Source organism: Acinetobacter sp. TUM15071, from assembly GCF_008980925.1.
Taxonomy (GTDB): Bacteria; Pseudomonadota; Gammaproteobacteria; order Pseudomonadales; family Moraxellaceae; genus Acinetobacter; species Acinetobacter dispersus.
The window spans coordinates 346,030-403,700 of the sequence record NZ_BKGB01000001.1; the positions used below are offsets into that span (position 1 = coordinate 346,030).

49 protein-coding genes, 1 other RNA gene and 2 pseudogenes (1 of these 52 running past the window's edge) are annotated in these 57,671 nt (G+C 36.1%); 12 read left to right on the forward strand and 40 right to left on the reverse strand.

From position 1 onward, the window contains the following. Positions 1-490: 490 nt before the first annotated feature. Together GBI66_RS01540 and GBI66_RS01545 are read left to right on the forward strand one after the other, a co-directional pair. The gene (locus tag GBI66_RS01540; protein ID WP_151714920.1) at positions 491-1,984 is read left to right on the forward strand and encodes an NAD(P)/FAD-dependent oxidoreductase; all 1,494 of its coding nucleotides are present in this window, start codon (positions 491-493) and stop codon (positions 1,982-1,984) included. 368 nt (positions 1,985-2,352) lie between these two features. Further along, positions 2,353-3,192 carry a metal-dependent hydrolase gene (locus GBI66_RS01545; RefSeq protein ID WP_151714921.1) on the forward strand — a complete coding sequence of 280 codons (840 nt, stop codon included), beginning with the start codon at positions 2,353-2,355 and terminating at the stop codon, positions 3,190-3,192. Between the two features lie 316 nt (positions 3,193-3,508). Here the strand turns inward: GBI66_RS01545 and GBI66_RS01550 are convergent, their stop codons facing one another. Then, positions 3,509-4,042, reverse strand: coding sequence for a TetR/AcrR family transcriptional regulator (locus GBI66_RS01550; protein WP_151714922.1), 534 nt, complete (start codon positions 4,040-4,042; stop codon positions 3,509-3,511). A gap of 146 nt (positions 4,043-4,188) precedes the next feature. Between GBI66_RS01550 and GBI66_RS01555 the strand changes: the two genes are divergently transcribed. The 3 genes from GBI66_RS01555 to GBI66_RS01565 are packed head-to-tail and all read left to right on the forward strand — an operon-like array spanning position 4,189 to position 6,563. Then, positions 4,189-4,755, forward strand: coding sequence for a hypothetical protein (locus GBI66_RS01555; protein WP_151714923.1), 567 nt, complete (start codon positions 4,189-4,191; stop codon positions 4,753-4,755). Between the two features lie 20 nt (positions 4,756-4,775). Further along, positions 4,776-5,570 carry an SDR family oxidoreductase gene (locus GBI66_RS01560; RefSeq protein WP_151714924.1) on the forward strand — a complete coding sequence of 265 codons (795 nt, stop codon included), beginning with the start codon at positions 4,776-4,778 and terminating at the stop codon, positions 5,568-5,570. 57 nt (positions 5,571-5,627) lie between these two features. Further along, positions 5,628-6,563 carry an alpha/beta hydrolase gene (locus GBI66_RS01565; RefSeq protein ID WP_151714925.1) on the forward strand — a complete coding sequence of 312 codons (936 nt, stop codon included), beginning with the start codon at positions 5,628-5,630 and terminating at the stop codon, positions 6,561-6,563. Positions 6,564-6,726: 163 nt separating this feature from the next. Here GBI66_RS01565 and GBI66_RS01570 read toward each other — a convergent pair whose 3' ends face one another. The 3 genes from GBI66_RS01570 to GBI66_RS01580 form a co-directional block, all read right to left on the reverse strand. After that, positions 6,727-7,824: a DUF6670 family protein gene (locus GBI66_RS01570; protein WP_151714926.1), complete on the reverse strand. Its 1,098-nt coding sequence runs from the start codon at positions 7,822-7,824 to the stop codon at positions 6,727-6,729. 175 nt (positions 7,825-7,999) lie between these two features. Beyond that, positions 8,000-8,449: a limonene-1,2-epoxide hydrolase family protein gene (locus GBI66_RS01575; RefSeq protein ID WP_151714927.1), complete on the reverse strand. Its 450-nt coding sequence runs from the start codon at positions 8,447-8,449 to the stop codon at positions 8,000-8,002. Positions 8,450-8,468: 19 nt separating this feature from the next. Beyond that, on the reverse strand, positions 8,469-9,323 hold the full coding sequence (locus GBI66_RS01580; protein ID WP_151714928.1) for a metal-dependent hydrolase: 855 nt from the start codon (positions 9,321-9,323) through the stop codon (positions 8,469-8,471). A gap of 195 nt (positions 9,324-9,518) precedes the next feature. Here GBI66_RS01580 and GBI66_RS01585 point away from each other — a divergent pair, with 195 nt between their 5' ends. The 4 genes from GBI66_RS01585 (at position 9,519) to GBI66_RS01600 (ending at position 15,356) form a co-directional block, all read left to right on the forward strand. Next, positions 9,519-10,187, forward strand: a complete 669-nt coding sequence (locus GBI66_RS01585) for a TetR/AcrR family transcriptional regulator (RefSeq protein ID WP_151714929.1) — start codon at positions 9,519-9,521, stop codon at positions 10,185-10,187. 239 nt (positions 10,188-10,426) lie between these two features. Further along, the gene (locus GBI66_RS01590) at positions 10,427-11,572 is read left to right on the forward strand and encodes a DUF1624 domain-containing protein (RefSeq protein WP_151715005.1); all 1,146 of its coding nucleotides are present in this window, start codon (positions 10,427-10,429) and stop codon (positions 11,570-11,572) included. Positions 11,573-11,725: 153 nt separating this feature from the next. Continuing rightward, positions 11,726-13,816, forward strand: a complete 2,091-nt coding sequence (locus tag GBI66_RS01595) for a TonB-dependent siderophore receptor (protein ID WP_151714930.1) — start codon at positions 11,726-11,728, stop codon at positions 13,814-13,816. A 199-nt stretch (positions 13,817-14,015) separates the two neighbouring features. Continuing rightward, the gene (locus GBI66_RS01600) at positions 14,016-15,356 is read left to right on the forward strand and encodes a PepSY domain-containing protein (protein ID WP_151714931.1); all 1,341 of its coding nucleotides are present in this window, start codon (positions 14,016-14,018) and stop codon (positions 15,354-15,356) included. 132 nt (positions 15,357-15,488) lie between these two features. Here the strand turns inward: GBI66_RS01600 and GBI66_RS01605 are convergent, their stop codons facing one another. The 6 genes and pseudogenes from GBI66_RS01605 to GBI66_RS01625 all read right to left on the reverse strand — a co-directional run bounded on the left by GBI66_RS01605 (position 15,489) and on the right by GBI66_RS01625 (position 18,436). Continuing rightward, positions 15,489-16,028 carry a lipocalin family protein gene (locus tag GBI66_RS01605; protein WP_373885776.1) on the reverse strand — a complete coding sequence of 180 codons (540 nt, stop codon included), beginning with the start codon at positions 16,026-16,028 and terminating at the stop codon, positions 15,489-15,491. Positions 16,029-16,233: 205 nt separating this feature from the next. Further along, positions 16,234-16,516, reverse strand: a pseudogene (locus tag GBI66_RS01610) (hypothetical protein); the annotation flags it as partial. A 32-nt stretch (positions 16,517-16,548) separates the two neighbouring features. Continuing rightward, on the reverse strand, positions 16,549-17,025 hold the full coding sequence (locus GBI66_RS01615) for a hypothetical protein (protein WP_151714933.1): 477 nt from the start codon (positions 17,023-17,025) through the stop codon (positions 16,549-16,551). A gap of 141 nt (positions 17,026-17,166) precedes the next feature. Continuing rightward, entirely contained in the window at positions 17,167-17,328 is a 162-nt protein-coding gene (locus tag GBI66_RS19400; protein ID WP_004771043.1) for a hypothetical protein, read from the reverse strand. A 171-nt stretch (positions 17,329-17,499) separates the two neighbouring features. Beyond that, positions 17,500-17,964 (reverse strand): hypothetical protein, encoded by a 465-nt coding sequence (locus GBI66_RS01620; RefSeq protein WP_151714934.1) that lies wholly within the window; start codon positions 17,962-17,964, stop codon positions 17,500-17,502. A 151-nt stretch (positions 17,965-18,115) separates the two neighbouring features. Next, positions 18,116-18,436: a GrlR family regulatory protein gene (locus GBI66_RS01625; RefSeq protein WP_151714935.1), complete on the reverse strand. Its 321-nt coding sequence runs from the start codon at positions 18,434-18,436 to the stop codon at positions 18,116-18,118. A gap of 178 nt (positions 18,437-18,614) precedes the next feature. Between GBI66_RS01625 and GBI66_RS01630 the strand changes: the two genes are divergently transcribed. Continuing rightward, entirely contained in the window at positions 18,615-19,259 is a 645-nt protein-coding gene (locus GBI66_RS01630) for an SOS response-associated peptidase (protein ID WP_151714936.1), read from the forward strand. Between the two features lie 49 nt (positions 19,260-19,308). On the opposite strand, the gene GBI66_RS01635 is transcribed toward GBI66_RS01630, so the two are convergent. Continuing rightward, positions 19,309-19,665 (reverse strand): hypothetical protein, encoded by a 357-nt coding sequence (locus GBI66_RS01635; RefSeq protein WP_151714937.1) that lies wholly within the window; start codon positions 19,663-19,665, stop codon positions 19,309-19,311. A gap of 161 nt (positions 19,666-19,826) precedes the next feature. Then, complete coding sequence (locus tag GBI66_RS01640) at positions 19,827-20,237, reverse strand: hypothetical protein (RefSeq protein WP_151714938.1); 411 nt, start codon at positions 20,235-20,237, stop codon at positions 19,827-19,829. An 875-nt stretch (positions 20,238-21,112) separates the two neighbouring features. Between GBI66_RS01640 and GBI66_RS19405 the strand changes: the two genes are divergently transcribed. After that, the gene (locus GBI66_RS19405; RefSeq protein WP_004771033.1) at positions 21,113-21,289 is read left to right on the forward strand and encodes a hypothetical protein; all 177 of its coding nucleotides are present in this window, start codon (positions 21,113-21,115) and stop codon (positions 21,287-21,289) included. Positions 21,290-21,888: 599 nt separating this feature from the next. On the opposite strand, the pseudogene GBI66_RS19695 reads toward GBI66_RS19405, so the two are convergent. The 24 genes and pseudogenes from GBI66_RS19695 to GBI66_RS01775 form a co-directional block, all read right to left on the reverse strand. Then, positions 21,889-22,165: pseudogene (locus GBI66_RS19695) on the reverse strand (hypothetical protein); the annotation flags it as partial. A 51-nt stretch (positions 22,166-22,216) separates the two neighbouring features. Next, the gene (locus tag GBI66_RS01665) at positions 22,217-22,408 is read right to left on the reverse strand and encodes a hypothetical protein (RefSeq protein ID WP_151714941.1); all 192 of its coding nucleotides are present in this window, start codon (positions 22,406-22,408) and stop codon (positions 22,217-22,219) included. A gap of 709 nt (positions 22,409-23,117) precedes the next feature. Beyond that, on the reverse strand, positions 23,118-25,745 hold the full coding sequence (locus GBI66_RS01670) for a DEAD/DEAH box helicase family protein (RefSeq protein WP_151714942.1): 2,628 nt from the start codon (positions 25,743-25,745) through the stop codon (positions 23,118-23,120). Then, complete coding sequence (locus GBI66_RS01675; RefSeq protein ID WP_151714943.1) at positions 25,738-26,199, reverse strand: hypothetical protein; 462 nt, start codon at positions 26,197-26,199, stop codon at positions 25,738-25,740. Before GBI66_RS01675 ends, GBI66_RS01670 begins: the two co-directional genes overlap by 8 nt. Before the next feature lie 141 nt (positions 26,200-26,340). Further along, a complete protein-coding gene (locus GBI66_RS01680; protein WP_151714944.1) occupies positions 26,341-27,702 on the reverse strand; it encodes a hypothetical protein in 1,362 nt (453 codons plus the stop codon). Continuing rightward, positions 27,683-29,068, reverse strand: a complete 1,386-nt coding sequence (locus GBI66_RS01685; protein WP_151714945.1) for a hypothetical protein — start codon at positions 29,066-29,068, stop codon at positions 27,683-27,685. Before GBI66_RS01685 ends, GBI66_RS01680 begins: the two co-directional genes overlap by 20 nt. Before the next feature lie 375 nt (positions 29,069-29,443). Beyond that, positions 29,444-31,147: a LeoA/HP0731 family dynamin-like GTPase gene (locus tag GBI66_RS01690; protein ID WP_151714946.1), complete on the reverse strand. Its 1,704-nt coding sequence runs from the start codon at positions 31,145-31,147 to the stop codon at positions 29,444-29,446. Further along, positions 31,148-33,523 carry a hypothetical protein gene (locus GBI66_RS01695; RefSeq protein ID WP_151714947.1) on the reverse strand — a complete coding sequence of 792 codons (2,376 nt, stop codon included), beginning with the start codon at positions 33,521-33,523 and terminating at the stop codon, positions 31,148-31,150. Between the two features lie 353 nt (positions 33,524-33,876). Then, a complete protein-coding gene (locus tag GBI66_RS01700; protein WP_308464055.1) occupies positions 33,877-34,464 on the reverse strand; it encodes a WYL domain-containing protein in 588 nt (195 codons plus the stop codon). Between the two features lie 703 nt (positions 34,465-35,167). Beyond that, a complete protein-coding gene (locus GBI66_RS01705; RefSeq protein ID WP_151714948.1) occupies positions 35,168-35,635 on the reverse strand; it encodes a DUF6527 family protein in 468 nt (155 codons plus the stop codon). Then, on the reverse strand, positions 35,629-36,813 hold the full coding sequence (locus tag GBI66_RS01710; protein ID WP_151714949.1) for a ThiF family adenylyltransferase: 1,185 nt from the start codon (positions 36,811-36,813) through the stop codon (positions 35,629-35,631). The genes GBI66_RS01705 and GBI66_RS01710 overlap by 7 nt, the downstream gene beginning before the upstream one ends. Beyond that, positions 36,788-37,543: a multiubiquitin domain-containing protein gene (locus tag GBI66_RS01715; protein WP_151714950.1), complete on the reverse strand. Its 756-nt coding sequence runs from the start codon at positions 37,541-37,543 to the stop codon at positions 36,788-36,790. Before GBI66_RS01715 ends, GBI66_RS01710 begins: the two co-directional genes overlap by 26 nt. Before the next feature lie 96 nt (positions 37,544-37,639). Next, entirely contained in the window at positions 37,640-41,017 is a 3,378-nt protein-coding gene (locus tag GBI66_RS01720) for a UvrD-helicase domain-containing protein (protein WP_151714951.1), read from the reverse strand. Position 41,018: 1 nt separating this feature from the next. After that, positions 41,019-41,582 (reverse strand): hypothetical protein, encoded by a 564-nt coding sequence (locus GBI66_RS01725; RefSeq protein WP_151714952.1) that lies wholly within the window; start codon positions 41,580-41,582, stop codon positions 41,019-41,021. Beyond that, positions 41,582-42,358: a sigma-70 family RNA polymerase sigma factor gene (locus tag GBI66_RS01730; protein ID WP_151714953.1), complete on the reverse strand. Its 777-nt coding sequence runs from the start codon at positions 42,356-42,358 to the stop codon at positions 41,582-41,584. Before GBI66_RS01730 ends, GBI66_RS01725 begins: the two co-directional genes overlap by 1 nt. Before the next feature lie 260 nt (positions 42,359-42,618). After that, positions 42,619-42,849 (reverse strand): AlpA family transcriptional regulator, encoded by a 231-nt coding sequence (locus tag GBI66_RS01735; RefSeq protein ID WP_151714954.1) that lies wholly within the window; start codon positions 42,847-42,849, stop codon positions 42,619-42,621. 96 nt (positions 42,850-42,945) lie between these two features. After that, complete coding sequence (locus GBI66_RS01740; RefSeq protein WP_151714955.1) at positions 42,946-43,842, reverse strand: hydrolase or metal-binding protein; 897 nt, start codon at positions 43,840-43,842, stop codon at positions 42,946-42,948. An 85-nt stretch (positions 43,843-43,927) separates the two neighbouring features. After that, complete coding sequence (locus tag GBI66_RS01745) at positions 43,928-45,055, reverse strand: YqaJ viral recombinase family protein (protein ID WP_151714956.1); 1,128 nt, start codon at positions 45,053-45,055, stop codon at positions 43,928-43,930. Between the two features lie 175 nt (positions 45,056-45,230). Next, positions 45,231-46,286, reverse strand: a complete 1,056-nt coding sequence (locus GBI66_RS01750) for a DUF932 domain-containing protein (protein WP_151714957.1) — start codon at positions 46,284-46,286, stop codon at positions 45,231-45,233. A 54-nt stretch (positions 46,287-46,340) separates the two neighbouring features. Next, the gene (locus tag GBI66_RS01755) at positions 46,341-46,640 is read right to left on the reverse strand and encodes a hypothetical protein (RefSeq protein WP_151714958.1); all 300 of its coding nucleotides are present in this window, start codon (positions 46,638-46,640) and stop codon (positions 46,341-46,343) included. A gap of 99 nt (positions 46,641-46,739) precedes the next feature. Continuing rightward, on the reverse strand, positions 46,740-47,117 hold the full coding sequence (locus tag GBI66_RS01760) for a hypothetical protein (protein ID WP_005314467.1): 378 nt from the start codon (positions 47,115-47,117) through the stop codon (positions 46,740-46,742). 165 nt (positions 47,118-47,282) lie between these two features. Further along, positions 47,283-48,449: a hypothetical protein gene (locus tag GBI66_RS01765; RefSeq protein ID WP_151714959.1), complete on the reverse strand. Its 1,167-nt coding sequence runs from the start codon at positions 48,447-48,449 to the stop codon at positions 47,283-47,285. Positions 48,450-49,101: 652 nt separating this feature from the next. Then, positions 49,102-50,022, reverse strand: a complete 921-nt coding sequence (locus tag GBI66_RS01770) for a hypothetical protein (RefSeq protein WP_151714960.1) — start codon at positions 50,020-50,022, stop codon at positions 49,102-49,104. A 67-nt stretch (positions 50,023-50,089) separates the two neighbouring features. After that, positions 50,090-51,043 (reverse strand): inovirus-type Gp2 protein, encoded by a 954-nt coding sequence (locus GBI66_RS01775; RefSeq protein ID WP_151714961.1) that lies wholly within the window; start codon positions 51,041-51,043, stop codon positions 50,090-50,092. A 491-nt stretch (positions 51,044-51,534) separates the two neighbouring features. On the opposite strand from GBI66_RS01775, the gene GBI66_RS01780 reads away from it, so the two are divergent. Then, a complete protein-coding gene (locus GBI66_RS01780) occupies positions 51,535-52,551 on the forward strand; it encodes a hypothetical protein (RefSeq protein WP_151714962.1) in 1,017 nt (338 codons plus the stop codon). A 114-nt stretch (positions 52,552-52,665) separates the two neighbouring features. Here GBI66_RS01780 and GBI66_RS01785 read toward each other — a convergent pair whose 3' ends face one another. The 4 genes from GBI66_RS01785 to GBI66_RS01800 form a co-directional block, all read right to left on the reverse strand. Then, a complete protein-coding gene (locus GBI66_RS01785; RefSeq protein WP_151714963.1) occupies positions 52,666-53,802 on the reverse strand; it encodes a tyrosine-type recombinase/integrase in 1,137 nt (378 codons plus the stop codon). 179 nt (positions 53,803-53,981) lie between these two features. Further along, positions 53,982-54,340: a transfer-messenger RNA gene (gene ssrA / locus GBI66_RS01790) on the reverse strand. Between the two features lie 158 nt (positions 54,341-54,498). Further along, on the reverse strand, positions 54,499-56,493 hold the full coding sequence (gene ggt / locus GBI66_RS01795) for a gamma-glutamyltransferase (protein ID WP_151714964.1): 1,995 nt from the start codon (positions 56,491-56,493) through the stop codon (positions 54,499-54,501). Between the two features lie 307 nt (positions 56,494-56,800). Then, on the reverse strand, positions 56,801-57,671 hold the 3' portion of the coding sequence (locus GBI66_RS01800) for a DHA2 family efflux MFS transporter permease subunit (protein ID WP_151714965.1). The gene runs 656 nt beyond the window's last position; only the last 871 of its 1,527 coding nucleotides appear in the window; its start codon lies beyond the right edge, outside the window; its stop codon occupies positions 56,801-56,803.

The window sequence follows — 57,671 nt, forward strand, 5'->3', positions numbered from 1 at the left end:
TGGTCAATTAATAATGAAGAGATAATCTGCCCAGCAATCTCCATTCCTAACAAACCGGATAGACAGATTGTTAGCGCAAAAATTACTTAACAAAGCAATGCACACGAATTCCAACTAAAAGACTCCACCATGGTTGGGTAGAAATAGCAATTAATAAAGAATTAATTTCTCCCCAGACTAGAGAAAAAATACCAATCCGTATTGCACAAGCAGTAAATGAAAATAATGCAGCCGCAATAGAATCCCGACCTAAGTCCTTAGCCAAAGGTCATTTGAAACCACATTTGGGAATGTGACAAAAAGTGTTTATATGATTGTTTGGCATAAGTGCTAATACCAAAAGTACTATTTGGTACTTGTGGTAAATATCTATTCTCTATAGCTTATAAAAACTTGTCTAAGCAATATTGCCCAAGCAGATAACCTAAGGGCTACTACATGTAGGTACCCTAGTAGATGAATACAAAAGTAATAAGATGGAGAATTCAATATGACTGAACATCATGAGATCGTTATTGTCGGTGCCGGTTTTTCAGGCATTGGTACAGCTATCGCACTTCGCAAAGCAGGTTTTGAAGATATTATCATCCTTGATGATGCCAGTGGGCCTGGTGGTGTATGGCACTGGAATACTTATCCAGGTGTGGCAGTTGATATTCCATCATTCAGTTACCAATTTTCCTTTGAACAAGGCAATAGTTGGTCTCGTAGCTATGCCCCAGGCAAAGAGCTGAAAGCCTATGCCGAGAAATGTGTGGCCAAATATAATCTAACCAAACTGTTCCGTTTTAATACACGCGTACAAAAAGCTGTATTTGAAGAAAATGAAAGCCTATATCATCTAGAAACAAGCAGTGGCAACTTATCCGCACGTTGGCTGATCCATGCTGGCGGGCCATTAAGCCAACCCAAACTACCTGACATCTCTGGTATTGAAAGCTTCAAAGGTAAGACGATGCACACCAGCCGCTGGGATCACTCGGTTGATTTAACAGACAAGCGTGTGGGTATTATTGGTACAGGTGCAACTGCAGTACAGGTGATTCCAGCGATTGCACCTACAGTTAAAAAACTGACCGTCTTCCAGCGTACCCCTATCTGGTGTTTACCAAAGCCAGATTTCTCTCTTTCTAGCACCGCACGCCGAGGCTTGAAGTCCTTACCAGGGGTAAAAGGAATATCTCGTCTTGCCAGTCAGGCCTTTGTAGAACTCACCTTTCCAGTGATGGCTCATTATCACAGCCTGATTCCCGGTACGGAACTGATTGAAAAAGCTGCCCGCGCCTATGTGGCCGCGCAGGTACACGACCCAGCAATCCGTCAAAAGCTAACCCCCAATTATGCGATTGGCTGCAAGCGCCCAAGCTTCCATAACACCTACCTGAAGACTTTCAACCGTGATAACGTAGTACTAGAAACCAGCAGCATTGTAGAAATCACTCCAAAAGGCATTCGCACTAGTAATGGTGTAGAACATGAACTGGACGTGCTAATTCTGGCTACCGGTTTTAAGGTAACTGACAAGGATGCTCTCCCAACCTATGCCGCTTTTGGGCGAAATGGCGTTAATCTAGCTGACGACTGGGAAGAAAACCGCTTACGATCATACCAAGGGATTACTGTAGCTGGCTTCCCCAACATTTTTACCATTTTTGGTCCATACGGCTATAACGGCGCGTCTTTCTTCACCCTAATTGAAAACAGCGCAGCACATATTGTTCGTGTGTTGAAAGAAGCCAAAAAGCGAAGTGCCGTGGCTGTTGAAGTGAAAAAATCCGCGCAGGATGCCTACATGACAGACATCCTGTCACGCAAGGATCGTCAGGTATTTGCCAACCCAAGCTGTCAGGGTTCTAACAGTTACTATTTTACAAAGCAAGGTGATGTGCCCTTCCGTGCTTCCACCACACTAGAAGCCGCCTGGAAAAGCCGCCATTTCGACTTGAAAGACTATATTTTTACAGTGCAAGAGAAAACGGCCTAGTTTAATTAATAGTGTCACACAGAAGATGCTGCATATAACTGACTAGATATTAAAACTTCTACTAGAACTATGATTAATTTATCAAGTACTGGTAGAGGTTTTCTTTTGTCTGCTAAATTGAATTTTAAGAACTAAATGCAAATTAAATAAAATTAGATAAAAATATGATCAAGCATATGAAATATATAAAAAATATTTAACAATAGAAATTTTGACAATACTTCTTGTCATAAATATGTTGACAAATATAGTCTTAATACCATACAAAAGAACCAAATAGTTCTTTTGTATGGTATCCATTATGTCTCATCTATGACGCTAAATGGTACTCAACTACATCGTTTCCCTTTAATGGAGTATTATTCAACATGTCAACTACAATTAGCGCTCTACAAAAAGTAAAATCCTCCTTTCCTGTTCGAAATATTAAATTTAATTTTGATCCTTCTACACGTTATTGGTTTGATAAAGATCCTCTTTATAGTCATTTTTTAAATACATTATCGGCTATAACAGCACAAGGAGAATTATTTTTAATAAGAATGCTTCGTACGCTTAGAGTACGTATTACTGACCCAGTTTTACAAGCTGATATCAGCGCATTTATTGGTCAAGAAGCCATGCATTCAAAAGAACATACTGCATATCATCGTTATGCAGATCAAAATGGAATTGATATTGAAACTTTTGAGCAACAATTAACTCAGATATATACTCTACTAGATAGAACCTTACCGTTAATGGATCGTATCGCAATCGGATGCGCAATTGAACATTGTAATGGAACATTTGGTGCAGAGTTATTACGTAATGATGAGTGGAATCAGAAGATGGTTGGTCCTCTACGTGATTTATGGCTTTGGCATGCGGTTGAAGAGAATGAACATAAAGCAGTGTTTTTTGATGCCTATCATGCTGCAGGCGGTGGCTATACAAGACGAATTGTATGGATGATCCTTGGATGTAGTATTTTTGCAGGATTAATGACCTATGGAACCGCCCGACTTTTAATTGCAGATAAGAAGTTTCTATCAAAAAAACATTTGCAATCTATCAGTCAAATCACTCACCCAAGAACAGGGCTATTTAATATTTCAGTCCTTAAAGAATTTCTCAATTATATTCGTCCGTCATTTCATCCATTTGACTACGATACAAAACAACTAGAACAACGCTGGCAAAAAGAGTTAAATCTTAAACTTCATTAAAATTTGATTTATGAAGAGTATTCCAAGAAAGAATGCTCTTCTCTAAGCAAAATAATTCTTTCATATTCTAGTAATTCCAAAGACTTATTAGGTAAGTTGTTAATCTCTTCAATCATTGAGCTTTAAGCTTTAATAAGGACTTTAATTATTGCCAATTAAGTTGCTTTACATGGAGTAATGGCAAAAACAACTATATTTAGCATTGGACAAATTTTGACCAAATTGCCAATAAAATTAGACTGGCTGCTAAATTTCTACCGACACCAGCCCATGTTCTGATGGGCTTTTTTAATAATCTAACATGATATTCAAAAGTCTATAATTTGAATAGTTCGCTACAAATCGCATGCTTTTCATCATCAGTAAGTTCATGCGCCAACAATCCTTCTACTGTAAAAATCGCAATTTTTACCTTAGCTTCAATTCTTCCCTCTTCTACACCAGATTGTATCAACTCTTGGCGTAATAGATTTTCAACAAGAATATGAAAGCGTTCATGCCAAATATAGATTTCAGGAGACAAATGTAATCGGGCATGCACTGTAGTCACGAGTTGTTTTACCAATTTAAATTGATCAATTACCCACAATATGCGCTCAATGATATTTTTTGTTTGAAGTTCAATATATGTAAAAAATCGATCAATCAGTTCAGTATTTAGAATATTAACTAATAATTCATCTTTATCTTTAAAATACCAATAAATTGTGTTGGGTGCGACTCCTGCAATATTCGCAATGCGGCTCATAGAAGTTGCTTCATACCCTTCATTTAAGAATAAAGTACGTGCAGCACTCATAATTTCTTTTTGTTTCTCTTCACGGTCTTGTAGACGTTTATTACGAGCCATCAATATCTCCTATTTCTCAGCATAAACATGAATAGCTCAGAAAACCATTTGTCGGTTTTATTTTACACCTTCTTGAATATCATTCAAGAAATGATTAAATTCAAACTAATCTTGAATGACATTCAAGAAAATAAAAAGGAAGGAATATGCAGAAAAAATTTACAGAAGAAGACTTACTAAAACTTTCGGTACAGGAACTTCTTGATTTGTTTCGTACACTTCGTGCTCCAACTATGGAAGAAATGAATGGTGAATATGCTGCATATCTGTTAGCTCAACCGACTTGGCTGGCAGATAAAATAGGTCATATCACTTTAAACAATTTTTTCCGACGGTGGCTGAGTAAAGCCTTTAGACCTTTAAATGCCACAACTGGTCAAGGCTACAACACTTTCCAACAAGGGCATCGCATTATTCAGTGCTACCCAATGATGACCATGATCGCCACCTCTCGCTTCGACAACCGACCTGCCTACCAACTTATTTATCGTCATTTTCACTCGGTTTGCGGCAGCATCAATATGGTCGATGAGATTAGAAGAGTTTCACCCAACTTATATCTCGGTATTGGTACTTATGGCTTTACCCATAATCAACGCCATATTCCTTATCCGTTTTTATTAACAGGTCCTCATACACCTTATAGAGGCGATATTGGTCGTAAACGGAATGGTTTTCAGATCAGTTCACGAGAAATTCCAAGACTATTTTAGATTTCATATAGGTAAATAGAATGACGATGAAAATTCATACTGCACTTATTACAGGTGCTTCTGCTGGGATTGGTAAAGCATTTGCACACCATTTAGCTAAAGAAAAATATTCTTTGTTATTAGTCGCACGCCGTGAAGAGCGATTAAAAGAATTAGCTGCTGAATTAGTTGAAAAATATAGTATCAATTGCCATATTTTTGCTGCTGATTTGAATGATCCATCCGCACCAGCTGAAATTATGTCTTATGCAGAAAGTTTAGGAATCACGATAGATATTCTAATTAATAATGCAGGTCTATCGGGTAAAACCGCATTTGCTGAAACCCCTTGGTCAAAACTAGCAGCAGAAATCCAATTGATGATCACGAGCGTAACAGAGCTTTGCCACCGAGTATTACCTCAAATGCAGAAAAATGGTTGGGGACGTATTATTAACCTTTCCTCACTCGCAGCATTTTCACCTCCTGGTGCAAGTCTTCTCTACACGGGAATCAAACATTATGTCTTAGATATTTCTCAATCACTGGATATGGAGTTAAAACCTCAAGGGATTCATGTCACGGCGCTTTGCCCTGGATTCACATATAGTGAATTTCACGATGTAATGGGGACTCGTGATGCAGCAAATAGCCTCCCTTCAGTCCTTTGGCAAGAACCTGAAGAAGTTGTCAAAGAAGGCTGGGATGCCGTTATGAACGGTAAGCCTGTGTGCGTACCAGGTTTAGTGAATAAAGTGATTGCGAGTAGTGTTCGTCCTTTACCAATTTCACTCCAATATTTTCTTGGTAATCACATGAACCCTTTTAAACAATAAAAGTGAATTAACTCAATTTGTTACCGTTTTAACAGTAAAGAAATAAGTGAGAAAATTATGTCAAATCGTATTTATCCAGACATATCAAAAATAGAAAACTCTGCTCAAAAATCTACATTCTTGATGGATGGTATAACATGTGCTGCGACACTCCACACCCCACTGGAAACAGATCAAAAGCAATATCCCGCAATTCTAATGCTTGGCGGATGGGGAAGCATTCAACAAGCCCTAACTCTACCTTACATTAATCAATTTATTAAAGCTGGATTTGCTGTAATGGAATTTGACTATCCTGGTTGGGGTTTAAGCGGTGGTTGGCCACGTCAGGATATTAATCCATGGACACGAGTAAAGACTGCTAATGCTGCTTTGGCACACCTAAAAAATCAAACTCAAGTAGACGCACACGCCATTTATTTATGGGGCACTTCATTTGGTGGTGGGCATGTTGTTGACCTTGCTGCACAGCATCCTGATTTACAAGGTGCCATTATCCAAGTCCCGATGTTAGATGGTTTGGCAACAGTTCAGGCTGTTCCATTCACCAAATTAGTAAAATTTATCAGTCTAGGCTTTGTAGATTTGATGAAACCGGGCTCACCAATACATATACCAACTTTGTCAGAGGCGGGAGAATTTGGCTCAATGGATAGAGATAAAGCTTGGGAAGCACTTCAAACGGCATTAAATGCTCACAATGGTAAGAAATATGATAATCGTGTAACTGCACGTTCTTTATTAACAGTAAGCTTTTATCGACCGTGGAAAAAATTAAAAGATATAAAAATTCCGATGTTAATCATTGGTGCAACGCGTGACACGGTAGCTCCATTCGTAGCTGAAAAAATAAAAAATGCGGGTAATCCATTACTTCAGGTAATCGAAATGGACGCTGATCATTTTGATCCATACTTCGAACCTTATTTTCCCAAAACTATTGGATATCAGTTAAAATTTTTAAAGCAATTAGAGACCATACAAACATCCTAAGGTCTTGAGGAATGATAGTGGGTCTATTTTTACATTTATTTTAAAAAATAGCCCACACGTGGTCTTCAAAAATTTTTTAAAGTATTGATATCATTCAATTCACAATCTAAACCGACTACTGCGACCATTTTTAATATCTCATCTTGAGCAAAAGCAAAATTGATTATCGTCTATCAATATATTCTAAATACCCCCTACCACTAACTTTTTGGTCACAAAACTCGCCTTGCCACTGATAAGCAGAAACAAATCCAGCTGCTAAACCATAACAATATTCGGTATCAACATTTGCGTTAATATCTAAAATTTTCTTATCGTTATGATATGCACTCCATGCAAAACTTTTTGGAACATCCATCAAGAAACCATCAGGCGTAATTTCAGGCTTATGCTTTAATTCCATTACCTCAAAATGAGCTTCGCCATTATATTGTATTGATGTACCATCAACATGACGGTAATAAACAGATGTTATGATAGGCTGATCTTGATAGCAAACAAAAACTAATAAAAGCTGTTGTTTTTCATCAATATTAATTACTTGGTAACTAAAAATCTTTACTGGTAGCTGAATGTTATCAACTAACCAAGTATTCCTTAATAAGGATGTAGAAACTGCTTTCCATGACTCTAACGTACATATTCCGTCAACATTTTTTTTAATACCTTGTTGTGTTATACATCCCTTATAACGCATAAGCGTACTGAAATGCTTATAAAGTTCACTATGTGCAAACCAAGTAATTGCTCGAGTTGGTTCAAGTATTAATTCAACTTTTAAATCATCACGATCTGTTTCTAATAAATAATTGTTCCCATGCTGAGTCAAAGATGTGTGATTTTTAAATTGAACTGAAAAGGGTTTTCTTTGAAACGTTAAATCACGTTTAATCGAATACGTTTGATAAGCATCATCTGAAGTAGATAAAGCGGTTCCATGTACCAATGATGCCGTATCCCCTTTTCCATCCAGAGATATTTTGTATTCTGAATCCGTTATAGCAAAACCAATATAACCGATTACGGATGCCCACGATAAATACCTTAATGGTTCAGGCAAGTCAGGTACCATAATTCCATAATGCGTACTACCAAAACGTTTGTAATATACATGCGGACTAAGTTCAAATTCCCTTGGTAATAAATCCTGTTTTTCAGGTTTTACAACTCCGATTAAAGCCCCTGCCGTTTGAGCAATCTTTTGATTAATCTTATCTTTGATTTTTCCTGATGACATTTTACTTGATACGAGAACTTTCATCGAACAACTCAACTCTTTTATTTTTAAAGTTCTATTTTAGAACTTATTAAATAAGATTAAATATCATTTCGGGACTTTGTTCGCAAAAACACTATCAGCCAAATACACTACTTATTTTTAAACTTGAAGATACACAATTCACCAAAGTCGAAAATTTCAAAAATATCTTAGAAATCTATATCTTGGGACGAAACCCCTTTATTCCTATCCCAAAAACTCCTCTGAGCAACCCCTTACTAAGATTTAACCAATCAAAATAATCACGCCATAAAATTATTTTTCCATTCTCCACTTTAAATGTGCCACATACCCAAAATCCAATATGCAATGGTCCAATTTCTACAATATCTGTACGCTCGGTGAGTACAATATTTCCTTTTGCTACGATTTGATGATTTTTAACTTGTAACTTTCTTGAGCTACTGAGCGCAAGTTTGATTAAACCAGCAACCCGTTTTCCACCTCTAAAAGTCGGTAAAGAAACATTTGTATAAAGCACATCTGAATGAAGGAGTTCACTAATCACATTATGATCTTGTTCAACCAAAGCAGTCAGAAATCGTTCTACCACTTCTTCTGATTGTGCTTGAATATAAGTTGCATCAATATTTGATGTGGTTTTCATTTATGTATTTCCCTAAGATTTAAATTTTTAGATCCAAACGTTGCTGCCAGAGTTTTTCTAAAGCCTTGGTATCATGATCAAAAGGATGAAAATCAGGTCGATAATAATCTAAAAAATCTTTAACGGTTTGTAAGGTTAATAATCCTCGATGACCGACTCCTTCTTTGAGGAACTGCGCTATACCTTGCAGAGAAAGCATTCGATCTGCTTTAAGCAATCGTCGTGTGTTATTTGCAATTAAGAAAGTTAAAATACTGCCTGCAAAGGTCATATAAAAAATACGTGATACATATCCCCCACCTGAGGCGACATAAGCATCAAAGAATACTGCTTTATGTTCATTTTCTTCAACTGCATGCCAAAGCCATAGTTCAGCAACTGGACCAACTAAACGATTATTCCAATGATCATTGCGTAAAAGTTCAGCCCCTAAGGTTGCGGTAATATGTTCAATCGCACACCCAATTGACATGATATGCATACTCGGCAATATTTTTTGCATTATGGCGTACAAGGCTTTAACTTCATTCTGTAATTTATCGATATTAATCTGCTGTTCATCAGCATAACGATTAAATGCCAAATGCTCTTTAGCATGCATGGCTTCTTGTCCGATAAAAGCACTGATTTCTGCTTGAAGTAGAGGATCATCAATTTTGTCCCGAATATTTCTCAAAGCTTCTATTAGCATCAATTCCCCCTGAGGAAAAATAGCGGACATTGCATTCATCAAATGGGTGAAATAAGCATTATTATCAAACCAATAACGCTTTGAACTGGTGAAATCAAAACTTAAGCGTCTGACAGGGAAAGAAGCTTTCAAACGATGTGCTGTGGAAGATTGATTAATTTCAATAGCTTCTAAGGTAGACATATTATTTCCAATTCACAAAAGTACTTACTGGTTCTTTTGTAGATTGCTTTGCATTCTTAGTCAATCAATATTTTTCATCCAATTGAAACTTATATATTTATTTTTCAATTGAAGATTGTTTAAACAAAACAATCTTGAGCAATAAACGGGTTAATGATAGCTTTGCTAAGATTAAAAATTTGTAGAAGATTTAGTGTGGAAAAACTTTCTGGTGCTTACGATACTCAAGCTGCAGGCTTACCCAGAGGCCGTACCAGCCTGTTAACCAAAGAAACACGTGAAAAGCAACGTCGACGTTTGGTTAAAGCAGCAATTAGTGTATTCGCTGAAAAGGGGTTTGCTGCCACAACGATTGCTGACATTGTTAAAACAGCACGAGTATCTAAACAGGCATTTTATGAAATATTTGAAAATAAAGAAGATTGTTTTCTTGCCGCTGATGATTTAGGTCGAAAAGCCTTGTATGAACAAGTGCTTACAGATATCAAAGCTCAGGGAAGCAACGGCGATCAATGGATCAGGTCTTCTCTACGTGCCTATTTACAACTGTGTGTTAGTGAACAGGACTTCACTAAGGCATGGGCAATTGAATTCCCGAAAGCTGGGAGTCGATGTTTAGAGCAACGCAATTTATTTTTTTCAGAATTAGGAAAAAGACTTAAATTAATTCATAGTGCTATAAAGATCAAACAACCTGAATTGTGGGTAGCTGTTCCTGATTTATTTTATGACGCGGCGATTGGCGGAGCTTATGAAATTATTTTTCGTTATATCTGTCAAAATAAATTTGATGAACTGTTAAATATTGAAGATGATTTAGTTGATTTTATTAATTTCTCGATCGGATATAAACAAAATATATAAATATTATCAAAATTATTGATAAAATAAATTAAGTGTAAAACATGACTTGTAAAATTAAACCATTTAATTGTTTTACTTAAATTTAGCAGCATTGATGATGTGCTGTAGTTAAAATTTTTAATAGATATTTTTCAGCTAAATAATTAGCAAACTGGATATGTATTTTATTATAAGTATACACGACCTAAACCATTAATTGATATATTATAACATATCAATTAATGTCATTTACTAAATATATGTCTACATTTTCTCAACGCTTACAGGCAATTGATGCTCTTCGGGGATTGGTTATCTTAATCATGATGGTCGATCATGTAAGAGAAACCTTTTACCTTCACCATCAAGTTCCTGATCCAATGCTTGTCCCTGGCACTGAAGAATCTCTTTTCTTAAGTCGAATATTGGCTCACTTATGTGCGCCTGTTTTTGTGCTTTTAACTGGACTATCGGCTTATCTTTATCAAGCGAAGAATAATCTGGCCATGACACGAGAGTTTCTTCTAAAACGCGGATTATTCTTAATTTTCCTCGAGCTAATTGTCATTAACTTTGCTTGGACTGGAACCTTCCCACCTGACGTTGTTTATTTACAAGTCATATGGGCAATTGGTATTAGCATGGTCGCTCTCGCAGCTCTCATTGGGTTACCTAGAAAATTGCTTTGGTCCATTAGCTTGCTGATAATTTTTGGCCATAACTTACTAGATCATCTTTCATTTGAAAATGTTCCAATTCTGCATAACTTGTGGTTAATCCTCCATGAAAGAGGCTGGATTATAATTGGAGATACTATTCGTTTTAGGACTTCTTACCCTGTTTTGCCTTGGATAGGGATCATTACTTTAGGATATTGCATTGGTACAACAGTATTTAATCAATCCAAAACAATGCGACAGAAGAATCAGTTCTTACTTAGCTTGGGTCTAGCGAGTATCGGAACCTTTATTCTTTTACGGTATTTAAATTTTTATGGCGATCAAGCTTGGCTTGTAATGCCTTCATTTACTGAAACTGCAATGAGTTTTATGAATCTTACTAAATACCCACCTTCACTTCTATTCACGCTTTTCAATGTAGGTGTTGGACTGATTCTATTAGTTTTGTTACAAAAAGTTGAAAGTAAGTATTGGGTTAAGCCTTTAATTGTATTTGGTTCTGTCCCGATGTTTTTTTATATCGTCCACTTATATGTTTTAAAAGTTTTATACCTTATTGCTGTCAATATTTTTGGTAAAAATTACGGCGAATATTACGGTGTAGAAGGCGTTTCGACGCTTTGGGCGATTGCTATAGTACTCAGTGTATTACTCTATCCACTTATTGTTAAATTTTCTGAATTTAAACATAGAAACAAGCATATCACCTTACTTAAGTATTTTTAATTGAAAGTGAATTTTCGCTCTTTTAAAAATATGTGATTGGGAGTGCTTAGAATAAGTAAGCACCTCCAATCTTCTGAAATATTTAAGAAATAAAATGCAAAATAAAATTTATTGTAATAATATAACATTACACTTGATTGATATTTACTCCCTATGTTTTCCAAATTTTATCTAATTTCTTCATGTTCATTACTCTCAAACTTAGTCTGGGCACAAACATCTGATCCAACGAGTTCCCTTCCCACAATTGTCATACAAGCACAAAAAACAGATCAAAATGTCTTAACAACATCTGCATCAACTAAATTTACCCATGATGTACTTGATACCCCTTCCAGTCGTAGCTTTCTTTCTCAGGAAGTTTTAAAACAGCAGGATGTACAACGTATAGATGATGCCTTAAATCAAGTGAGCGGCGTATTCAGTCAAACGAATTATGGTGGCGGCTTCTGGGATAATTTCTCATTCCGTGGATTTAGTACTGACCCGAATATCGGGCCGCAAATTATTCGTAATGGATTAAGTGTAAATCGCGGTCTCAGTGCGTCTCGGGATATGGTCAATATTGAATCTTTAGAGTTTCTAAAAGGGCCAATGGCTGCGCTATATGGACGTGGAGAAACAGGTGGTTTACTCAATATCAATACTAAAAAGCCTGCATGGGAATCATCTACTGAAATCAATTTACGAGCGAATAGTCTAGAAAAATATCGTGCTAGCTTTGAGCATACCGCCCCTATTAACGACCAATTAGCATATCGTTTTGCTATTGCACATGAAGATAATCAGAGTTTTCGGGACTATGTGAGTAATTCACGCTGGTTTTTTTCTCCGCAATTAAGCTGGAAGTTATCCGATCGAACTCAATTGGACTTAGACACAGAATTCACTCGCGTAGAAGGATTATTTGATCGTGGTATTAGTGCTTATCAGAAACAAATTGTGATGAATCCAAAAACCTATACAGGTGAACCAAGTGATGGAGATCATTTACAAACTGATAATTTTTATCAAATTCGACTCACGCATGAGTTAAATGACGATTGGAAAGTCAAAAGTGCTATAAGTGTGAAAGATAGTTTGTTAAAAGGTTTTTCAAGTGAACCTCGTCGTATACAAAGCGATGGTCGTACTTTAGAGCGGCAGCGACGTTATCGGGATAATAAAAGTGATGATGTGTTATTCCAAACAGAAATGTTAGGCACGATCCAGCAAGACTGGGCAAAACATGAAATATTGTTGAGTGCTGAAACAGGACAAATGAAATATCGCCAATTGCAACTACGCCGTAATCACAGTTCAGATAGACCCAACATCATTGATATTTACCAACCTACCTATGGAAAATATTTACCAGACCTTCCCCTATTTATTGACACTGAGGATCGACAAAAATACTTCGCCTTCAATGTCCAAGATCAGATATTTTTAAATGATCAATGGAGTGTTTTACTTGGTCTACGCTTTGATCATGTCACACAAGAATTTGTGAATAAGATTGCCACGACCTCAAATCAAAAAGACTTACAACAAACTAGTCCACGTTTTGGTTTGAACTATCGTTTGAGTGATGCATGGTCAGTCTATGCCAATTATGGCCAATCATTTGCAATTAATAGTGGAATGGATCGCAATAATCAAACCTTCGACCCAGAAAAAGGTCAAAGTTATGAGATCGGCAGTAAATACCAACTTAACCCACAAAGTCTGATCAGTGTTGCATTATTCAAAATGGATAAGAAAAATGTGCTCACAACAGACCCAATAGATAACAACTTCCAGATAACCGCGGGAGAAGTCTCTAGCCAAGGGATAGAGCTAGATGTCGAAACACAACTGAATGACCAGTTATCACTCCGCGCCAACTATAGTTACACAGATGCTCAAATTGAGAAGGATCAAACGCTTGCTAAAGGTTCCCGCTTAAGCAACGTTCCTAAACATAGTGGTTCAATCAGTACAAACTATGAATGGACGTTATCAAACAACTCAAATGTAGGCATTGGGGCAACAGCTGTTTATGTTGGGAAACGTAGCGGTCATAGCACCGATAACGGATTCAATCTTCCTGAATATACATTAATTAATTTAAATGCTTACTATGCGCCAAGAGAGCAAATACGTTATCAGTTCAACCTGAATAATCTTTTGGACAAAACCTATTACACGGCGAGTTATAGTGAGATGTGGATACAACCAGGTGAACCATTGAATGCATCATTGGCAGTGCAATGGAAATTTTAAAATGTTTGAATGAATGCGTTAAGGCTAGCTAAGCTGATATAGCCTTAACCATTAAACTTATGAAAGTTTAAACATATTGTCAGCATCGAATATAACCGCCAACCTTATAATACGCATTAACATTACCCTATCGTGCTATATGGTCTAAACAGTTATAATTTCTTCCCCCCCAATAGCTCATAATTAACTTCTGATTGCCATGCCCCAACAACCCTCTTATTGGCAAAATCTATTCCGCTTAGTTCATATTTATGCAGGAATATTTGTTGCGCCATTTATTTTTATTGCTGCGTTTACTGGCTTACTGTATGTCAGCACTCCGCAATTAGAGCAATATCTTTATAAGGAGCAGTTGTATATACACAGTGAAAATCGCCCTCAACAACAACTGAGTCTGCAAGTTCTTGCAGCTCAGTCAAAGATGGCAGAATCAGCAAGAATTACTGAGGTACGCCCAGCACCTGCATCGGATCAAACCACTCGGGTTATTTATTCAGATCCAGAAAATAAACTGAATAACCAAGCAGTTTTTGTGAATCCGTATACATTAGAGGTTATGGGGCAATTACCTGTTTATGGTACGAGCGGTGTACTCCCCTTAAGAACGCTAATCGATCAACTCCACAGCAATTTACTTCTGGGTGACGTTGGAAGATTCTATAGTGAGCTTGCCGCAAGTTGGTTAGCAATTCTCAGTCTGTCAGGGCTTTATCATTGGTATATACGTAGAAAACATTTTAATCAGAGCAAGACTGTCCGAAAAAAAGTTTTAAAATGGCATAGCTCGATTGGAATTATTTTATTTCCACTCTTGCTGATTGTTGCGATCACAGGTTTGACATGGTCTAAATGGACTGGAGAAAATATCCGTATACTTCGCCAAGCCTTGAGTTGGCAGACCCCAGCGCTCGTCAGCTCTCTTTCGGGTACGCATTTGGTTGATAGACATGTACATCATCATACCGATACGGGCCCAATGAACCATCAGCCACTTATTAAAGCAGAAAATTTTGATCAAGTGCTACAGGTTGCTAGACAAAATGGTATTCATAGTTCTGAACTTCAAATAAAGCCACCTACAAGGATTAATACAGCATGGACCGTATCAGAAATACGTCGTCGCTGGCCTACAGAAGCAGATAGTATCGCGATTGATCTGCAAAGTAATAAAGTGATTGATCATTTAAAATTTGAAGATTTTCCACTAGCAGCCAAACTAACCCGTTGGGGAGTGGATGCGCATATTGGTATTTTATTTGGTTGGATCAATCAACTCATCTTAATGATCTATTCGCTTGCTCTTTGCAGTATGATTCTTTTGGCCTTCTGGCTATGGAGTCGTACATTTAATTTAAAGCAGACAACCTCCAATTTCGTAAATCAGAGCTTACAACTTTGGGGAAGAGGTAACATAAAACAAAGATTTTCTCTTCTTCTATCTCTGGTTATCCTTCTAATTAGTTTGCCAACCTTGGCTATAAGCATAATCGTAGCTGTTACTTTTATCATGCTTAATCAGTATCAATCCAAATTGTTATAATGCTATGTTTATGCACTAAAAAAATTGTGCCTATCCATTCTAATAGCCAATTATATCGAGCTGGAAGTCTTCAAAGAACTGATAAGATGAACCCGTATTAGTCTTTAAAATTTCAACATAACTATTTTCAATTTATTGTTTCTGCGGAGTCCGAACCAGCTTAGAAGTATCATATCCATAATCGTGTGCAGTTTGCACATACGATTGATACGTTGCTGCATCCAGATTCGGCTCTCTTGATAATATCCATAGGTACTTATGAGATGGGCCTCCTACCAATGCTACTCGGTAGTCAGAATCAACTCTTAGAACCCAGTAATCTCCTTTAGTGAACGGAATCCATCTTAATCCAGAAGGTAAGAAGCTAACTTTTAGCATACTATTCCCTTCATTTTGGGGATAAGCAATACCTTCAGAACTAATCGTTTCTCCTGTTTTTGTACGACAACTATTAATTACAGCAATAGTTTTATCATAGTTGATCGAATAATTGGCTGTAGTATCACTCACACATTTTCGCTGAAAATACATCGGAAAGTGTGCTATTTCATACCACTTACCGACATACTTATCTACCTCAACCTTATCCACAGCTTTAGGAGTATTGATTTCTGCATACGCTGCAAAAGAGCCTAAAAATCCTAAAGAAGCAATCAAACCTGAAAAAATCATTGTTCGTTTAATAAGCTGCATAAATAACGCCTTTCACATTTATAATAGTACTAAATTAATGGAAACTGACGTGAATAAATTGTGAAAATAAGATCTTTTATACATTAAATAATAAAATATAGACATTTATTACCAATTTTAATCCATGAAAAAATTCAACAATCAATTTAACTAACTATGCATTTATTAAGACTTTTTTGCCTCACTCTCTCCGTATAAAATTTTTATCAATATCCACACTATCTTTACTTTCTACCTTATACCTGGCTTTGGCATAAACTTGCCGTGCAAAATGATCTAATGCCTCCTGATAAAATCCTGCTGCCTTGCTCTCGTTATCAAAATTTTTTGGCTGAGCTAATTGCTTCTTGTAAAATGAAACCATCACGTAATGTTAAGTCCACATAGTAGATCGGCGTTCGATAACTTTGAGTCGTGCTCTTGTATCTTAAAGTCAGTTACAAAAGTAGGCATGAAAGCAGGTCACCAAATGTAAAGGTCTTTTATAAATCTGCGACATTCAATAAATCTTATATCTAAATTTTTGCATCTTGCATGGTATGTTTAGCTTAACGTACCACTTATCACCCTTTGGATTACCCATAATAATTGCTTCAACTTCAAAAGCATCATTTTTAGATAGGTTCTTTGTTTTTATAAAATTACAGAATTCTTTGGCACTATCAGCATTTAAATAACCGACTCGCATTGCATCTATGTAAACACCTACTTCACCTGTATCTTCTTGTGCAACTATGGCGTCTTTTTTAACTTTAATGAATTTTTCACTATCAATTCCAATAACAGTTTTTAATTCATTTTGATAAAGCACCACAATAACTTCATGCTCATACTCTTCATCTTTCTCATAAAAAATCTTTCCTACAATATTTAATGTGAAATTAGGGAACTCTTGGACTCTATTCCTATTACTTATCTTTTTTCCGAATAAAATATATAGGACCCAAATCACTATTATTGCAAATACCCAAATCATAATTATTTACTCTTATAAATCGCATCACTCACTATAAAAAAATAGAAAATTCACCATAGATAATTAATCACAACAAATAGAGAGCTTATTATAGCTCTCTATAAATAGGCATAAGCCTACACAATCTTAAAATAATAATGATTATTTATGCTGCTCATTACTTTCTTTAGGTTGTTTGGTGTCTGGTTGTTGTGAACCAGGCTGCTCAGGTGGATTTTTTTTTGGCTCAGACTGCTGTTGCTGCCCTGGTGATGGATTTTGCTGATTAGCCTGTTGTTTTGAATTATCTTGATTCTGAGACATTAGTGTCTCTCCTATCTAATGATGTGTAGATAATTATCTAGCACTCAACCACCATAGACCTTTAATCGAATTATAGATATAGCTTAAATGCACTTACTTGTAAGTAAAAATATATAATCACTCTAACATTTTAATAAATATAAGCATTCTCAGGTATAAAAATTATTAAATTTAAATGGAATTATTATATCTTTTATAATTATCATAAAATTCTCTAGAATTAAACCCAGAAAGTATCTCAGCTTTACTTCCACCCTCCCATTCTTTAGAAATTTTACTTAAATATTTCAAATAAATATATTCAGAAGGAATATTTAATTTAATAGCAGGCGGAGCTTTCCTCCCTCCTGTAGTTATTTTTTCAATAAATCCAGCTAGCCAAAGAATAAATTCATACTTATTCTCACAATTTGGTATCAGACTGATATCAAGACTTAAAAATTTAATCTCAGTTTCATTCTTAAACCCTTGTCTAAAATAAATATGATTAAATTTTAGCTGAATATTTGTTCCAACTATCTCTTTCTTTAACTCTCTTATTAGCAAGTTCAACCAATTATTTGATTTAGATGACAATTTTTTTCTACTATATAAGGAACTGTATAGCTTTTCCGCTACTTCTAGATAACTTTCCATTTTTTACTCTACTTTATGTTTCGTAGACAACAAAATAACATGTTATACATTTAATTGATTTATATTTATTATTAAAAGTCATTTGCAAACTATACACCAGAGATTTTAAATGGGTCTTTTAAAATATAAATTTCAACAAACTAAAAAATATTCATTCAACTTTTCCAATCAATTTTGCTTGTACAAGCAAAGGAACTGATTGTAAATTTTCTACATTTCCATGCAAAATATAACCTTGATTATTCTCTTGAAAACTTAGATTAAGTTTTAACGATCCGAAATCCCCAAAAAGAGAATGAACATTTACATTGTGCTTATTTAGACTCAAAACCAATCTGTTTTCTTCAATTATTCCATTATATGAATAGGTTATATCTCCTCCATTAACCACACTATCATCAACTACAAGAATCCCACTCCCAAAGTCTTTATCTTGACTTTTAAATGTAAGCAAATAAATTCCGTCTTTCATAATTATCTCAATAATAGACAACTGAACATACAGTTACCTCTACATTAGCCCGATCTCTAAGAAATGTATTCATTTTGAGTACATTAAATGTAATATCATATATTTAAATATTATTTTTATCTCCACAAAAAACCCTGCTATATTAAATATTACTCACTTGATATAAGTGGTGATTCAAATGTGTTCTAATTACGAACCAATTTCAAAAAATCGTGCTCATCTCCTCGATCTTTATGAACCTACTTTCGATTATAATTCAGACATTTACCCAAGTTATAATGCCCCAATTTTGATTTCTACTAACGAAAATATTGAATGGCACTCTGCCCGTTTCGGTCTGATACCCTTTTGGACTGAGGATTTGGAAAGGGTTCAAAATACATTTAATGCTCAATGTGAAACCATTGCTACTAAACGCAGCTTTAAGAATGCTTGGAAGAATAACCAATTCTGTCTAATACCAGTTGAAACTATCTTTGAACCTAAATATATAGACGGCAAAGCTATATGGTATGGAATTTATCGACAAGACAGCATGCCATTTACATTGGCTGGACTCTATGAGCAATCAAGTATTAACGGTAAGTCAATCATCTCTATGACGATGATTACAATCAATGCTGATTCACACCCTTTCATGCAACATTTTCATGCACCTGAAGATGAAAAGAGATCTGTTGTTGTTATTCCACGAGATAGGCGAAATAACTGGCTAAGATGTGACAATGAGGAAGCAACTCAATTTTTGCATGAATTCTCCCCAGATGATTACACTGCAGCACCAAAATTCGATATGCATAAATTTCGGCCAAACACACATTAAAATATGAGAAATTTCAGTTAAATAAAAAAGCCCCCCGAGGGCTTTTTATTTAAAAAGATTTAATCTCAGCTAAATACGAAAATCCTAACTTTGATCTATAAACTTTTACTTTCATTCCTTTATGGAGTTTTCGCTCCACCACTTTCATTTGTTTAGTATCTTCATTTTTTTCCTCTTGAGTAGGAATAAATATATTTAAATATTTTTCACTATTAGTAATTTTTAATTTCAACCCAAAATTTGCTGTCAGTCTTGCATCATCGCAATTTGAGAAATATCCATTTGATTCAATTTCAACTACTCCACCACCAAATTCTGACATATAAGATGGCTGGACTTCTGAATCCAGAGTAATTCTAATTTCAGTTCTAGTTTCAATATCCTTGTCTAATTCTTGCAACCACATTGTGAAACTCATAGGCTCACCAGTTTAAGTTGTTTTTTTCAATTCACTTGAACAACTAGACTAACATACTACAACCCAAGATGCCTTAACTTCACCTTTTACAGATTCATTTCTCATACATCTACAATGCTGTAATTCTTGAATATTTGATGACTAGAACTTTAAATTTTTTTATCAAAATAATGTCGCTGATAAGCATCAATCAGCTCACGCTGAATATAAAATTGGACAGCAATCATCCTTGGATCATTTCTGCATGTACTTAAATTTTCTCCTGCACTTTTATCAGCTTTTTCAAATTTTCTAATTAAAATTAAATCCTTAGGCTTAGCATTGTAAGCATTAATTGCTTTAGTTAAATCTACATGGGATAAGTACTTAAAGTCACCTAGCATATTTTCTACAATAATTAACTCGCATCCAGCAATTGTTAAAGAAACACCTTCAAGAGATTGAGGCTCTTTGTGCATTTCTCCATAAGTTAGAATACTTAAAAATAAAATTTCAGGGGATTCGTTGTATTTCTCTTCGTAATCAATTTGAGCATCATAAATCCTATTTATAATTTTCATGGATTATGTCTTTTTTAGTATAGAAAATCATATTAAAAAACATCACCCTGATTCCTAATAATCAACATCAACTTAGTCTTTTCAAGCATTTGATAAAACCATTCAACTGACTGTGATCGATTCATCTTTTGGAACTGATCATATTCAATATGGTGGTTCCTACATAGAGGAATTATAAAGGAATCACTTGCCTTGGCACTTGATTCCTTTAAAAGATCAACTTGATTATTTTGTGCTACTTCTACGGGCGAATTACCGCAAATCACACAAGGCAGTCTCTTTATTTCGCTTAAAAACTTTTGTGAGCACATTTAGATAACCTCACCTTTATAACTCATACAGAGTATTAAAATTTTGGCACCGAACAAAAAATAAAGCGCTACTCAATACTCTTCATTTGTCTGTGTCGCTTATAAAGTCCGAGAAATTGTTTTCGTGCTTTAATTTCATTTCCACTAAATGGCAGAAATAACATAACTTGTTCAATAGTCATTGAATTGTTCTCTATAAGACATGAATCTTGGTCATTTGACCAATTTGATTCTTTTGCTTTTAAACCTCTTTGCTTTCTTTTCATTTGAAGTAATTACTTTTCAATATGGCTTTATAAATATCACATCTAAGTAATTAGATTTTTTTAAATATTAGATTTGTAATCTTTATGTACCTGCCCTTGAAATTATTGAGAGCAGGTAATGCTTTTTAAATTATAGTAATCAACACTTAATATTTATTTGAATTTATTTAAGAAACATTTCAGAGATATATTGTTGAGTTCACCTACATATCCCTACAAATACTTCTTAAAGCTACTGTAGTGTAAGCAAAATAACCGCGTACTATGGGCTCTCCATAGCCAAACAAAGAAGATTAAAATGTCTGATTTTAAAGATTTTTCTAAGAAAGCGACTAAAGACAACGAAGCGGCACATCAAGTTCAAGCGAATGAACATACTCAGGTAAATACTCCTAACAGTCCTCAAACCACTCCTAAACCTGAAGACTCTCCGAAACCACAGGATTCGCAAGAACCTGAGACTAACAACAAATAATTTCTTATTATCAGTGCCTAAGAAACTGATTTAAGGTACTGTTATTATAGAGAATAAATTAGTGCACTGATTTATTTTACTATTCATTAATTTTATCCCTTTGATTGGTTTAGTTGTTTAAGAAATTGCAATTATCCATTAACTAAAGAAGATATAAAAAGTCTCTCAGATCTGAGGGACTTTTTTAATTCATGTATCTAATATTTAGAATTGTATAAATTATCGTAAGAACAATGGACTAAGATTTATAAAACCCTAAAACCATATGGCTTTTAGGGTTTTCCTTAAGAATTGAGATCATTTATCATGTAAATATTTTTCAATTCGTTCATATACATACTTTCTATCTAGACTTTCAGGTATCCAAAAGATATGTGTAATATGATCTTTCTCAAATACATTACGAATATATTCAGTACATTCTGACGTATCCATATGAGAAATTTTGAATGTATCGGACTTGTATTCTTCTATTGGTAGAATCTGGCCATCCAAAACACCAGAAATAAAAATATTCATTTCGTGGCTCTCTAACAAATAATCACTATAGCATGTATAAAAAGAAACCTTTTAGATTGAGATTTTACTTACATTTATTTTCAATTCCCGATAGGAATTGAAAATTTAAGTTGATAACTTTTCTGATCTAATTGCACTGGGTTATGTTTTGCAATTCTTTGCTGGTAGTCTTTTTCAGAAATTAAACCTCTGTTCTTCGCCTTCAAAATTGAGTTGAGCTGTTGCTCATATCCTTGTACATTTAAAGCATCAAATCCTATGTTCGAGATAATATTTAGACTTATCATGAGGACTCAAATTAGATGTATGCTGTTGTGCCCCATGCGCTTTCTCTAATTCGTAATTACGTTGATTAATATAATATTGATTATGTTACTTCATTGACTAAAAAAACAAGAGGCTCTTCATTTACCATTTTTTTAACTTAGAAATTAAGGCATCTAACTCAGGTTTTGTATTGTATTGCAATGTAACGGCCATGTCTAAGTTAGTTTGGCTTGCTCCCCCAAAAAATACTAAAACTTTTTTTACAGACTCACTCACCTTAAAATATGTAATAGTTGATGTGTTTATATAGTATTCATTATGCTGAATGAACATAGCCTTTTCCATTATTGTAATTTAAGAAAAATAGTATATATCATTGTACTTAAAGAAAACTCTCAGGCTTTAAATTCCTGTTCAGTTGCCAGCATCCCATTATCAATATTTACTCTTTAACTAAGCTAGTTCATCACAATCACTACATTATATTTTCCTATTTAAAAACATAAACTTATTGACAATAATGACCTATCGTACGCACGATGGCTGCGTAACTTTGACAGGCGCTACTGTCGAAGAGCTGTGTATTGTTAGCGCAATACATCGTTCCCAGTTCAAAGACAGAAAATATCTTTGTTTCTAATGATTCCGAATTTTCTTTAACGACAAGTTAGTAGCAACCCTAAGATTTATTTAAACGCTTTTTTATTTCAGATCGAATAATCTCTGTTGATATTTTGGTGGAGGTGGCGTCAAATGAACTTAAAACTTAAGGTATTAATTTCAAAGCCATTTTATTGAATAAATAAATTCATTGACCCAACTTAGATTTAGTGCATTGAATCATTTCAATATCTTGTTCAAATCCAACTTAAGGATTTGAATTTGAAGCAATATATTGGGAATTTCTAAATCAAATCAGTAAATAACAATGATCTTAAAAATTGATTTCAATCATATTGATTTTTTTTAGGTGAATGGCCAACATAAATAAACAACTCAAAAGTGGAATAAGTCATCAATAAATAGTTTACGCAACAAAGTCCTAAATTGCCGGATAAGGATCCTTATTACCACAATCATTAAAAGATTTCGGCTTGCGTAAATATTTCAGCCAATCATCAGCTAATGATAAATGGATGGACTTGTCAAAATCTGATTCCACCCCTCGATCTAGTTGATCCTCGAAACCTTGTTTTTTTACCATAAATGATGCCAACTGCTCTTGATCGAAGGTATTTTTTAAATAAGGATAATAAATGTGTAGTCCTGAATCTTGACCTTTGCTTATCAAATCTCTGTGTACTTTACCAAATAATCGATCAATCCGACCTATACGTTGTTCATTGGCACCTGGGGTCCAGGCCATACCATAATTTAAAATCTTATTGCATTGTAAATGGAGATTGACACCCTCTTGGAAAATCTGGGTAGCTGACAATACATTAGGAAAAAACGGACTATTAAACCCAATAATTAATCTTTTTCTATTTTGCACTTCCCCACTAGCATACCACGCGGGATTATGTAGCTGTTTCAAGTCTTTCCAAGCATCTTGTTGTACTTTTTTTTCAAAAGACAAGCCTACGATTTTTATGCACAGCGCTTCAAATGTTGAAATAGCCGCTGCAAAGTATTTATAGAGCAGAGATGTCTTAAGTAATTTTTTGCTACGAACCCAAATTAAGAAATTTCGATAACTCTGCTGTACGTTACGATTATTATATTTTTTAGCCAATACAAATTTAGCAAACCAACAATAAAGCTCAACAATGACAGGACTTGCATACAAAATTCCTGTCTTAAAATATTGTGAAAAGTTTTCTTTGACAACATCACTCCAGTCATTATAAGTTTCATAAAGTGCAACATCTTCATTTTCTAATTGGGTATATAAATCAGCCCACAATGTCTTCAAAGGGATTTTAAAGTTAGATCGATGTTCCGAATGACTTTTATAATCATAACGATAGTCTTTAATTGCTGATAGATAATCATCTTTCTTTTGAGAATCATCATGTGTATAAAAATACAGATATTCACCTGTTTTATAATCTGATGATGGCTCTAACAATATAGAAAATAAGCTACCAGATAGCACTAACCTATTTCTAAAGTTACTACAATCTGTTGTTTTAGATCTGTCATTTTTTTTGATAATAAATAAATCCATGATGTGTGATTTAATTGGACTCTCATCGTCCAAAGATTCACTCTCGCTCCTTTCATCTAAGCTATCTACTCCATTATTTTTATTAGATATTTTACTGTCAAAAAAATCCCTACTCCATTTCTTATTTTTCCATTGCTGAAATAATTTGGTTTTATTCGGTGGGGCCAGTGCATCCAAAATCTGCATTGCAAAAATTTCATCATAAGCCGCATTTATACGCTGAGTGATCTCACGCACAGAAGGGATTCGTCGAACAAAAATTAGATTTTTATCATTTCCAATTTGATGTGCTTTATCAAATAGGCCTTTAGGCACACATTCATTTTCTATGACCCTATATTTAGGATGTGCAGGAGCTTGGCTGAATTTTTCAATAAACTGCTGTGATAATTGAGTTAAGATATCTGTATCAACCGCTGTATAAAACGACTCCAGACTCCCATCATCTTGTGCTCTACTCTGCTGAGAAACCGATTCAAAACCCTCTAGATAACCATATAAAAATGTCTTTCCGCCACCCTTGCCCCCATATTCATCCACAAGCGCTTTTTGGTACATTGCAAAGAATAATTCAGAAGATGGATCTTCTTTAAAATCAGCTTCAAGTACATGCTCATTGCGGTAATGATATTTATTGTATACACCTTCTAGTCCGTGCATAAAACGTAAGCGTCTAACCGCATATTGCTTTAAAGAATCACTTGGAGATCGAGCCTGAGTATCTTTAAAAAATCCTAAAATATTATTCACATCAAGAATATTTGAATGGCTTGGCGTTGCAGTCAGCAATAAGTATTGTTTAGCCAGTCGTGTATCGTCATTCGGCTCACCAAATAAACCTTTGGCCGCTGCTACACGCTGAGAACCTCCAGTAACGTTTCTAAAGTAATGTGCTTCATCAATAACGACTAAGTCAAAACCCTCATTTAAAACAGCCTTGATACGATCGTTGATCTCTTGTGCTTTTTCTTGGGCAACTGTAATGCTGTTGTCTTTTCTATCTTCAGGCACTAAACCACTCAAAGAATGAATGGTGGTTAAGCAAAATAAGGCTTGCTGTTCAAGATCATTTTGGATTTGATGGATTTCTTTGAGCACACCGTAGTCAGGATCAATAAAGTTTTTACAGAATTTTGGAAGAATATGCTTAATTGCTTCTGCCAGATCCGCATTTGCATGCTTCTGTCTTAAATTTTCAAATTCATTACACCATTGATCACATATCACTGCATTAGGAGCGAGCACCAAAACTTTTGCATTTGGTTTGCTTTGCCATAAAAGACTCATCACACCGAGTGCTTGAATAGTTTTACCCATACCCACTTCATCTGCGAGTAAAGCAACATCATGCTGCTTTAAACGCTGAATTAGTCCATACACACCCTCGACTTGCATAACCTCTAGAGACTTTTGTGCGCCATTTGTATAAATCCAATCCTTACGATCTAAATTAAAATGAATGAGTTCACTAATCGTTGTTAAGTCATATTCTTTATACATAGCTTTGTTTCTTCATCACAAGTTGAAGGTAGGCTTTAAACTGCATTTTCTGTTGTTGTGTAAGTTTTACTTCAGATAAAATATCAGGGAGATCACAATTGAGTTGACTCCAGTCTTCTAATCTCATAGATCCTTCATGGCTACTCAACTTGCTATAAAGTTCAATAGCCACATTTTTTAATTTATTGATCTCTTGTAAAACGAACCACCGAAAGATTTGGCTTTCGAATTGCATATCGAGGACTTTCTCCTTAAGCTCAAGAAGGCAGCCAGGATAAACTAATAAGCGTTTATGTAGCTCTTTATCATTTGGGCTTTGCATAATATTTTTTTCAAAATTTTTGAACGCTAAAAACATTCTAAAGTACGTGATCTCATTGGATTCAGGTACTGCCACAACATCATCAAATACTTCAACATCTAGATCATCTGCCATGCTTGCACGTAAAGACATGCTGTCGGCTTGACCAACTTCTCTTTCAAAGACCAAACTATCAATGAGATCCGATAAATTATCAAAGCGCTGGGCACGTCGATATTCAAAATTGATTTCAGTAAAAATATCTTTAAGGATTGAGTCACCACTTTTAAAGATCTAAAAAAAATGTTCTTTTAAAACAGCTTCATCGTTAGCAACAGTAAATCGCGTGTTTTCCAAGAAGATATTCTGTTGAGCATCATATTTAAAAATCAAATTTTGTGTTTGCTCAATCCCTGGTAACTTAATTTGAAAATTTGAAAGTGCCTCATTCCCCAGTGATTCAAATTTCAGGACATACGTCTTTTCTTTCCAATCGAATTCTACAGCCAATAGAAATGGTAATGGTTCATTTAAATCTAATTGTCCATCTTTGAGCAGTTGATCATCGGCAAAGTGTGTAGTTTTGACCTCAATTTTGGCCCCCAAAATCGATTCTTTTGGAATATGATGATATACAAAGCCTGCCTCAATATTTTTCTTCCCCTTTACACTTGCAGTACCATGATGGGTAAAATTCCAAGATCCAATTGCAAATCTTGACGTGCGCTTGCCTATTGATTGCCAAACTTTGGCATGGGTCATTTCTAGGCGCTCATCTTGAGGTAAAGGATGGCTGTAAAATATGAGCTCATTTTTTTGAATCATCTGCGCTATGGCATCGCTCCACTTGATTCTAAAATGATGACCATTAGCTTTATCAGCGACTAATTTCACTGATTTTAAATCAGGAGAGATCGCCTTAAATAATTCAATTAAGCCTGGAACATTGTGACTGAAATAGGGTGACCAAACATTCAACTCTGAAGTATCTTCGCTCAGTAAAAAACTTAAAAAATCCTTATCCAGAAAAGTATGTACAAAATTCCACTCCGCTAATGATTTTTGTGGTGAGTTAGCGTTAAAGCGGCTAAGACTCAAAAATGGTGGAATTTGAGGATTTTTCACAACATGGATAAGCGTGTTAAAAAATAGTCTGATAGATTTAAATTGTTCAATAGTTTCAACTTGATGGAAACTATATACCTCCTGATTCTTAGACCACCCCGAAATGGTCAAATTTGCACTTCCAGCCCCGATATAAAGCTCATTACGATCATTCTCAATCAGGATAACTTTGGAGTGAAATAAACATTGTGTGCCTAATTTTTTTGAATTCTGAAAACTTTTGGTATTGATGGTATGAATTGGAATGGTCGTTAATTTGTCACTATCTCCGCTTAAAATTCTTTGATCACAGAACAATCTAAAATCAATTTTTTGATCAAACAACTTGTGTTGCATGATTTCATAATCCATTGGATTTCGAGGACATTCCATATCCACCAAAACAGGTAAAATATACTTTTCGACAAAACAAATATCGATATTGAATGTCGTCATCCATACTTTGCGGATTTTTTTGCCATTTTCCGTAGCTTTGGCCATGGCACGCATAAATTCATTCAGTAATTTCACCTTAATTGCCTCCCATTCCATCAAGCATTCTTTTGAATTCAGGCAAATAATAATAGTGTACCCACTGTTTTTTAGTACTATCAGGTGCTTTTGTCCCTAGCGGTCTTGGTCTGACAAACAGTTTTATTTGATCATCAACGAGTCTTAGCCATGCCGTGTTACCACGTTGCTGCATAATTTCTGAATGATACTGAATTAGGCTTTCAATTTGCTTTTCCAAGCTGGTTTGTTCGGCAATCAAGAGTAATTTTTCTAAGCGGTGTTTTGCAGTAGCTGAAACACTCTTATTGATTGCCTGTAATTGATGTTGCCTTATCTCTGCTGCATATTGATTTAATATCCTTACTTTTGTATTCCATTTACTGTACCAAGTCTCTTCGACATCCTGTACCGTATGATTCTTTTTATCGAGTAGATGGCTAAATAATTGACTGATTTCACTCAGTAACGGCTCTAGTGCGTAAATATTTTCAAGTTTGATCTTTTCTTCAGGTGCTAAATCTGTTTTCTTCATCGCTTTGCCAATGATTTCTGAATAATCCAAATCACCATTTCCAAGCATTAACTCCCTTAAAGCACCTGGTGCATTTTGATCTAGTTTGGTTATCTTCAGCCAAAAATCAGTTGCATAGCTTCCAATATGTTTTGATGTAGAAAAATTTATTCCATAACTCTCTTTGATCTCATTAGGAATATCAGAGAATTGAATTGTAGGCTTTTGACTATTAATAGCTAAAATATTTTCTACTAAGAAGTCTTTGAGGCTCTTTTTTAATTTGCATAACTGGGGGGTTTTATTTATAAATTCTGATGCATACTCCCAAGCATCCCCCTCCTGACTATAGTGATAGTTAGAATCAAAAAAGCCCAAAAACATCATTGGTGATTTATAACGCCCATTCACGCCCAGCAATAATTGGCGCACCAAAACTTGTGATTCCTTAACCTCTACACCAAATGAGAGCTTAGGATCTGCTGATTGATTTTCCCAAATTTTTCGCCCATTAGAACTACCAAGGACGCCTTGTAAAGCAACATTTTTATCAGCCAACGAATTTTTAATCATTGAAAATATATAAATATTTTCCAACATTAAAACACATGATTGTTTAAATTTGAGATCATTTTTATCATGATAGATTGAAGATATTTTCTTAGATAAATTTACTGAAGAATCTTCAATTAATGACTTTATCACAGCGTGGTGCAAAAGATTTACCGTATAGCTTCGTAGATCATTTGCAATAGAGCTAATTCTACTGTTAAAAATTTCACGGCCTAATCCAGACCAAATAACGAGCATTCCAAGCGGATCAATATTTCCATCCCCATGAATACTATCGTCATATTCAGTAAATATATTTTTTAGAATGATTTGCTTTGACAAAAGCAGGCCCCCTCAAAATCTAAGAATAAACTTATAAAACTACATGTACAGATAAATTAAAAGCTTAAATCTTCAAAGGTTTTGACTCCACAACGAGATAAAACTCATATGTCATTTGGTCTTCCACATACAAGATCAATCCATTTTCACCACAGCTTAATAAAATGCGATAAGCACTAAATGTATATTCATCTTGCACACGTTTGTTTGGCTGCCGCTGTAATCTTGCATCCCTATACAGTAAGTCGTCCCCCCAATGGAATAATGCCTTACTTAGTGCTGTATTTATCGACGTTAATACCAAAAATAAAGGATGAGTTAATGGTCTCTGATGTATTTTCAATCACATCAAAGACCATAATATAAATATAAAGTCTATGATAAACTTCTAAATTCCCCTTCAATAATCATTCCCTCTTTTCTCCAAGTGACAAAAGACTTAGTCTTTGATTCATGATCCGTATGCATCAATTTTATCTCTTCAACTTTATTTTTTAGCTCTTTGTAAATAGGGAAGAATTTTTCAATAAATTCATCTTGGTCTATCAATTCTAATATCTCTCTTTGTTGGTTTTGTAAATTCGCTACCAAACTCTTTCTTGCCAACTGAAACTCTTCTTGTTTCTTCGCTTGATTCCAAGTGTCCCAAGCTTCAACTGCAATACCAATAAGAGGTAGGGCTGCGTTAATGTTACTGGCTAAGTTAACGGCTCCCCATGGTTGAAATTTCAAAGCTTCTTTTAAGTTAAGTCCAATCAGTTGCCCACCAGCAACTAGACCATCCCTAGCAGCTAAAATGGTTGTATTATCCAACTTAATATTTTTTGCTAAGTGATTAAGGCCTTTTTTAGTCAATGATCCCACAGCAGTGTCAATATTATCAATTTCTGCATTAAAATTAACTGCTTGTGTATTTAATGCAATATTGATTTGATTCGTTTCATTTTGAAAATACTCATTAATCTTACTTGAGATAACTCCCCCTTTATCTCCAACCTCTCTAGCTAAAAACTCACCTATAGTCTCTAGACTAGTACCTTGGACCTGCATTACTAAATCTTGGAAATATCCATTAAAACTAGATCTTAAATTTGTTTTTGCATTGGCAATTTTTTTGGAAATTAAATTCAATGTACCAGTTTCAATTTCATAAACTTGAGTAAGCTTCTCCATTTCTTTTGATAGCAGGGATTGTTGCTCTTCAATTTCAGGTATTTTCTTAATCAAAATATCACTAATAATGGACTTTCTGGTCTCTTCAATTAAACCAGTATAACCACCACTTTTTTTCACAATTTCACTAGTAGCATTCTGCAATAATTTTATATGAGACAATTGTTCAAATTCATCTCGATTTTCCATCCAATAATGAACACCCTCATCAAATGGATTCGCTGAAACTGCTACTATTTGTAAATTATTGGTTTCCTGCATAGAAAGAGATAAGAGATAAGTTAATCTGTCTTTAACATTTTGCTCTTTAATTTTAAATTTATCTTGGTAATCTAATTCATCTTCTACATCTGCAACTTCATCAAAACGACTCAATACAAAAACTGTTCTTGGAAGTAAGTTCAAATCTTTAAACAACCATTTCAAATCTTCAATATGACTTTCTTTGATCGGATTTTTAGAGTTCATTACATAAAGAACAATATGTGCTTCACTTACATATTTTTTTGTGATGTCTTTATATTTTTCAATCTCTTGAGCATCAGTGTTCACTTGCTCTTTATAGCCGTATAACCCTGGTGTATCAATGAGTTGATACTCTTCATCAATGTCATAAATTTTAACTACATTTGATGATTCAGAAGCACTAATATTCATGGTTGCTGGGTCAATTTTACCTAACCATGCAGCAGCAATTGAGGTTTTACCTTCCGAAAATCCACCTATAAGTGCAATTTTAAGTTTATCACCTTGCAAAATATTTAATGAGTTCTTTAACTTAGCCTTGATATCTGTTGAGACATCTAAACCAAACTCTTGCCCTTGTGTAATAAAGCCCTCTAATTTACTTAATAAATTGATTACTTTAGCCTGATTATCTTGATAACGTTTTAAAGTTTCAGACATTTATTTTACCTCGTAAGCGCCGCTAATATTATTTGATAGAGTTTTAAACATTTTGATTGATTGCTGCATATCGTTTACAAGCCCTGTAATTTGATCACTTGGCTCATTTAGCTTTTTCTTTAAATCCAATAATGAAGGCTCAATTTTTCCTTCAACATCACTCAAATTCTCTCTAGCAACTTTTTTAAGCTCTTTCACAATATTTGATAAATTTTTATCAACACTTTTCTTTTGCTCAGATTTTTTAAAGTCTGAGTCGAAAAAGCTCCAAATTGCTTTTGCAAAACTAAATAACAAACCGGCGGCCGTTAATGATATTGCAACCCAACCAGCCGGATTCCACCACATTGCAGCACCTACACCTATACCAACACCAAGCAGTCCCATTTTGTTAATGCCACTATTAATATCAAATTTCAATGAAACATTATTATTCAATCCTGTCACATCATCAGCTTTAAAGTTATTTTGAATACTGGCTAACCGTGAAGAAAGTTTCTGTAATTTTTCCTTTAAATTTTCATCAAACTGCGAGGTCTTTGTTTTAAACCCAGCAATGAGATCTTTGCTCACTGATTCAAGATTGTTATCAATCTGTCGCTTTAAGATACCTTTAAAATCATCATTACTAATATCACTTTCAATCCTCGTATAGACTTCTTGGCGAGTCTTACGCTCAAAATCTTGAACGGTTTTTTCAATCATCGTTTTAAGACTTTGCACTAAGTCCAAGTATTCACTATCAATTTCTTGCTTAGTAACAGCCACTTGCTTATCAATATTCAGCTTTAAATCAGAAAAACCATTATGAATATTATTTAACTTCTCTACTGTTTGTTTTAGAACATAATTCACTTTATTGAAGTTACTTGCTTTAATCTTATAAGGCACATCTCCAATGACTCTTTGAGCTAAATGCTCTTGGAATTTACTAAGCCCGGATTTCTCCTTTAATTCTTCACGATCCGAATTGTTTAAGAATTTTATCTGATTACGATTTTTTTCACCGAATGGAACCAAGCAATTGGCTACTGCGTAAAATGCTGCTAGCCCAGCCACCACAGTATAGTCCTTGTAATTATTATCTAATGCGCCTTCCATTAATTTATTTAGATCATTTAAGGCTCCTCTTTCATCATCATTACTGATCAAGCCATTTTTTAATGATCTAGGTGATGTAACAGGCTTATTGTAGATAGTCCAAACTTCTGTCTGATCAACAAGGTGTGTTTTAATCTTTTGAAGCGTACCTTCATTTGGGGCTGCATCTTTACTTGTGACATAGAAAACAGCATGTGCTTTTGTAACAGCTTTAGAAATTTCGTTCTCAACTAGTTTTTCATCACCTTCAATTCCTGGTACATCGATTAATTTGACCTGCGTTCTATTAATATCAAATAAAAACTCTTTACTCTCTCTAGTGAAGTCACTTCGACCATCTCCCATAATTTGGCCATCTTCAAACGGTCTTAGCTGTTCCAACATATTTTCAAATTGTTGCAATTGCTGTTCAATCGTTTTCTTTTCATTTTCTAACTGCAGAGTAATTGGGTTCGCTGTTTTTCTTGTTACATCATATTCGTCTTCTATCGTTGAAAGATATGATTTTTTTAAAGTATATTCCTCTTCGATTTTTTCCTTCAACAATTTTAGCTCTGCATCTAATTGAGCTTTTTGTTTGATTAACTCTAGCTCAATTAAACCAATTTGTTTTTCTTCTTCTAGGCGTTTAAAAATATAAATTATTTTTAACCACCAAGACATATTTTTCTTTTTGTATTGAATTATCTCTTTTAAAGACACAATCTGTGTATTAAAAACCTCTAATTTTTTTTCATTTACTAAAGACTGATCAGCAATCTTCTCATTATATTCATGTTTAAGAGCATTTAGTATTTTTTGATAATCTTCCAACTTCTGAGTATAGTTTTTTTCTACCTCCTTTAATTTTTGATTATTTTCTAAAATTTTATTATTAATTTCATTATCAGCGATTTTTAACTGACTGTATACTTCTTCATCTAATAAAAACTCATTTTTAAGTGCATTAAATTTTGCTTGTAATTCACTTTTAGTTTTTTCAGAAAATAGGAGACGTAGCACCTCTATGAGTGTTGATTTACCGGCATTAGTTTCACCAAAAAAAGCAATCGTAAAATAATCCCATTCGGAATTACATTTAAGCTCATCCATCTTTTGTTCAATTTCTTTTTTCTGAAAGCTTAAAATTTGCTTAGATTCATTTAGTTTACCCCCCACTAAATTAACATCTAAAAACTGTTCATTTTCAACAATTGCCGCAATCAAATTTGATATTTCCCCCTTTAAATCATCATAAATATTCTCAGGATGATTTAAATTAATATGACTATTCATGTATCACTACCCCTAACCAATTAATTTATAAATAATACTTTTTAAATAAAATATTTTCAACTTAAAATACAATATTATTCTAAGCTTATTTCCAATTATCTCTACTACCCTTTCGGACTCACTGTTTTTAAATAAATAATCCAGAATTGAATCAAATATAATAACTGCATGTCATGATTAATCTTAGAAGATACGAGTAAACCACCATCCTCCAACTCTCTGTTCCGGTCGTATTAATCTCTATTTAAAGTAACCTGACTATCAATAGTTAAAATGATTTCCTAATTATCCTGACCAAACCAGATACTGCAATCATCTTCCACAAGTTTTACAATATTCTGATCTGGAATAAATTAAGAATATTCATATATAGCGTGCATAAATTGAATACGCGAAAAACGATAAGTACGTAGTTGATTTTTTCTCACCGCAGCCAAGTACCAACTGCCGTGATGATGAATTAAACGATAAGGCTGAACCAGTCTATATTCCCCTTTATATAAAAAGCCCATTTGGCTATGTTCTTGAATTTCTTTTCCAAGCACTTTAAATAATTCTTTAAACTGACTTATGCCCTTAAAAGAGTGACCTTTAGCACTATAAATATAATGTGCTCTACTATCTAAAAGCCCACATAAAAAAGACATATATAATGAAGGATATAAATTACTAATTCCTGAGAGTTGTGCAAAATTACGGATATCTTGTGGCGCAATTTTCCCTAAATAATTTGATCCTAAGTAGAGTTTTTTCATTTCATCATCTCGTAAAAATGGCAAATAACTATTAAGACGATCAAAATCACTAGAAATAGTGCATATACTTACCCCAAACTCAGCGGCTAGTTCTTTTATACCCAATTGATATCTTATATTTAACTTAGTTAAAATATTGGACAGTCTGTCTGCTAAACACTCATAAGTAAAGTTAGTATGATGCATAGATTTTCTCTAATTATTTGAAAGCTATGTAAAAGCTCTACTTAAACTATAGTTTAAATATAACACACCATAAATACAAAAAGTTACACCAACTCACAAAAAACATCTGTTATTTTTTCTTTAAATTTATATTAACCCATCTAAATAACGCTCTAGGTGCAGCATTGCCAGATAGAATCTTTTTGATTCAACCCACTTTATTTTCCCCAATATTAATGCTCTAAAAATACGTGCTAAGGCATTCTTCTTATGTTTATTAGTAAATGGATTTGGGAATATTTTCATGCAAATTTCCTTTCAATATCGCGTTTCAAACTTGATCACTTAAATTAACTATTCAATTGAAAAATGAAGATAAGGCATAAAAATTTCAGGAGCTGTCATCAGCTGTAAAAATATCGTTTAAACTTTTGTTTATTTATTTTTAGTCTTTACATAGCAGAGGTGGCGTCAGTTGAACTAGATCAATAAATAATTGTTTTGTAAAGATTATAATTAATTAAATATTTCAAATGCACCCAATCTCACCCCTTATCTTCTTATATTTTTGGCGATTAAAATTCTTGCTCAAGAATATTAGAGAAAATTCATAAATACTCTTAAATTTCGACCATACCCTCCCTTTCTTAGAAAGAGAGAGTATTTTGAACTAAATAATAAAAGTTGGCCAGATAGTCTATAAACCTATTTGTTTGACAATTTTTCATTTTAAGAATCGTGTCCACCCTAGTATTAAATCCAAAAGTCTCTTGCCCCATGAAGACTTCTTAATAACAATTGAAGTTGCTTTTTCACTATTATGAACTACAGAGTCATTTTCAACTTTAGATTGATAATAAGCAGTTTTAGCCAATTGATCCCGTTTTCGTTCTGCCTTTATTTGGCTTTGACTCCAATTACCAGCTTCTATAACTGTATTCTGCTTAATAATGTAGTGCGAACGGCATGCTAAATTCCAATTACCTACAGACGGTGTCAAAGAAACGGTTTCACCATCAAAAATCATTTTCCAATCGGTTGGTGAAAATGGTGTAACAACTTGTTCACCACAGCCACAACAGCAACTATGCACAGCTGTTGCATATTCCATTGAGATATATAAAACTCCTTTACTAATATCACGCGGAATATTACGGATAAAATGGTTCTCTAGCTTCTTTATTTTTAGCATATTTGATCCCCGTTCAAGAGCATATTACCATCAGTAGTATAAGTACAATGGTGTTCATTCTCTAAATCACTATAAAAGCCTCTAATCTTCTTCCATTTAATAACAGCCAAAGTTGCATTTAGTGCATTTAAATCAGCAACTTGTATATTAGAAGCATATAACTCATCTTGACCAATGCCTGCAAAAGAAATACGACCAGAATGAACATGTTCTCTTTTATCAGGAGTACTACTAGTTACTCGTAGAATTCCTCCAAGGCTTCCGTTAACAAGTTCTAGTCCCATTCCGACATCAATAAAAGGTATGTTCATTAACTCTAACTTCTGAATTATAGATTTCTTTTCCTCACCAGAATCAATACAAATAAATGCAAAAGTAGTTCCGTTTAATAGCTCAAGATTAGTTCCATTTAAACTAACTTTATTTGCGACAATATTACGATGCATTCGGTCGTAAATACTTTTGAAATAATCTACTTTCAATGGGGCATTTCGAAGCTCTTCTAACGATGGGGCACCAGGTGCACGAAATGCGTTATGTTGCAAAAACTCATCTGCATCGAATAAACGAATTTCACGAACTGGAGTCTTAGAAACTAAATCAATAATATAGCTTCCTGTTCCTCCTGTACCAATAATCGAAATCACTTCACCTTCTAATTTTTCTGAAAGTTTACCGATGCCCACACGATCTGAAGCAGTATCAATATAGTTAAAAACACTATCACTTTCTGTTTCATCAGGCGCACGAAATATTTTTGGGCTAATTCCGGGCTGCAATACTGCTGCTGGACCAGCCAATATCGTTGCATAAGTAGACATTTTAGCAAAGTAATCTGGGTATCCTTCTGGCCCTGGTTTACTTGAAAAGCTATGTTCAGCGGTTATACCGTGTCCAAAATCCATATGTTGAGTAACATGACGAATTTCATTTAAAGGATTTCCATTTGCTTTACAAGGATATTCCCCATCCCAATGCATAACATGACACTCAGGTTTACGGGTATTGTCCCCCGCAAGGTCTAGGGTTGTGATAAGAGTACCTTTTTTAATGCAGTTTTGTGCATTCACATAAGGAACCTCCTTCATCACTAGGAAGCCACCAATAATTTGAACAAAATAGCCAGCTTCACGAAGCTGGCGTAAATCATTATTAAGACTGAATAGTTTTTGTGACATTGAATATCGTCCCTTTATGTTTAACTTCAACAACCCCACCTTCTGCAAGCTCACCAGCATGCGGCTTAGATGCCGCATTGCGATAAGTCATAGAGTAAGTAATATTTGATTCGCAAGACGCACCAGGAAATGCCAATTGCACAATCTGTTCGAATGTCACAACCTTACTAGGAACTAATTCCTCTCGAGAATTAACAATAATCGTATAATCTTGTAGCGGTCTTTTTGCCGTTATAAAATGCTCTATTCCAGAAGTAGCAAGATCGAGTTTTTCATCAGGTTCAATAAGTCGATCTGTTCCACCTCTAACCTCTAGGAAAACAGCTTGCTCTGACCCAATGCCAGATAACACATACAAACTATTCGCTTCAATTATTGGCTGTCCCCATCTAAGTTGACGGCTATCAAGTGTTAAGCTGAATACTCTATCTGTGCGGAAAACAATAAAACGTTCAACTTCTCGTCCACGTAAATCAAAAGTTTCATTCAATCGTATATCTTCAAAATCACCAGAGGGTAATATCGCATAAAGAACTAGCTCATCACGATCGTCCAGCTCTACTGCATTTAATATTTGTCGACCTGTAGGGAGCGGGTCTGAAATAAAAGCTTGTTGAAAATTTACGTTATCAATTGCAACATGAACTCTATAGCCCTGAGCAGCTCTTAATGGGCGATTCTCACGAATTGCTTCACCAACATCATCAAAATCATCCTGAATAGGATTCATAAAAATACCTCTTAAAGTTTGACCAGAAGAAATTTTCTGGTTACATACCTTTAATCGGATTGATAGCGTGACGTCGGTAAATTATTTTTAACTTTTTTAAAATTTTTTCTTTATTGTACCTGTCGGGACTTTACCGCAAATAAATAAGGCAGGACAGCTAGGACAGTTAAAAGCTGAATCTGCTATCTTAAAATCACCATTGCGGATTCGACTAGAAATTTTTATTAGTTTATCTTCACAATTGCTTAGAGCATTTAATTTAAACTCGAGGGGGTGAACTTTATTATCGGCTAAAAAAACTAGTTCCGCAGATGAGTTAGGAAAAGTTCTTTTTGCAGCTAGGAAAAATGCTGCATGTTTTATACTTTTTGGATCTGAATTAGGAGCATGGCCTGTTAAGATACAGCGTAATTTACGGGCTCCATCCCGTAACAGAATTTCATCAACATGAATCGTTACCTTAACATCTGCAACATTTAAAATTAATTTATCAGAAACTTCAAGAATTGCCCCATCTCTGGATCGTGTAAAATAATTGAGCATCATTTCAGCAATTTTACGATAATCATTTATGTAACCATGATTATGTAACCCGAACTTTTCAAAACTAGCCTCCAACATGGGCTTCCAATTTGTTGAAGGATCTAAGCCAATTAATGCTTGAAACACCTCTCTTACAGCTTCATGCATCTGCATAAATGCAGTTTCTTGTCTGCGCCCACCAATGCTTAAAATATGAGTATATAGAAAACGTCTAGGACACCTATCATATAAATCCAAAGCATTAGAGCTAAAATTTACATCACCTTGGAATTCTACTAATAATGGGATGTTTTCTTGTGATATTGGTAATTGCAATATTGGTAAAGTTTCAATACGATGAACGGGCCCTAACCTACCTAAAAAATTAGAAAGTGGTCGTTTAGTTTTTTTAATTCCTTTACTTCTTGCTCCATAAAAAAATAATCTATCTTGTGCACGTGACATAGCTACATAAAAAAGACACTCTTGTTCATTGTCATGAGCTTCTTTGGCTATATCATTGGAAGAACTATTACTACCAGCAACCATACCTTCAGGTGGTGGACACTTTGACTGTCTATAACTTCCAGGTAATGTATCCTGATTAACTCCACTTAAATGAACAACAGGAAATTCAAGACCTTTTGAACCATGAATAGTCATCAATCTAACCGCATCAATATTTTGCACTGCGGTTGGAAGCTGACTAAGATCACGATCATCATTTAGTTTAATTAAGCGACGCATTCGCATCATCATTTTCAATACAGGAAAAGAGTTTCCTTTAATTTGTTGACGGGCAAAATTCATAAACTTCCAAATAGCAACACATCCAGCTTTATCGCCAACAGTGGCTGATGTTGCAATTTCTGCTAACATTCGTGTGCGATCTAAAAGTACAGTCGCTAAAACATTCCAAGGATGTGAATGATTATTAAAGCCTTGTAATACAGTTTTTAATTTTTCAAATGAAAATAATCCTTCTGAGGATAAATCTAACAATGAGATATCGTCGTCCCAAATATTTTTTTCGTTAGTACGTAGATGCTCTAAAATTTTAATGACATCTTCCATAGACATCTTAAATTCTGAACAACATGCAATACGAATTAATCCAGAAGCACGTTTATCAGTTAAAAGAGAGACCAAGGCTATAAGATCTTTAATTTCTGGTCGCTCAAATAAACTACCCAAAAATAATACAGGAACTCCTAATCGCTCTAGATCCTGCCCTAGCTCTGAAAGTTTGTCATTTCCTCTACATAAAACTGCTTGATCTCGATACTTAAAACCCAAATCATGCATTTTTTTGATTGATTCAGCTAAAGTGCAACTTATCATGTCACCACTTTCTGCTATTTGTATTTCTGGAAGATAGCCTGATGTAGGGCGATTTGCTGTAAGAGCACTGTTTCTACCGCCTGTTTTCATATCTAATGCAAAGCATGAAAATGCATTTACAATCTCTGAAGTTGAACGATAATTAATTTGTAGCGACTGGGCTACACTCCCAGGAAAATCTTCTACGCAAAAACGAGATATATTAAATGAAGATGCCCCACGAAAACGATAAATTGACTGTTTTGCATCACCAACAACCCAAAGATTCTCACCATATGGCTTAAGAGCTTTTAATAATCTAATACTGCTTCTATTAACATCTTGGTATTCATCTACTAATACATGTAAATAATCATGCTGTAGTTGTTTACGCAGTTCTTCATTAGCCTCCAATAACTGTACGGGAAGCATAACTAAATCACCAAAATCTAAACAATTAGCCTGTTTTTTTATCTTTTCATAAACGTCGTAAACTGTTGCAACTTCTAAAGCACGTTCAGCAGTTTCCCGCTCTTCCGCACTAATGGCCTTTGCTAACATATTCTCTGCAAGAACTCGATATTCTAGCGCATCTATAACCTCATCTTTTGCTCTAGAAATAGCATTAAGAATATCAACGATATTTTGGGAAGGATCATATAAATTACGATAGTGGATTAAATTAAGACGTAAAAACGCATCTTCAAGAAGCTCCACAGCTTCAGTACGATCCATTAAGCGAAGTTCCGCAGGTAAATCACATAGATCATGAAATCTACGGAGCAGATCAAGGCCAAATCCATGAAAAGTCCCGATCCAAAGAGCTGCTGCCTCATGAGGTTGCTTACGTGCGATACGTTCTGATATTTCTGCAGCTGCTTTATTTGAGAAGGTTAATAATAGTATTCGTTGAGGATCAACCTCTTCATTTAACAAACTTTCCACTCTAGCTATGAGAGTCCGTGTCTTACCAGTACCTGGACCTGCTTGAAGTAAAAAAGCAGGGCCTCTATGATTTACTGCATCATTCTGCTTTTGATTAAGGGGCTTTTCTAGATCCATGATTGGTGGCTTATGTTCCACCATTGGTAACAGCATTGCATCTAGCATTTGCTGTGCAACTACATCAAAGGGGGCTCCAAGCTTACTAGCGATATCGCTACAAGTCATTTGGCACTCAAGATGCAGTTTTTTGACAACTGAACGTGGAATTAAGAACTCTCGTGCAAAAAGATCCATCTGAACTTCACGTCTTTGTCGATGGTTATAATCCACAATACTACTTATTCCGGATAGTTCCGTTTCAGTTGTCCTAGCAGGGTCAATATTAATAACATACTCATCTTGCGTATCATCACCTAGTTCAACATGACCAATTTCATGCGCTACAAGGAATGCTTGTTCAAAAAGTGAACCTGAATTTTCATGTGTAATTAATCTATAGACACTATCAAAGAACGCACGCCCACCATTTAATTCATCTGAGCCTTGTAAACATTTTTCTACAGTAATCTCCCGGAACACAGCTTCACCAACAGCAAAAGCATATGAGTTCCAAGGATCTAGCCCCCTTTTTACAGCCTCATGATGTAATTTATCAGCACGCTGGCGAGCGATCTCGATAGCATCCATATCATTCGCCTTTATTTATAATCTTTTGAATTCGCTCTTCCGGAATAAGTGCCTCATGAAGCACCTTTTCGAAAGAAACCTTATTTGGTGCAGTTGGTTTCACATTCGACTTATAACTACGTTGAGGTTGTATTGGTGGTAATGTGAGAAAAGCTTTCAGTTGGACCGTTGTCACTTGGAGAACAGCCGCAAGCTTATTAAGAAAATGTAACGGAACAGAAGCTAGCTCAACTCTTCTTCCACCAAAAGCAATTAAAACCTGCATCGGAAGATCTAATAATTTTGCTGCATTTGAAAAACGCTGTGGAGGGATATCTACTATTTCCGATTGTTGGGCAAGCCCAATACGAAAACGGTCTAATGCAGATTTAATACTTTTTTGATCATCTAGAGTAAGTGATACACTGTCATCAATTTCACGAGACAACTCAAGTGACAGATCGACTAGTTCATTAGCATATTGAGGAAATTCTATTAAATACTTGCGTAAGGTACTTTGACTAGAGTCAAATTCTACTGAAAAGTCTCTCAATACATCCTCTCGAGAAATATGTTGATTTTTCATTATAATTTCTCCTTATGTTCCATTCTCTTACGTAAAATTGCAAACGCAGAGTCGCGATGAGTGCGAATAGTTTTATCTGACTTATTTAACGCTTTACTAATCGTCATTTCATTCGGGTCTTTCGAAATAATTGGTATATCATGACACCACATTAAGACAATACGTTGCTGAAGTAGTGATAAATCGTTAATCGCCTCATGTAAGTTGCGTCGGTAATATTCTTTGTCCAGCTCATCTTCATCGAAAGGATCATAGGCCTCTATCGCATTTTCAACCTCTGGTAGGATATCGTCATCTTCACCATATAATCCTTGAGTGAGATTATCTTTATTTTGAATTTTATTTTGTGCATCAATTCGATCTTTAGCTAAAGCAGCATTAAAGTTAACCTCAAAATAGTCAAGCCGCTCATCATAACTAACCTGATCTGCTAATAATAGATCAATAAAATCATCAAGGACTTTATCGCGGATTTCCATATTAATTAACGATGGACTTGCTCCACCTGCACTATGAAATTTAGAAAGATTACGAACTATTCTTTCTAAAAGGCTTGTCAGTAACTTTTCACGAAGCCAAAAATTATCAGTATTCCGAATAAAATAAAGCAATGTTTCACTTGAAATGAAACCGACTACTGAATTTGGCCAAATACTACTTCTAGTCACAATCTCTTCAGCATTAATCTTTTCTATTTCATCAATCTCACATTCAACTATACTACGTCGAGTGTATAAAACACCCTCCCTATTAGCCTTTCTTAGAGGTTTAGCCATAAAGCACCTTGACAACCTTAAAATGGTTCATTCTTAAAATTTATTTAAAAATATTTTATATAACAATAACTTTTACCAATGAATACCGTCAAGATACATATACGGTTATATGATGATATTATTACTTATTAACAATATCTAACCTCCCACTCAAAGCTAATCTTGTCTTAACTGTAGGATTGCTTTTTTTTACTTTCTAGTATTTAAAATCGAACACTAATTTATATTTTAATTAAAAAAAAATAGGGAGTATCTTCTCCCTATTCACGATTAGCTAACTTAGCTTCAATCCATTGATTAATTTCCCAAGCTGACCAACCAATACGTTTTTGCGAGATCGTAATTTTCTTTGGAAACGTTGGATCAAAATAAGGGGAGTTTTCATCCATCATTTCATATATTGTTGAACGGCTAACACCAACAAATAATACTACTTGATGTATATTAATTATTTGGTTCATCTGAAAAGTTTGACCTTTGAACGCATTCATGATGTTTTCTCCTAATCATTGATGCGAGCGCGTATTCGCTCAGATGATAGGCCAATCCAGTAAAATTTTACGCAGTCCAATGTTGTCCAAGCTCATCTAATTCAAAGCCTGAACTGAATGCTGTAACCCTTTCTGGATATCCTGAACATGGGTCAGGCCCTGCGTTTGCTGATGTGAATCTGGTTTGGGTTCATCGTTGTAAAACTCATCAACAATATCCAAGCCCTCCTCACCTCCCACCTCAAAACTAGCATTACCATAGCCTTGTCGTGCAACATGGTCTAGAGCTTCCTGATAAAACCCAGTTGCCTTGCTCTGCTCATCAATCTGTTTGGCTGAGCTAATCGCTTCTTGCAGATTAACACCATCACGTAAAGTTAAGTCCACGTAGTAAATTGGAGTACGATAACTTTGCGTGGTGCTTTTGCCTCTCAAAGTGAGTTGCAATGGCAAACAAGAAAGTAAGTCACCTGATGCCGCACTGTAATAACGTAATCGTGCTGCCAAAGTGCGAATACTATTAAAACCAGTTGTTCTAAAGATGAATGTGCCAAATTCATCCGACTCATCTAAATTCACATACAGCCGCGCATAAGGCTTACAGAGCCCACCTTGAGCCAATGGACATAAATCAGGTGATGGGCATGGATATTGTTCAATGCCATTTTGTCCAAGTCTTTGACAAGTTTCCCCATTTCCTGAGCAAATTAAACGGCCAGTTTGGCGGTCAAATAAACTGTACTCTGCCCTTAAATTTAGTTCAGGATCATTGAAAATCATTCTTACTGGTATGGTTCTGAGTTTTTGGTTTTGTGCTTTGACCCGTAGTTGTTCATCCAAGGGATGCTTGATCCACCCATCCTTTCCTTGAATTTGACTAGTAATGGTAAATTGATCATCCTTTTCAGGTAGTCGTTTACCATTCTTTTCTACAATTTTGCCAATGCTGATACGACCGAGTACGGGTGGTGTGATTGCGAGACCTTTAATCATAGTGATTTCCTTTCAATAAAAATTGAACATAAAAAAATCCCATGATTTTTGATCATGGGATTTTCGGCTGTGGATAGGTGGTGAGTTATCCACCGTTTGGATAAATCTGAAAGCGTCTTGTTCTAGCTTTAGTTTGTGGAAACTGCTGGAGATATTCAGGATACTGTTTAAGAAGGGATTTGCTATCTAGACTGATTGAGTCTTGTGATTTCTTCCACGTCACTGAACCACCTGTAAACACTGCTCGCTCGGCATCTTTCATTATCATTTGTAGTTGATGTTTCAGCTCATCAAAATACTGTTGGTGTTGTTCAACTTTGTGTCGCTCCTCTAACAGTTGATTAAATAAGTAGTTGGCTTGTTCATTCTGGGTCAGGTCTTCTACTGTTAATGGAGTCTGCTCTGGGTAGAGCTGTTGTAAGGCCTTGGCTGCTGAGGCAGAGGCATCTACACTTGGTGGAATTCCTGATTCCACACATTGCCAAAAATGGCGTTCGGCATTAATGATGTGCTGAATCACCGTTTCATTACGCGTCACCTTATAGATTTTGGTTTCATGCCCACAGATCAAGGCACAGATATGTGCAGCCTGTTTGCCTGTCACTGCCAGTTGATGCTGAACTTGGCAAAGGACATACAGTGGTACACCATCTCGCCATAGTTTTGATCCATATTCCCCTACAGTTTTACACTCTAATATTTGAACTTCGCCATTGCCCACCACGGCATAATCTAAATTCGCCAACATAAAGTGTTTGTCTTCATCAGGGTGCTGTAGCACGGCATTAACTCGACGAACTTTGTGGTTGGTGTGCATAGTGTAGTATTCAGCCACCAAGGGTTCTAACTGCTTGCCCCAGTACAACGGTGCATAGCCTACACTTTCGTCCTCGATGTTTTGTTGCATCCGACCTGTCTTAATCATCCACAGTTCCAGCATCGACATATAAGGATTCAGTCCACAGGCCGTTGCTGCATCACTACTGCCAATACCTTGTTTTCTAACTTCTAGCCATTGCTGGTAGTTCATTTGCTTGGTGTTGGCGAGTCTTTTCGCTGTCAGAGCTTTGGTCTTTCGTGGCTGTTTGTTTGGTCGGTCACGTTTGGGGCGAGTTCCTGCCTCAACCTGTTGAGTGGGTTGATTTAAGTTTGGTACATAAGGTTGTAAGGGTGGTTGATTTATCGTGTTCTGAATTTGAGTATTGCTATTCATTGCAATTCTTCCTGTATGAGTAAAATCGTAAAAGCTGAATTTTGGGCATAAAAAAAGCCGCATCTGAGGGTGCGGCTAAAGGTGTTGCTGTGCTTGTACGGTGTTACAGTTTGCTTAGGCTAATGGAGGTGACTTAAATCAAACTTAATAGATTCGAAGTTTTAGAATGTCTGATCTAAGCCACCATTCGGAGGACCTGTTCCAAACCTCGTTGCTTGATTGCTGCCCCTGCCCCAAACCAAGCGGAATCGAGCCGATGATCCTTACTCATCGCTCGACGTTCATGGTCTGTGAATTCAGTAATGGCGCACAGTAAACCATAAGCTGTGTCTTTGGCTGAACTTAGTTCTGCTCCACGTCCATGTCCGTTAAACATTGTCATGACTTTAGACATGGCACGTCCATTCGGTTCAGTTTTATTCTCAGTTTTGCTTACTGAGGCATTCCTTTGATTTGGCATAGCTGCATTTCGATAGAACTGAATAATACTTTCATCCTGTTCCACCGCACTCAAGTTGGTGTTGTTAAATACTGCATCGAAGTAGGCTGCCGCTTCCTGTTGAGTCACCTTACGCTGACTCAGTTGTTTCATTTCATACATGTGTTCATCCCATGCGCGAACTGAGATACCCAGTTGCCGTTTGACTTTCTCAGCATCGAACTTGGTGCTATGCGGCACTTTAACCACACCTGCACTGGTATTTTGTCCTTTGAGTGCAATCGCCAAAGTGTTATTACATACCACACGGATACTGGTGAACTGAGCCGTGGTTGCCAATGTGCCATCACAAGCCGTAGCTAAAAGAATGTAGCCATTACTCACATCCTTACCTTTGAGTGCTGAGGTCTGTCCAGTCTTCGCCAATGCCCAGAATTTCTTGCCGCCTTTAAGCACCCCAGCAGTTTCCAGCTCAAAGCCCGATTGTTCAGTCAGGTCTCGGTAAAATTCTAGAATCTCTTGGGGTTGCACTTCCTGAAAGCGTTGACTCACAACAGATAAAGGCTCATGCGTGTCTGAACGGTACAGGACTCTTTGCTCTTGATAAGGCAAGATCAGGTTTTGTTGTTTGTGGTTTTCAGCCATATAGCTGACATCTGAGGATTCAATCCGCCAGTCCATACCTGCCTGCTTTGCCCACACCTCAATCGGTTGATTTGGAGTAAGTTGATTGCCCAAACCATGCCAAGGGGTTTGTCCTACAAATGCCATGCTTTCAACTAAATGTGCCATAGGAATAATTCCTCTATAAAAGTGAAGTTGTTTAAAAATAAAATTGAATGAAGCTTAAGCAGCTACAGCAAAGTCTTGTCCGCATTGCAGACAGTGGTAATGTTGAGCAGATTTATAATGGCGATAGAAATAATGCTGACTGACCAGGACTAGTGTTCCACCGACCACCACTCCAATCAGCCCACCGATATACGGAGGAATACCTGCTTCTTTTGCCAGTTTGATACCCAATGCAGCCATTGCTGGTGGTGAAAATGCATCTAGGATCTTTTCAAAATACTGCGGACCATTCGGCTGGGATTCTCTGAGAATCACCTGTTCAGAATGGCAATAAGGACAATGTACGGTGCTCATCACGAAGTCCTGTATATAGGTATAAATGTTTGAAACTTTTGATTCAGGCATAAAAAACCATGCCTATTAGGCATGGTTGATATGTGTGCTTTCGGTTTGTTATTTAAAGCTATAACTTGCTGTACCTTGATCAGTCTCAATATCGACCTTCACCACAGCATCGTAGGAACATCTCAAGTAAAGCTGTAAAGATTGCCCAATCTGGAAATAGGCAGGCAGCTTGATCGGATCATTGTATCGACCTGTATAACTACAGCGTCCGTTATTCACATCAACCTTATTTAAGGTAATTGGTTCAGAGTCCAGTGAACGGAGGGTTAAAATCACATAGGTTCGGTTATATAAACCTCCTTCGCTATATTCCGTATTGAGATTGACTTCCATACGATCGGGATTGAAGCCTGACGTACCACAGCCTGATAAGGTCAACGGTAGTGTGATAACAGCAGACAGCATTAATTTTTTAAGTATATTCACAACAATATTTCCTTTATTGGATTTACCTTGATTTGATGTTGAGCAGCGCCACACATCTGGGTGTCATGGCTTCGTGCTCATGCTTCATAGAGGTAATATGTATTTGAAGTTTCTTTATTTTGAGAGAATATTCATACCAATCTGTGGTTGAGCATACTGTCATCCTTATAAAGCACTGCTTTCCTGCACAGGTTCAGATAGAACTTGTTCTTGTTCCTGTTGTTTCTGATATTTCTTGATCAAATCTTCAGGTGAGAGATAGTTCTCTAATCCAAATTTGAAGTTCCAAAGTGGAGACGTCATAATATTCTTAAAGGGTGTTGCCGCTAGTTTGTCAGTCAGTTCAGAACTAGCGACCAGTGTATGCATGGCACTTTTTTGCTTAAACTCAAGTGGTTTAAATACAGGCGTAATATTCGCTCGCATTTCTACGGGATCACCACTTCTGTTGGCTTTGCTGATTTGATTGAAGTAGAAAAATATTCCTTCAAGATGCAATTTATTGTCATGGAAGTTAAAAACATAGCCCATCTTAAGTAATGTGAGGTTTTCAACAATCAGCTTTGCTAAATCAGGTTGGACTTTAATCAGGATTTTAGAGACCACCATTGAACTGCCACTTTTATTTTCTTGTTCTAAGTCTAGAGACAATTGCTCTGTATCAGGATCATAGTGATAAGCACGATTAGATAGCGCAAGGCTAATATCTTCTACACTTCGGTTCAGTGCTTTCTGTAAAAGCTCCACGTCATAATCAATGGCATTATTTTCAGCGTCTAGTTGTGCCTGTTTGACTCGATTGTCATAGTCCTGCGTTTTTTCAAATTCCTGCTTAGGCTGAATGTTCGGTGACTTTAAATAACGAATATAATTGATCGCTAGATTATTGGCATATTTAAAGTATTCATCGGTGCTCAGATCAAGTAATACATTATTTTCCTCTGTATCTCGATCCTTGTCTCCAATCACAAAAATCTGATCTCGATTTAGATTAAGTAAACTTTTGACTCGTTCGTAGTCTTTTAGAAATGAAAAATCGTTAACCACATTCGGAGTTTCTGAGAAATCCAGTGACTCCCTTTGCTTGGGATAAAAGATTTTAGGATCAGGAAAAAGCACTTTGGATTCTGCTTGCTGCCAACTTTGGTCTGCGCTCAATTTGTCTTTGGCAATAATAACGGCTGATTTTTCATTGATTGCATCAAGGCTCACAGTATTTTCTTGGGTTTGGTCTTCTATGGCTTGATTGTTCTCGTGCTTATCTTTACTTGAACATGCCGCCAAGCTGACCAACAAAATACATAGAGGTAGATACTTTAGTTTCGTTGTCATGGTGAATCATTCTCTTTTATTTTGAATGAACGCTCGCCATCTGTAAGGCTATTGCGCCAATCCTTGTTTGATTCTTTATTGGAGTACTGTGTTTTATTCAGGTGTGAATATTCATAGGGAAATGAACTTTCCACGGCTGATCAGTAAAATGATCCAAGCACACAGACAAACAGAGGATGCTCATCCTTTATTTGCTTACCCCAGATAAAATTATTGTTTTGCGTAGCTGTTATTGGCCTAACAATGGAAAAGCCGTATAAAGCACTGGGGTATAGAGAAGAATGAGAAATTAAGAATATATAGACGCATGGGCGACTCCTTTGTTTATTAAAGAAGTTCTACCAAAATCACTGCTAAATAATGGTGGCAGAACGAATGGGGGTTAGCAGACTGGTAAACAAAGAAACCAGCACGCGCAAGCGCGTCCCCCAAACGCCTGCCATAAAGAGAATGGGGGACGAACGGGTCCACAGCAGATAAAAGTAAACTTTTAACTACTGTCTTTGTTTATAGGGTCTGCTAAAACCCACTGACGATGTAGGTCAGCATCGAAAGGATAGCCCCCACTCTGCCTGCCGTCAAGCAGACAAAGTTGAGCGAATTGATTGATGTTGATTTGATAAGCAGTGTATCCATTGATTAAAAGATACTTTTAAAAATTAAAGCCTTTGACTGGCTTAGCTAAGAATTGTTGAAATTTTCGAGGGCGTACTCTTAACCGTGTCGCCTTATCATCTACACTGTAAAACTCATTTCGTCTCATGCCTTCTAGATCATCACGAATATCATCCATTCCCTCAAATAAGGTAAGGAAGCTATCATCTCGCTCTTCCCATGGTAAATCCGAATTTGAATCGAGCACCAAACCATTACCATAGGTTACAATTAACCATTCCTGATTGAGTTGCTGACTAAGCATTTCTGTTTGTTTAAGCACGTTGCCATTAAATGTCAGAAAGTAAGCACACACATACTGATTCGTTTCAGGGATGCGCAATACTTTGCGATAAAGAAATAAACAACCATTTTGAATCAAAGCACTATTCTGAATCCTTTTTTCAAAAAGACTTACATGCTTAGCAACGTCACAAATCGAGACTAAAGGGATTTGATCCGACTGATAGGTGAAATAGCATTTGAGTGTATTGAGATGATGTTGATGTATGGTGATTGCATCATATTGTTCAATACATTTACGAATACGCTTTGCATGCTCCTCGTTATCTTTCTTTATCGTTTCCAAGAATTGAACACTGGTATACACCACCCGTAACTTTTCCAGCAATAGTGCAATGAAAACTTTGATCTGCTCAACATCTTCACTAGGTAGGTACACAAGTTTGAGATCACACAATGTTGCGTGATAACAATAGGCTAGAATTGAAATCCACAGATCGAATTCCAATTCTTTATAGTGCATCAATGGTTTCCAATCAGGCAACGTATCTAAAAAAACCTCATGCCAATATTGCATATCTAACGCTGAATTCTCAAAACGCGCTTGTTGATAGAACTCTTGTAGATTTTGTTCTAAACGAGTGGCATGTTGATGTTCGACTTCGTAAAAGCTCATTGCAAAAACTCCTATGCGATTTAATTGCATAGGAAGGTGTTTGGCGTATTTTTTTAAATTGCTTAGACTAGCGCCCTGACTTCAGCCGCCGACGATAACGAGTTCTATACTGCCCTGTTCCGAATGTTTTTTGGCTTTCACTTAGCTTAACTCTGAGATACTGATCTGACTTTTCAGGTCTAGTTAAATACAAAGCCGTAGCAATTGCACAATGAACTAAATGGGCATCATCTCTATACACCATACCGACTCCTATAGTGTTATTAGCCTTGAACTTTTGTAGATATCTAGCATCATTTACAATAAACGCCTTACCTATATTTTTAGTGTTCTCTTGTGATTTAGCCTCTCCTTGAGTAATCTCTTGCCACTTAGCCTCAACCATTTGACCAAGTCGAAATCCATCTTGATGATTCGCCCCTTGATACAGTAATAATAGATGACAATGATAACCACCCAAATCAGCCCCCTGTTCCAATGCCCAAGCAAACCCCTCTACGCCCTTAAAACAGCCATCCTTATTTGAAATACGATTACGTAATATTTCCATGTGCTGAGAAAATAGCTCAAATGAAATCTGGTCTCTCACACTCTTATTATATTTAAGGTCAACCCTTACCACTAAAAGACGCGCGTAGTGATTAAATAGATCGCTAAGGTATTCGCGTAATGACTCCGTATTCTTTACTTCTTGACGCCTATAGTCCTGAATTTCCTGTACCGATAACCGATAGTTACAGATGAGTGCAGCACGTATATCTATAAGGTTCTTAGAAATTACATAATACAAATTACTACTCTGCATCTCTGTGCATAGAACAGTTATCAGAGTCCAAACCTTTATAAAATCCCGTATCAATGGACTGTAGTAATATTCTTCTTGGTAACACAATCTGAATGCTTCAATAATCTTTACCAGTTCAATGACTAACGTCTCATCCCTATGTCCACGATGAACAAGGGTATGAATAAGCTTCTCAATACGGATTAAGGTTGCAGGTTCATTAACTGAGGTAAACATGGAGTTGACTCACTAGAATAGATTCATAGTGATAGCAACTAATGTATTTTTTATATTGAGTAGATATATGTAATTGACACCTGCCAAATAACAACCTCACCTCCCATTTTAGAATTGGTCATATTCTTTTAATTCTATTTATTTAATTCTAATAGATAATATTTAATACCCTCTAAGCCGAACTCATTTTATGCAAGGCTAGGCTTGCAGACAAAGTAATTTGTACAAGGCCACCCTTGATCAGGGTGACTTATGTTGAAGCTAAAGTTAAGATAAAACATCAATATTTACAATTTAAAAATCAACCTAAAATCTACAAAAAAATTATATCAACCAATATATATCAATCACTTACAACAAATACAACATCAAAAACACTACAAAAATTCCACAAAAATTTTTTTTAAATTATTCTTTAAACCTACTAAAAATCATTGAATTTTTTATGGAAACACGATGAAATAAACTTAGATAGATATAGGAAATGATGTATGAATATTGAAGAAATTCAAAAAAAATATAATGAATATCTTAAGGATATCAATGATAGAGGCTATGAATTATTATGGAGTGCATATTTTCATGAAATTAAAAAATTCAATCAGGAATATAATGTTATTTCACAACTACAAAACACAACACTCCCACCAATAGATAAAATAAAAAGTGATTATTTTGGTTTAGCCGCAATTCAAAATGAAAAAGAATATTTTATTCAAAAATCCCACATTATTATTAAAAATAGAATATTACCAGAAGAATATACTTCATGGATTCCAAAGGATAACAACTTAATAAATTATTGGTTAATTGATAGATTAAATGAATATAAATCTCCATTTCTCGGCTACACTAAAATAGATAACAAAAAAATCTACAATGCTATTTACGACAGAAAATTCATAACAAACAACTATAATGAAGAAAAACTTAAACTAATTACTACACCCATCACTGTATTATTTAGAAAAGAAAGTAAATATTTATATGATACTTTTATCTACCGCTTAGATACATCCAACACAACTCTCCATCAAAAAATATGTTTCTTAGACTCAGCAAGAAATGAATATAACTCAAAAAATCTTTTTGAGATTAAATTCAACAAATGGATAGATAAAAAAAATACTGAGCAATTAGAATGGATAAATGATTATTTATTAAAAAAAATACCCTTTGCTCCATTCTATAAACCTGACCTAATAAATGCCATCGCGACCACAGATTTGTATTCTTCTATCCTACTCAGATTAAGTAGTTTCAACTTTGATCACTATGCCTCTCGTAATCTATTTGTTGAAAAGATAAAAAAAAGCTGGTCTCAGAAAAAATTCAGAGATGAAGGAAAAACAAAAAAACCGCATCACTTACCACTAACAAAAGAGTCCATTAGACAACTACAACAACTCAGTCAACTGATGAATATGAAAGAACAAAAAATAATTGAAACTCTTATAGATGAAAAGTTCCATGAGGTAGCAACTAAGGATGGTAAAACTCTCTATTAACTTTAGAAGAATTTAAATAAAATAATATCGATAATTTTTAGATAAAAAAAACTAAGCAAAATTGGAGAAGATTTTTGCTTAGTTTTTTAATATTATTAAATTATTCACATAATTTTAAGTTAACCAATTTTTTACTTGCTCACCATACCACTCGATAATTTTCACACGCTCATCCCAATACTGGGCACGGTTATAAGCTGAACGAATTCTATTTTGTGGCACATGGGCAAGCTGACGTTCAATCGCATCAGGATTGAATAAATTCGATTCATTCACTACGGTACTAAATAAAGATCGAAACCCATGTGTAGTCATTCGACCTGCATAGCCTGAACGTTTAATTACAGCCAATATTGATTCGCTACGCATAGCTTGCTTGTTATTTAGTCGATGTGGAAATAACAGATCTTGATTATGTGTCAGACGCAATGCTTGAAGTTCACTAATCATCATGTCTGTTAAGGGTACACGATGGGGTAAACCGTTCTTCATACGCTCAGCAGGGATGTCCCATTTACGCTCATCTAGATCAAATTCATCCCATCGCGCTTGCAGTAATTCACTTACTCGAACGCCAGTAAGCATGACCAGAATAATTGCGTGATGGGTTTGAGCATCTGCTGGATAGGTTTTGATGCGTCTAAGGAATTCGGGCATTTCACTTTCTGATAATGATGCTAAGTTCTTCACTTTTTTATTCTTGAGTGCATAAACCAAATCACTTGCAGGATTATCGAATCTATAGCCATGAGCTATGGCATATTTCATGACCATACCACAACGTGATAAGGTGCGCTTGGCGATTTCAAGAGAGCCTCTTGCCTCTATTTTCTTAATAACCTGCAAAATTTCAGGAGCTTGAATTTGATTAATTCGCTTGTTGGCAAGTCCTATATACAATTCATCTAATGATGCTTGGACATTGCTAATATGCTTTGTAGACCATGTTTCTTTTTGATTTTCAAACCACTCTTCTGCTACCTCTTTAAAAAGTGGCTTTAACTCATCAACCGTTTCTACACGAGAAAATTTATATTTTATATTTAAAGCAATTTCACGAGCTTTTTTCAAACTTAGATCAGGATACTGCCCTAGGGCTTTAGATTTTCTTTGTCCATCAACCGTAAATCGAACCGTCCAATATTTACTCCCTTTCGGATCAATGATGAGTGACAACCCATTAAAATCTGATAATCGATATTGCTTTTCTTTAGGTAATGCCTTTTTGCATTCCACATCAGTTAGTGCCATTTTTCCTGTCCACTCATTTAAATCTTGTGGGTCAAATTGTCCCAATTCTGACCCTTAAAAAGCAAAAATGAGGTCAAATCATATCAGATGATATCGGACAAACAGGCAAATAAAAAAGCCTTTAAGTATTGAACTTAAAGGCTTTTTCATATCGGATCGAACAATCCCGAATAATATTTTGGTGGAGATGGCGGGAGTCGAACCCGCGTCCGCCAGCACTACGCCCGAGAATACTACATGCTTAGATATCGTCTACTATTTTAACTCTTTGTGACCCGACGAACAGGGTACAAATCGCGATCCTCTAAGTTTAGTACAAAGCCCCGAGGCTTGGCTTTATACGGACTTGTGTGCGTGCGCTTCAGTCGGACTCTCTAACCACAAGTATTCAGAGAGGCGGACAAGCTGCCCTTAGGCAGCTAGAGCGTATGATTCGTCGTTTGCGACTAAAAAATGCAAATTTGATTTACGAGAGGAAATGCGCTCTCGGCATGCATCTATGAGTTTCATCACCAGCGTCGAAGCCAGGAACATCCCCAAAGTACAGCGCAATCATAGCATAGATGACTAGAATTTAAATCTTAATTTCTAAGCATCGAGCAAAATATGCGCTTATAACCCTATATTGTTGCGGAACTTACTTTTTCAAGGGCTGGTTTTAGAAAGCTGCCACAAGGGCAGCTTCTTAATTTTGGCTTATAAAGCCCCATTACCTAGCACAATGCCTTCACGGCGAGGATCGACCCCACCCGCGTATTTGCTTTGATTATCAATTTTGACTCTCATAATCATCGCAATACCACTGGTTTGTGCTGTATTGGAAATACCATGGCCTTTTGCCTTTAAACCTTCAATCAGTTCAAGCAAGGATAACTGGTCATTTGAGCTATCAATATTGGTGTTTGGGCTATTGGTCGCACCGAAGTTCACCAATGAAGTCGCCTGCTGTGCATTCAGGTTCCAGTCCAATGCACCAACCAAGGTTTTGACCACATATTGGATAATGGTCCCACCACCCGGTGAACCCGTTGCCATATAAAACTCATCTGCTGTGGTTCCTTTAAACACTAAAGTGGGCGCCATGGTACTGCGTGGGCGTTTGCCACCTTCGACTCGATTCGCCAACAATGCACCTGTTTGATCGACAGGGTTAGCACTAAAATCAGTTAATTGATTTGATAACAAGAAGCCATCCACCATATGGAATGACCCCATACTCGATTCAACTGTCGATGTCATGGAAACCACATTGCCATACGCATCAACAATGGTGAACTGAGTGGTGCCATGCTCTACTGTCGTATCAACACCTGCATTTGAGCCGAATTGACCTGCCTGCGCGACGCCCATACTTTGGTTCGGATTAATCAGTGCAGCACGTTGTTTTAAATAATTTTTATCAATCAGACTCGCAATACCTTTCGCTGGTAATGGCACAAAATCAGTGTCTGCAACATATTTATCACGGTCTGCATAGGCCAAGCGTTCTGTTTCCGAAACCAAATGCACGCCCATAACATCCGGGATCCCACCCTCATTTTCTGGATTTTGCGGTGGATATTTACTCATCTCAAAATTTTCTAAAATGCCCAGCGTTTGTGCAACTGCAATTCCACCTGATGATGGCGGTGGCATGGTACAGACATAGTAACGATCACGGTAAGTGCTACAGATTGGCGTTCGTTTTTTAACTTGATAATTAGATAAGTCCTGTAAAGTCATTAAGCTTGGGGTAATTGGTGTACGAGCTGCATCATCCCCGACCGTTTGACCCGCCTTCGCCACAATATTCTGTGCTATCGGCCCACTGTACATGGCTTTTGCGCCTTGAGTTGCGAGTGCTTCAAGGGTTTTGGCATACGCTTTGTTGGTCATGGTCTCACCGACTTTACGCGGTGTGCCATCTGGATAGAAATAGGTTGCGACTGCATTAGCATCAAGGGCCAAATGACCTGCATTACTTGCAATCGCATCGGCTAGACGTCCAGGAATTCGAAAGCCATGATCGGCCAAATCAATAGCTTGATTAAACAACTGATCCCATTTCAGTTTGCCATGTTCCTGCTGCGCCTGTTCCAATAAACGCATTACCCCAGGTACCCCAATCGAACGTCCACTACGGCGGGTACTTGGCACAGGTACTGGAGATGCAGGATCATGTATATCTTGTCGGATCAGATAGTATTCATTGGCCGCAGCAGGTGCAGTCTCTCGCCCATCATATGCGGTGACGGTTTTACTTTTCGCATCGTAATACATCATAAAACCGCTACCCGCGATGGTACTAGATTGTGGTTCTACTAAACCCAATACTGCTTGAACAGCAACTGCGGCATCGACGGCACTTCCACCTGCCCTTAAAATTTCACAGCCTGCCTTTACTGCCAATGTCGTGTTCGCCACCACCATATATTTATCGGCATATTTCACCGTATTATTTAATCGATAACCCGACGCACCTTCAGGTGCTGCTGGATCACCATTCTGATTGGAACCCACCACGACACTCGAGCCATCCTGTGCAAGTTTGCTACAACTGCTAGGGTCTTGATCAATAATCAGATTGGGTTTTGAAGGTTGTCCTGTATTTGAATCTTTGCCTGATTGATCTGATGAGGCGTCATTTCCACATCCCTGTAATACACCAACAGCCAATAAGCTGCTGAAAAAAAATGAATATCTATGATTCACGTGATAACTCCATTATATATACCTGCCTATCCATGCAAATGTCATGCTAGTTTCTTTATTTTCAGGTGTGAAGGTTTTAATATTTGATAAAAATAAACTTTTAATAATATTCAATGATTATAGGCTTTATCTTCTATGCCTGGTAATGTCCCTCCTTGTGATTACAATGCAACCTTTATCGCTTTGAACTGGATTCTGGCACGCTTTCTCTGTATAAAAACAGGCAAAATCTATCAATTCCAAGCCAAAACACTATTTTTATACATAAAAAAAGCACCTACTTAGAGGTGCTTTTAGTTCAGAGTTTTTAGTGAGTGGGCATACCACCTGTATTGCCTTTTGGCTTTGGACTCATCCAGATCAGAGCACTGGCAAACACAAACACAATCGCCAACAGCATAAATACATGATTGGCAGACATCGTTATCGCCTCTTTATCAACGAGATTGGCAATCGTGGCAAGTGTCGCATCAGAAGAGAAACCATTCTGCAATAAAGTATTTTGTACTTCTTGCGGATGTAAGTTATTCACCATTTCACTACGTGCCACTTTGGCATGATCATCCCAAATGGTGACTGCAATTGAAGCCCCAATCGCCCCTGCCATGGTTCTCAGGAAGTTCATCAAACCTGCGGCCGATGCCATTTCCTGTGGCAAAACTGAGCCCATTGCAATATTCGACAGCGGAATAAAAAAGAATGGCACCGCAAAACCTTGCAAGATTTGTGGCCAAGCCAAAGCCATAAAGTCCGCATCTGTGACCCAGAAGGCACGCATCAGGGTCACAACACCCAACAGTGCCAAACCAAAGCTGGCCAAGGCCCGTGGGTCATATTTAGTCGACAGCTTCGCCACAATTGGCGACATGGTCAAACTACCGAAGCCCATGGTAGCGGTGAGATAGCCTGCCCATGTGGCGGTATAGCCCAAATTGATCTGGAGCCACTGAGGAATCAGCACGATACTGCCAAAGAAGGAACCAAAACCAAAGGCCAAAGCCAATACCGACACGGCGAAGCCCCGATGTCGGAACACATACAAATTGACCACGGGATGCTTTTCGGTCAGCTCCCAAATCATAAAGACAATAAAGCCAACCACAGCAATCAAGGCCAGCATGATAATACTGCTGCTATTAAACCAGTCGCGTTCATGCCCCAGATCAAGCATCAATTGC

What these genes read in the sequence shown, in the direction of transcription:
- GBI66_RS01550 (WP_151714922.1), bottom strand. Translation starts at nt 4,042, where the DNA reads ATGGCTCGTAATAAACGTCTACAAGACCGTGAAGAGAAACAAAAAGAA.
- GBI66_RS01565 (WP_151714925.1), top strand. Translation starts at nt 5,628, where the DNA reads ATGTCAAATCGTATTTATCCAGACATATCAAAAATAGAAAACTCTGCT.
- GBI66_RS01700 (WP_308464055.1), bottom strand. Translation starts at nt 34,464, where the DNA reads ATGCATCATACTAACTTTACTTATGAGTGTTTAGCAGACAGACTGTCC.
- GBI66_RS01690 (WP_151714946.1), bottom strand. Translation starts at nt 31,147, where the DNA reads ATGTCTGAAACTTTAAAACGTTATCAAGATAATCAGGCTAAAGTAATC.
- GBI66_RS01640 (WP_151714938.1), bottom strand. Translation starts at nt 20,237, where the DNA reads ATGAAAATTATAAATAGGATTTATGATGCTCAAATTGATTACGAAGAG.
- GBI66_RS01680 (WP_151714944.1), bottom strand. Translation starts at nt 27,702, where the DNA reads ATGGAATGGGAGGCAATTAAGGTGAAATTACTGAATGAATTTATGCGT.
- GBI66_RS01635 (WP_151714937.1), bottom strand. Translation starts at nt 19,665, where the DNA reads ATGTGGTTGCAAGAATTAGACAAGGATATTGAAACTAGAACTGAAATT.
- GBI66_RS01665 (WP_151714941.1), bottom strand. Translation starts at nt 22,408, where the DNA reads ATGTTCATTCAGCATAATGAATACTATATAAACACATCAACTATTACA.
- GBI66_RS01580 (WP_151714928.1), bottom strand. Translation starts at nt 9,323, where the DNA reads ATGTCTACCTTAGAAGCTATTGAAATTAATCAATCTTCCACAGCACAT.
- GBI66_RS01675 (WP_151714943.1), bottom strand. Translation starts at nt 26,199, where the DNA reads ATGTCTTTACGTGCAAGCATGGCAGATGATCTAGATGTTGAAGTATTT.
- GBI66_RS01625 (WP_151714935.1), bottom strand. Translation starts at nt 18,436, where the DNA reads ATGAAAGACGGAATTTATTTGCTTACATTTAAAAGTCAAGATAAAGAC.
- GBI66_RS01715 (WP_151714950.1), bottom strand. Translation starts at nt 37,543, where the DNA reads ATGAATCCTATTCAGGATGATTTTGATGATGTTGGTGAAGCAATTCGT.
- GBI66_RS01590 (WP_151715005.1), top strand. Translation starts at nt 10,427, where the DNA reads ATGTCTACATTTTCTCAACGCTTACAGGCAATTGATGCTCTTCGGGGA.
- GBI66_RS01785 (WP_151714963.1), bottom strand. Translation starts at nt 53,802, where the DNA reads ATGGCACTAACTGATGTGGAATGCAAAAAGGCATTACCTAAAGAAAAG.
- GBI66_RS01540 (WP_151714920.1), top strand. Translation starts at nt 491, where the DNA reads ATGACTGAACATCATGAGATCGTTATTGTCGGTGCCGGTTTTTCAGGC.
- GBI66_RS01735 (WP_151714954.1), bottom strand. Translation starts at nt 42,849, where the DNA reads ATGAATGCGTTCAAAGGTCAAACTTTTCAGATGAACCAAATAATTAAT.
- GBI66_RS01615 (WP_151714933.1), bottom strand. Translation starts at nt 17,025, where the DNA reads ATGATTTGGGTATTTGCAATAATAGTGATTTGGGTCCTATATATTTTA.
- GBI66_RS01555 (WP_151714923.1), top strand. Translation starts at nt 4,189, where the DNA reads ATGCAGAAAAAATTTACAGAAGAAGACTTACTAAAACTTTCGGTACAG.
- GBI66_RS01750 (WP_151714957.1), bottom strand. Translation starts at nt 46,286, where the DNA reads ATGGCACATTTAGTTGAAAGCATGGCATTTGTAGGACAAACCCCTTGG.
- GBI66_RS01545 (WP_151714921.1), top strand. Translation starts at nt 2,353, where the DNA reads ATGTCAACTACAATTAGCGCTCTACAAAAAGTAAAATCCTCCTTTCCT.
- GBI66_RS01780 (WP_151714962.1), top strand. Translation starts at nt 51,535, where the DNA reads ATGAATATTGAAGAAATTCAAAAAAAATATAATGAATATCTTAAGGAT.
- GBI66_RS01695 (WP_151714947.1), bottom strand. Translation starts at nt 33,523, where the DNA reads ATGAATAGTCATATTAATTTAAATCATCCTGAGAATATTTATGATGAT.
- GBI66_RS01620 (WP_151714934.1), bottom strand. Translation starts at nt 17,964, where the DNA reads ATGGAAAGTTATCTAGAAGTAGCGGAAAAGCTATACAGTTCCTTATAT.
- GBI66_RS01755 (WP_151714958.1), bottom strand. Translation starts at nt 46,640, where the DNA reads ATGAGCACCGTACATTGTCCTTATTGCCATTCTGAACAGGTGATTCTC.
- GBI66_RS01745 (WP_151714956.1), bottom strand. Translation starts at nt 45,055, where the DNA reads ATGAATAGCAATACTCAAATTCAGAACACGATAAATCAACCACCCTTA.
- GBI66_RS01740 (WP_151714955.1), bottom strand. Translation starts at nt 43,842, where the DNA reads ATGATTAAAGGTCTCGCAATCACACCACCCGTACTCGGTCGTATCAGC.
- GBI66_RS01730 (WP_151714953.1), bottom strand. Translation starts at nt 42,358, where the DNA reads ATGGCTAAACCTCTAAGAAAGGCTAATAGGGAGGGTGTTTTATACACT.
- GBI66_RS01710 (WP_151714949.1), bottom strand. Translation starts at nt 36,813, where the DNA reads ATGTCACAAAAACTATTCAGTCTTAATAATGATTTACGCCAGCTTCGT.
- GBI66_RS19405 (WP_004771033.1), top strand. Translation starts at nt 21,113, where the DNA reads ATGTCTGATTTTAAAGATTTTTCTAAGAAAGCGACTAAAGACAACGAA.
- GBI66_RS01775 (WP_151714961.1), bottom strand. Translation starts at nt 51,043, where the DNA reads ATGTTTACCTCAGTTAATGAACCTGCAACCTTAATCCGTATTGAGAAG.
- GBI66_RS01705 (WP_151714948.1), bottom strand. Translation starts at nt 35,635, where the DNA reads ATGCTAAAAATAAAGAAGCTAGAGAACCATTTTATCCGTAATATTCCG.
- GBI66_RS19400 (WP_004771043.1), bottom strand. Translation starts at nt 17,328, where the DNA reads ATGTCTCAGAATCAAGATAATTCAAAACAACAGGCTAATCAGCAAAAT.
- GBI66_RS01570 (WP_151714926.1), bottom strand. Translation starts at nt 7,824, where the DNA reads ATGAAAGTTCTCGTATCAAGTAAAATGTCATCAGGAAAAATCAAAGAT.
- GBI66_RS01595 (WP_151714930.1), top strand. Translation starts at nt 11,726, where the DNA reads ATGTTTTCCAAATTTTATCTAATTTCTTCATGTTCATTACTCTCAAAC.
- GBI66_RS01765 (WP_151714959.1), bottom strand. Translation starts at nt 48,449, where the DNA reads ATGACAACGAAACTAAAGTATCTACCTCTATGTATTTTGTTGGTCAGC.
- GBI66_RS01575 (WP_151714927.1), bottom strand. Translation starts at nt 8,449, where the DNA reads ATGAAAACCACATCAAATATTGATGCAACTTATATTCAAGCACAATCA.
- GBI66_RS01600 (WP_151714931.1), top strand. Translation starts at nt 14,016, where the DNA reads ATGCCCCAACAACCCTCTTATTGGCAAAATCTATTCCGCTTAGTTCAT.
- GBI66_RS01720 (WP_151714951.1), bottom strand. Translation starts at nt 41,017, where the DNA reads ATGGATGCTATCGAGATCGCTCGCCAGCGTGCTGATAAATTACATCAT.
- GBI66_RS01560 (WP_151714924.1), top strand. Translation starts at nt 4,776, where the DNA reads ATGACGATGAAAATTCATACTGCACTTATTACAGGTGCTTCTGCTGGG.
- GBI66_RS01630 (WP_151714936.1), top strand. Translation starts at nt 18,615, where the DNA reads ATGTGTTCTAATTACGAACCAATTTCAAAAAATCGTGCTCATCTCCTC.
- GBI66_RS01670 (WP_151714942.1), bottom strand. Translation starts at nt 25,745, where the DNA reads ATGTATAAAGAATATGACTTAACAACGATTAGTGAACTCATTCATTTT.
- GBI66_RS01605 (WP_373885776.1), bottom strand. Translation starts at nt 16,028, where the DNA reads ATGATTTTTTCAGGTTTGATTGCTTCTTTAGGATTTTTAGGCTCTTTT.
- GBI66_RS01770 (WP_151714960.1), bottom strand. Translation starts at nt 50,022, where the DNA reads ATGAGCTTTTACGAAGTCGAACATCAACATGCCACTCGTTTAGAACAA.
- GBI66_RS01725 (WP_151714952.1), bottom strand. Translation starts at nt 41,582, where the DNA reads ATGAAAAATCAACATATTTCTCGAGAGGATGTATTGAGAGACTTTTCA.